This window comes from Candidimonas nitroreducens (assembly GCF_002209565.1).
Classification (GTDB): Bacteria; Pseudomonadota; Gammaproteobacteria; order Burkholderiales; family Burkholderiaceae_B; genus Candidimonas; species Candidimonas nitroreducens.
The window spans coordinates 168,492-223,730 of sequence record NZ_NJIH01000008.1; the positions used below are offsets into that span (position 1 = coordinate 168,492).

The following is a 55,239-nucleotide window of genomic DNA, read 5'->3' on the forward strand; positions in this document are numbered from 1 at the left end:
GAATCCATCTTCGGGCGCCGCAAGGCGAGCGGCGCGCCGATGGACGGCAAGCATGAATTCGACGTGCCGGACTACAGTCAAGACCCGAAGGGCAAGACCACGCCGCTGGATTCGCATATCCGGCTGGCCGACGACCGTACGCCGGAATCGCGCCGCCATCTGATTCTGCGCCGGCCGTTCAATTATTCGAATGGCGTGGCCAAGAATGGCCAGATGGACATGGGGCTGCTGTTCATCGTGTACCAGGCCAATCTCGCCGAGGGCTTCATCGCGGTGCAGAGCAAGCTCGACGGCGAGCCGCTGGAGGAATACATCAAGCCGGTCGGCGGCGGCTATTTCTTCGTCTTACCGGGGGTGCAGCGGGAAGGCGAATTTCTGGGGCAGACACTGCTGCAGGCTTGAGCGCAGCTGTCGGGGTTTATTTCATAATCAAGGAGAAGCGAGTAATGAGCATAAGAATGGGCCTGGCGGCCTTGTGGGCATTTGCATCCCTATGCGCGGCGACGGCCGCGGGCGCGGCGGTCTCGCCGCTGGATCTGGTCAAGCCGGTCGCGGACTACAAGGTATACGTGTCGAAGCAGGTCGGCCAGCTGGTCACGCAGACGCAGGCCTTCACGGATGCCGTCAAGGCGGGTCAACTGGACAAGGCCAAGGAACTATACGCGCCGACGCGCATGCACTACGAGGCCATCGAGCCTATTGCCGAGCTCTTCAGCGACCTGGACAGCTCGATCGACTCGCGTGCCGACGACCATGAAAAAGGCGAGAACGACCCGTCGTTCATCGGCTTTCACCGCATCGAGTACGGCCTGTACGCCAAGAACAGCACGGCGGGCCTGGCGCCCATTGCCGACAAACTGATGCACGACGTGCTCGAACTGCAAAGCCGCATCAAGACGCTGGTCTTCCCGCCCTCGAAGGTAGTGGGCGGCGCCGCGGCGCTGATGGAAGAAGTGGCCGCCACCAAGATCTCGGGCGAAGAAGACCGCTACAGCCACACCGACCTGTGGGACTTCAAGGGCAATGTGGATGGCGCTCAGGAAATCGTGCGGCTGTTCGGGCCCCTGATCCGCAAGCAGGATCCGGCCTTCGCCGACAAGATCGCGAAGAATTTCGCCACCGTCGAGGGCATACTTGCCAAGTACAAGACGCCGCAGGGCGGCTATGAAACCTACGACAAGCTGTCTTCCGCAGACCGCAAGGCGCTGGTCGGCCCGGTGCAGACGCTGGCCGAAGACCTGTCGCGGCTGCGCGGGCTGTTCGGCCTGAAATAGCGGGCCGTCCATCGCGCAAGGCGCGCCCCCTTGGGTGCGCACCTTCCATCCGCCAATCGGGGCGGGCAAGTGCCGGGCTTGGGCCCGCAGTACTTGCCCGCCTTGGTTTTTATATCCCGGCCAGGCGCTGCAGCACGGTTTCGCGCCCGATCAGCGCCAGCACGGCGTCCACCGAAGGTGTCTGCTTGCGGCCGGTGACGGCTACGCGCAGCGGGATGCCCAGCTTGGGCATCTTGATGCCGCGCGCCTCCAGCACTTCGTGCACCACGCCGGATATCGCCTCGGTGTTCCAGTCGGGCAGCGCCGCCGCGCGCTGCGCGAAGTCGTGCAGCACAGCGCGTCCCGCCTCGTCCAGGTGCTGGGCGCGCAATGCCTCGTCGGCCGGCTGGTACGGGCCGCAGAACAGCATGGCGGCCTGCGCCAGCTGGTTCAGCGTTTCGGCGCGCTCTTTGAGTAGGGCCATTGCAGCCGGCAGATCCACCGCCGCCGGATCGCCGCCCAGGGCGGCAATGCGCGGGGCGACGCGCGCGGCCAGTTCCGCGTCGGGCATTTGCCGGATGTAGTGGGCATTGACCCAGTTCAGCTTCTTGGGATCCCACTGCGCCGCCGATTTGCTCAGGTGCCGTGTGTCGAACCACTGCACCAGCTGCTCGCGGCTGAACAGTTCGTCGTTGCCATGGCTCCAGCCCAGCCGGGCCAGGTAGTTCATCATGGCCTCGGGCAGGTAGCCCTCGCGGTCGTATTCCATGACGTTGACCGCGCCGTGGCGCTTGGAAAGCTTTTCGCCGTCGGGCCCGAGTATCATGGGCACATGGCCGTATTGCGGAAGCTCGGCCCCCAGCGCGCGTAAAATATTGATTTGCCGCGGCGTATTGTTGACGTGATCGTCGCCGCGCAGTACGTGGGTGATGCGCATGTCCCAGTCGTCTACCACGACGCAGAAATTGTAGGTCGGCGTGCCGTCGGGCCGGGCAATGATCAGGTCGTCCAGTTCGGTGTTGTCGAAGCTGATCGGGCCCTTGATCAGGTCGTTCCAGCCGGTAGCGCCGTCTTGCGGGTTCTTGAAGCGTACGACAGGCTTGCGGCCTTCGGGTATGGGCGGCAGCACCTTGCCGGGTTCGGGGCGCCATGTGCCGTCATAGCGCGGCTTGGCGCCGCGCGCACGGGCCCGTTCGCGCATGGCCTCGACTTCTTCTGGGCTGCTGTAGCAGTAGTAGGCGGTGCCGGCGGCAAGCATCTGCGCGATCACTTCGCGGTAGCGATCCATGCGCTGCATCTGGTAGTAGGGGCCCTCGTCGGGCCGCATGTCCAGCCACTGCATGCTGTCCAGAATCGCCTGCACGGCCTCCGGGGTAGAGCGTTCCAGGTCGGTGTCTTCAATGCGCAGCACGAACACGCCCTGGTTGTGGCGGGCGTAAGCCCACGAGAACAGTGCGGTGCGGGCGCCGCCCAGATGCAGGTAGCCGGTGGGCGAGGGCGCGAAGCGCGTGCGGACGACGGGTGTGTGTTCAGCAGTCATGGTGTTATGGTGGTTCGGCCGTGCGGCCGCGGCGTAGACGCGGTGCGACGGCATCGTAGGCAAAACAGTATTTTAGTGTGAACGCGCCGACTGCCCGGCACCGGCCCGGCTGGCGGCGCGATGAATGCAAATCAGGAATCCGGATAAAGTATGTTGCGACATCGTCTGGCGGCCCTGTTCGAGCCGCAATCCTTGCTGGTGCTAAGCGACCGGCACCTGCCCATGGAGGGCGCCGAGAGCGCCGCCCAGCCGGGCGCCCCGGGCGGGCGGCCTGCCGCCGGCCTGTGGGACGGACGCAGCAGTTTCGTGATGGCGCCCGCCGAAGGGCCGATCGTGCTCAGCGAGGCCGACATGGCCTTCGCCTGGGGCGGCCGCGCCGATCTCGCGCTGGTGTGCGTTGCGCCCGCGCGCCTGCCCGAGGCGCTGCAGGCCGTGCGCGCGGTGCGCCCGCATTGCGTGATCCTGCTGTCGCAAGAGCAGTCCTCGGCCGATCGCATGCAGGACATGGCCTACTGCCGCGCATGGGGGCGCATCAACGACTGCCTGGTGCTCGGCCCCAATTCCTTCGGTGTGCAGCGCCCGCACCTGGGCCTCAATCTTACGCACCAGGCCGCGCCCGCCCGGGCGGGCCGCGTGGCATTGGTCACACAGTCGCGGTCGATCACCGCCGCGGTGCTGGACTGGGCCGAGGATGTCAATCTCGGCTTCTCGGCCGTGGTCTCGGTGGGTGACGAGGCCGTCGTCGATATTCCCCAGGTGCTGGAATACCTGTCCATGGACACCCACACCGACAGTATCGCGCTGTATGTCGAAGACGTCGCCACGGCGCGCGCCTTCGCTAGCGCGCTGCGCGCCGCCGCCAGCGTCAAGCCCGTGGTGGTGCTGCGGGCCGGACGCGCCGCCGATCCGCAGCACGACGCGGTTTTCAACGCGCTGCTGCGGCGCGGCGGCGCGGTGCGCGTAAGTTATTTCGTGCAGCTGTTCTCGGCACTCAAGGTGCTGGGCTATGCCCGGCGCCCGCGCGGACGCCGCATCGCCCTGCTGGCCAACGGCAGCGGGGCGCCGCTTCTGGCCCTGGATGTCATGGGGCCAGCGGCCGCGGTGCTGCGCGCCGAGTTTTCCCAGACCACGCTCAAGGCCCTGCGCGACCTGCTCGAGCCGGGCGCCGAAGTTCGCAACCCGGTGGTCACCCATGACTGCCTCGATCCCGCCCGCGTCGCGCGGATTCTCGGCCTGCTGGTCGACGACCCGGGGGTCGACGGGGTGCTGGTGCTGCTGGCCCCCGACCCCCTGAGCGACGTGGCGGCGGTGGCGCGGCAACTGGCCGCCCTGGCCCCGCAGGCGCGCAAGCCCATCATCACCTGCTTCATGGGCGATGCCAGCATGCGCAGCCTGCGCCACCTGCTCGACGATGTGGGCACCCCAGCCTTCCGCACACCCGAGACGGCGGCGCACGCCTTCGGCATCCTGGCTGCCCACCATTACAACCAGGTGCTGGCGCAGCAGATCCTGCCGCCCGAGCCCCTGGAGCGTCCGCCGCGCGTGGACGAGGCACGCGCCATCCTGCGTGCCGCACGCGCCGCGGGCCGCACGCAGCTCAGCGCCGCGGAGTGCCAGCAGGTGCTCGATTGCTTCTTCATACCAATACACTGCAGCGGCCAGGCCGGCGACCCGGCGCTTGCGGCCGAAGTCGGCGCGCCCATGGCGGTGCGTGTGAAGCGCGACGCGCAGATCGGGCCCTACGTCCAGTTCGGCGCGGGCGACGGCAGCCTGGATCGGAGCCACGACCGGGCCATCGAGCTGCCTCCTTTCAACAGCTTCCTGGCGCGCCAGCTGGTCGAGCGCAGCGCGCTCTGGCGCCGCGTCCTGTCGCGCCAGATGAGCCCGGCGGCTTTCGAACGGCTGCGCGAGGCGCTGGAGCACATCTCCACGCTGGTGACCCTGCTCGACGACGTGGAAACGCTGTGCATCGAGCCCTTGTATGCGGGCTCTACCCACCTCGAGGCGGGCGCCATAGCGTTGCAGCTCACGGCCCGTGCCGAGCCGCAGTTGCCCGAGCAGTCGGGCTACCGGCACATGGCCATCCATCCCTATCCGGCGCGCCTGGTGCAGTATCGGGAATTCGCCGATGGCCAGCCCTGGACGCTGCGGCCGATACGGCCCGAAGACGCCGAGCCCTTGCAGAACTTCGTGCGCGGCCTGTCCGACGAGTCGCGCTACATGCGCTTCGTCTCGATGCTGCGCGAGCTGACCCCGCGCATGCTCGAGCGCTATACGCGCATCGACTACGACAAGGAACTGGCACTGGTGGCCACGGTGCAGGTGCCCAATCCTCAGCATCGCGGGCATCCGCGCGAGGAGATCATCGGTTTCGCCCACTACCTGCGCAACGCCGACGGGCGCGGCGCCGAGTATGCGCTGGTCATCGCCGATGCCTGGCAGCGCCGCGGTTTGGGCATGAGCCTGATGCAGACGCTGATCGAGGCCGCCCGTTCCCAGGGCCTGACCTATATAGACGGCCTGGTGCTGGCCTCCAACCACGCCATGCTGAGCCTGATGACGCGCCTGGGCCTGCGCAACGACGGCGACCCCGAAGACCCCACCATGCGCCGTGTCTGGCTGGATCTGGGCGAGGGCGCGCAGTAATGTGTTGTGCCCACACGGGCCGTGGGCCGGCTTGCCGCTGCAATGCCTCTTGTGTAGCAGCGGGGTGGATTCGGGCGCCGCTGCCCCGCGTCAGGCCAGCACTTGCCTCAGGTAGGCGCCGATGTCGGTGATTTCTTCCGGGCATACCGAGTGCGGCATGGGGTAGGTTTTCCAGCTCACGTCGAAGCCGGCCTCGGCCAGTATGCGCTGCGAGGCCTGGCCGTGGGCGAACTGCACCACAGGGTCGAAGACGCCGTGCGCCATGAAAATCGGCGTATTCAAGTTGGCCTGGCTGTGTTCCGCCGCGAAGCTGTCGGCCAGCGGCAGGTAGCCGGACAGCGCGATCATGCCGGCCAGCTTTTGTTCCAGGCGCGTGCCGGTGTGCAGCGTCATGGCGCAGCCCTGGGAAAAACCGGCCAGCACGATGTGGTCGGTGGCAATGCCGCGCTGGTTCTCGCGCGCGATCAGGGCGCGCACCGCCGCCTCGGATTCGCGTATGCCGCCGGCGTCTTCGCGGGCGCCGCTGGCGAGCAGTGTTATGTCGTACCAGGCGCGCATGGCCATGCCGTTGTTCAGTGTTACCGGGCGCACCGGCGCGTGCGGAAAGACGAAGCGCACGGCGGGTGTCGCCGCCAGGCGCAGTTCCGGAACGATGGGGGCGAAGTCGTGGCCGTCGGCGCCCAGGCCGTGCAGCCAGATCACAGCGTGGCTCGGGTTGGGGGCGGTTTCGATTTCCAGGCAGTCCAATAGCGGGGCGTTCATGCGGTTTCCTGTGTGGATATGCGATCTCGGGGGGTCGGGAAGCTGCGGCGGGGGCGCGCGCGGCGGGCCCGGCGGCGTGGGCCGCGCGTGGCCGCGGATCAGCCTGCGGTGTCGGAGTGCTGCGGGATGGGCTCGTCGCCTTGCGCGTCGACCAGGCTCTTCAGGGCCTGGAACAGGGCACGGTAGTGCTTGCGTTGCGTTTCCTGCCCGGGGCCCAAGGCGGCGTTGTTCTGGGCTTCCTTGCGGCCCGAGCGGATCAGGGTGCGCAGCTGTTGCACATCGGCGCCGGGGTATTCGTCCAGCAGCTTGGTCAGGGCCTGGTCGTCGCGCAGCAGCAGCTCGCGCAGGTTTTCCAGGCGGTGCATGGCGGCGGTCTGTTCGCGCGAGCCGTTTTCCCAGGCATCCAGCTGGCTGCGGATGGCTTCGGCGTCGGCGGCGCGCATCAGCTTGCCGACGTAGTGCACCTGGCGGCGCCGGCCTTCGCGGCCCGGGGTGCGCTGCGCCTCGCGGATCGCGTCGTACAGTTTTTCTTCCAGCGGCAGCGCGCGCAGCCGTTCGGTGGAAAGTTCCACCAGGCGCTTGCCGAGATCCAGCAAGGCATGCATCTCGCGCTTGACCTGCGACTTGCTGGGGCGCTCGGCGCCGGTTTCTGTGGGTTCCGTAGGGAGATTGGGCATGGTGGGGGCGAAAACATTCTTCTTTAATTGGCTATGATAACCGCCTGACCCGAAAGAGCAGGATTGAAAGAGCTGCAATGACCCAACATTCACATTCATATGCCCGTCTGCCGATAGCGGAAAACCAGGCGCGTTTCCGCGAACTGGTAGAACAGGCCTTGCGGCACGCCCGCAGCGTGGGCGCCTCTGACGCGGCGGCCGAAGTCTCGGAAAGCAGCGGCCTGGCGGTATCGGTGCGCAATGACGACATCGAGACCGTCGAGCAGACCCGCGACCGGTCGCTGGACGTCACGGTATTCGCCGGCCAGCGGCGGGGCTCGGCCTCGACCTCCGATTTTTCTTCCAAGGCGGTGCAGGAAACGGTAGAGGCCGCCTGGCACATTGCGCGCTATACCGCCGCCGACCCGGCCGCGGGCCTGCCCGAGGCCGATCTGCTGGCGCACGACTACCCCGACCTGCACCTGCATCATCCTTGGGACGTCTCTACGCAGCAGGCGGCCGAGCTGGCCTTGCGGGCCGAACGCGCCGCGCGCGCCACCAGCCGCCTCATCACCAATACCGAGGGCGCCTCGGCCAGCGCCTACGAAGGCCATTTCGTGCTGGGCAATTCGCGCGGCTTCATGGGCGGCTACCCCTATTCGCGCCACGGCCTGTCGGTGGCGCCCATCGCCGGGCGCGGTGCGCGCATGCAGCGCGACTATTGGTACAGCTCGGAACGCGATCCGGCGAATCTGGCGGATCCGGCCGCGCTGGGCCGCTACGCGGCGCAGCGCACATTGTCGCGGCTGTCGGCGCGGCGCATCGCCACGGGCCGCTACCCGGTGCTGTTCGAGGCGCCGCTGGCCGTCGGCCTGCTGGGCGCACTGGTGCAGGCCACCAGCGGCGGCGCGTTGTACCGCAAGACCAGCTTCCTGGTCGATTCCCTGGGCAAGCCGGTAATGGCCAAGCACCTCGACGTGGCGGAAGACCCTTATGTAGACGGCGCCATGGGTAGCTCGCCGTTCGACGACGAGGGCGTGCGCACGCATGCGCGCCAGGTCGTGGCCGGTGGCGTGCTGCAGGGCTATTTCCTGTCCAGCTACACTGCCCGCAAGCTGGGCATGCGCACCACCGGCAATGCCGGCGGCTCGCACAACCTGGCGCTGTCCTCGCGCCTGACGCGCCCGGGCGACGACCTGCCGGCCATGCTGCGCAAAATGGGCCGCGGCCTGCTGGTCACCGAACTCATCGGCCAGGGCGTGAACTACGTCACCGGTGACTATTCGCGCGGCGCCTTCGGCTACTGGGTCGAGAACGGTGAAATCCAGCACGCCGTGCAGGAAATAACCATTGCCGGCAACCTGGCCGACATGCTCAAGCAGATCGCCGCCGTCGGCGCCGACACCATCATCCGCGGTTCCAAGACCACGGGCTCCATACTTATCGAGCAGATGTCGATTGCGGGGACTTAGGCCAGAGCTAGTTTCACTTCGGGTGTGCCGGGGCGGTGCCGTGAGCCAACTCGCTGGCCCAGTCCATGAGGTGGCGTGCCGCGAGTTCCGCCGCGGGCGAATGGGAATTACTGGTTCTTAGCAGGCCGATATCGTCGGCCGTGCCGGGTAGCGTCAGGGGCAACTGCCGGAGCTGGCCGCTTTCGACGAATGGTCTCAGGTGGCTCGCAAGCCCGACATAGAGCAACTGCAGCCTGCACACAAGCGCGACGCTGACAGGGAGCGAACGCGTGTTGACCCGCGCCAGCTTTGGCGTCAGGGCGTGTTGCTCGCACCACTGTATGAAGGCAGTGTGTGGCGGAGAGCTTCTGGGCGGCAATAGCCAGGTCGCGCCGGCGCAATCGCGCAGGCCGAGCTTGCGCCGAGCGGCCAGGGGATGGCCGCTGCCGCAGTACACGCCCAGCCGATCCGGCCGCAAGGAAACAAATACATATCCTTCGGGGACATCGATGGATGCCCGGCACAGCAGCAGGTCTGCTCCATCCTCGCTGCACAGCACCGGAATCTGGGCGGCGTCGATCTCACGGTATTCGACCCATAGATCGGGGTGTGCGGCGCACAGCGCCGACAAGGCCGGTGCCGCGATGACACTGCTCGCTGCGGCGATTCCGGCGATCCGAACCAAGCCATTTGCTCCTTGTTCCACGTTAGCCGCATCGCGCGCCAGATCTTCGAGCGACGCGAGTACGCGCCGCACGGCGGGCATTAATTGGGCGCCCGCGCGCGTCAGGCGGATGCCGCGCGCGTGCCGATCGAACAATGTGACGTTCAGCAGTGCTTCCAGCCGCGTCAGTGCCTGCGTGGCAGAGGGTTGGCTCATGCCTAGAGCCAGTGCCGCCTTCTGGATGGTGCCTAGCTCCGCCATGCGCGCTGCGAGCTGCAGATGCCGGGGCCTGGCATAGTGCAGCAGCCGCCGCGTCAGCGCGGCGGAAGAGTCGATATGGGCGGTAGACATATGTTGGCCGGCATTATGTATGTTTGTTTGCCTCTATACGCTTGTTTGGCTAGGCAAACAGGTAAGTGAAGTGGAGCCCAAGATATTGGCAATACCTATAGCTTAGACGTATTTATGCGTTGCCGCCTAGACGTCGGGCGCAGAGAATCTAGGGACTTCTTATTCGCCCGTCTTCCTGGAGTTCTCATGCGCCTTGCTGCCAGCTGCCAAGCTTTGCTTTGCTCTCCTATTCGCCTGCTGCACTTGGCAGTCCTGCTGTGTGTACTGGCAATTGCACCCGCCGCGGCCTATGCCCAGACGTATCCCGACAGGCCGATACGGCTGGTTGTTCCCTATCCCGCCGGTGGTGCGACGGATTTCGGGGCGCGTGTGGTGGCCAAATATCTGAGCCAGTCGCTTGGGCAGTCGGTAGTGGTGGAAAACGTCAGCGGCGCTTCCGGTGCCATTGCCGCGCAAAAGGTGATACATGCTGCCGCCGACGGCTACACGCTGCTGGCCGGCACGATCAACGAAGTGGTGCTGGTGCCCATCGTCAACGCGTCCGTAAGCTATAAATACCAGGATCTGACACCTGTCGGCGAAATTGGCACGACATCTTTCGTCCTCATGGCCAACCCGAAGGTGGCGGCCAGCCAGATCGATGAACTGCTCGCCTTGTTGCGCAAGAACCCGGGCAAGATCAATGTCGGAATTCCGGGTGTGGGAACGCTGCAGCACATTGCAGTAGCGATGCTCGCGAATCAGGCCAGGGTCGATTGGACGGTGGTGCCGTACAAAGGAGCGGCTCCCCTCAACACGGATCTGCTCGGCGGCCAGGTCGACCTGGGCGTGATGACCTTGCCTTCGGCGATCCAATACATCCGGGATGGCAAGCTGAAGTCCTTGGGGCTGATGAGCCTGCAGCGCGACGAGGATGTCAAGAATTTACCGACCATTAACGAAGGGCGCGAGATCAAGGGTTTTACGACGGACGCCTGGCTGGGGCTGCTGGCTCCGGCAAAAACCCCGGCGCCCATTGTGCAGAAGATCAATGCGGCGCTCGATAAAGTGCTTGAAATGCCGGAAGTGCGCAAGAGCCTGGTCACTGCCGGCTTTCGTCCGGTAGCGGGCACATCCGCCCAGTTTGGCCAATTGCTTGCGCGCGACGATGCCCGCTATCGCCAGGTAGTCGCTTCGGTCAAGCTGGTTCATTGACGCCTCGTAAAGCGTGGGCGCGAGATGATCTGCCTTTCTGACGACCCGGCGGCCACTCCGGCCGGCCAGACACTGCGCGAGGTTTTTGCCGCGCGGGCCAGCATTGTTCACATCATGGCGGTCGAGGCGGCGCTGGCCAGGGTGCAGGCGCGGCATTGCCTGATCCCGGCTGCCGCGGCCGCAGACATCAGCGCCAAGGCATCGCTGGCTTTTTTCCCCACGGCAGAGTGGTCGCGGCAGCGTGCCCGCGTGGGGCATCCCTTGGTGGCCATTCTCGAGGCTTGGATGACGCGGCTGGAGCCCGGCAGCCGAGAGTGGCTGCACTATGGCGCCACCACCGCCGATCTGTTCAACACGGTGTTGATTCTGCAGCTGCAGCAAGCCGGCACCCGGCTGCTCGAGCAGATGCACGATGTCGGGCTGCGCCTGGCCGAGATGGCCGGTGCGTATCGTGCGACGCCCATGGTCGCCCGTACGCTGGGCCGACATGCGCAACCCATCACTTTCGGTATGAAGGTCGGCGTCTGGCTCGCAGAGCACGGCCGCAGCATCGAGCGGCTGCAGGCTTGGCTGGCGCGCTATCGCACTGGCATCCTGAGTGGCGCCGTTGGCACCTATGCCGCCTTTGGCGACCAGGGCCCCTCCATCGAGCGCGAAGTAATGGCGGAGCTTGGGCTCGACGCGCCGGAAGCCGTGGACTGGAAGGGCAGCCGCGACCGCTATGCCGAGTTCGGTTGTGCCGTGGCATTGGCGGCTCGCACTTGCGGCCACATAGGCCAGGAAATCTTTCTGCTGAGTGGCGACGACTTGGACGAGGTGCGCGAAACCAATGGCGCCGTTGGCTCGTCGACCATGCCGCACAAGGCCAACCCGTCGCTATGTATCGAGGTGGTGTCGCGCTCGCGCGAGGTCAGCGCCCGTTTGCTGCCGCTGCTGGAGTGGATCCTGGTTGTCTACGAGCGCGACTCCGCACAGCACGGCGACGTGCTGCGTGATCTTTGCGTGGGGATGGCCGATCTGCTTGCCTGCCTGCGGCAATTGCTCGATACCCTGGTCGTGCTGCCGCAGAACATGGCTGCCAACTTGCAACGCAGCCGGGGCATGATCCTGTCCGAGGCCATCACCTTTGCGCTGGCCGAGCATATCGGCAAACATAGCGCCCACATAGCGATGCGGCAGTTGGTGGCTGTTGCGCGCCAACGCAATTGTTCATTGCAGGAAGCGGCGCGCGACAGCGAGGAATTCAAGACCCTATTTGCCGAGCGGCCAGAGCTGCTGGAGGTTGCGCACTACATTGGCCGCGCACCCGACATAGCCGATGCGGCGGTTGCCGCTGCGTCGCTACGAGCCATGCCCGGGGCTTTCAAGCCGCTGGGCAAAGCTTAGGCTTCGGGCTTACACCCCCAGATAGGCTTGCAGCACGCGTGGGTGATTCAGCAATTCCTTGCCCGAGCCGGACAGGGCCAGGCTGCCGTTTTCCAGCACGTAGCCGCGCTGCGCGATCTTCAGGGCCTGGCGCACGTTTTGTTCGACCAGGAACAGGGTCAGGCCGTCGGCGTTGATGGAACGCAGGGCGCGGAAGATTTCCTGCACGACGATGGGGGCCAGCCCCATGGAGGGTTCGTCCAGCAGCAGCAGGCGGGGCTTGGCCATGAGCGCGCGGCCGATGGCCAGCATTTGCTGTTCGCCGCCCGACAGGTTGCCGGCCACGCCGTCCAGGCGTTCTTTGAGGCGGGGAAACAGCGCGAAGACGTAGTCGAAGTCCTTGGATGCCGCGCTGCCGCCGAGGCGGTAGGCGCCCAGTTCGAGGTTCTCGCGCACCGTCATGGTGGTCAGGATGGCGCGGCCTTCGGGCACTTGCACGATGCCGCGCGCCACGATCTGGTGCGGCGCCAGCCGCGTGATGTCTTCACCATTGAAGATCACCGAGCCGGCGAGTTTGGGCAGCAGGCCCGACAGCGCCAGCAGGGTGGTGGACTTGCCGGCGCCGTTGGCGCCCACCAGCGCAGTGATGCCGCCTGGTTCGAGCGTCAGGTCGATGCCGCGCACCGCCTCGATGTGGCCGTAGTGCACGGTCAGGCCGCGCACTTCCAGCGCGGCTGCCGCCGACGCATTTCCGGCGGGCCGCGGCGCGCCATTCTGCCCGACGGAGGATGTGCGGGTCTCGGGCGACTGCGTGGGCGCGCTCATGCCTGTACCCCTGGCGTTGCGCCTTCTTCTTCATCATCGCGGCCCAGGTAGGCTTCGATGACTTCTTCGTTGTTGCGGATGGCGTCGGGCTGGCCGTAGGCGATGATCTTGCCGAAATTCAGCACGGCGATCTGGTCGCACAGGCCCATGACGAAATGCATATCGTGTTCGATCATCAGGATGGTGTAGCCGCGCGCGCGTATGGCCTGGATCTCGTGCATGAGTTCGGCGCGTTCGCCGGTGTTCATGCCGGCCACGGGCTCGTCCAGCAGCAGCAGCTTGGGCTCGGTGGCCAGGGCGCGCGCCAGTTCCAGGCGGCGTTGTTCGCCGTAGGAAAGATTGTCTGCCAGGTCGTGGGCCTTGTGATCCAGCTTCATCCAGCCCAGCAGTTCCATGGCGCGTTCGCGCGCGCGGGCCTCTTGGCGGCGGTACGCCGGCAGCCCGAACAGCAGCGACGGCACGCCGTATTGCATGTGCCGGTAGGCGCCCACCACCACGTTCTGCAGCAGCGTCATTTCCTTGAACAGGCGGATGTTCTGGAAGGTGCGCGCGATGCCCAGGCGGGTGATGCGATGCGGCTTCAGGCCGAGCAGGCCGTGGCCGTCGAACGAGACGCGCCCGCCGTTGGGCGTGAGCAGGCCGGTGATGATATTGAAGACGGTGGTCTTGCCGGCGCCGTTGGGGCCGATCAGGCCGAAGATCGAGCCCTGCGGCACATTGATATTGACGTCGTGCAGGACGTGCAGGCCGCCGAAGTGCATCGAGATATTCGAGAGTTCAAGCACGGCGCTTGCCCCCCTTGTGCAGCCATTGCGCGTAGCGGCTGGGATCCCAGATGCCGCGGGGCAGGAACAGCACGATTAGTACCAGGATCAGGCCGTTGGCGACCAGGCGGAAGCTGTCGAAGCCGCGCAGCACTTCGGGCAGCAGGGTGATGATGCTGCTGCCCAGTATGGGCCCCAGCAGGCCGCCTATGCCGCCCAGTATGGTCATGGTAAGGATTTCGACGGCGCGCTCGAAGCCGTATTCGTTGGGGCCGATGAAGAATGTGAGATGGGCGTTCAGCGCGCCCGCCAGGCCGGCCACGGCGGCCCCCAGCACGAAGGCCAGCATTTTGTTGGCGCGTACGTTCACGCCCATCAGGCTGGCGGCGGTCTCGTCGCCGCGTATGGCGTCGAAGGCGCGGCCGATCTTGGATGCGCGCAGGCGCCACAGCACCAGCAGCACGATGACCACCGACAGCAGCACGTGCCACCATTGCGTCAGTTGCGGGATGCCGTTCAGGCCCAGCGCGCCGCCGGTAATGGATTCGGTGTTCAGGACGATGACCCGCACGACTTCGCCGAAGGCCAGCGTGGCCATGGCCAGGTAGACGCCGGACAAGCGTATGGTCGGCAGGCCGATGATGGCTGCCATGATCGCCGGGGCCACCATGCCGGCGGCCAGGGAAACCGAGAAAGGCGCCCCGTAGTTCATGGTAAGTATGGCCGCCGCGTAGGCGCCTATGCCCATGAAGGCCGCGTTGGCGATGGACAGCATGCCGCACACCAGTGTCAGCCAGATCGACAGGGCCAGCAGGGCATTGGTGCCCAGGGACATGACCACATTGCCATAGATGGCCCAGAAAGTTGCCAGACTGCTCATGTCGTCATGCCTTGCGCTGCACTACTTTGCCGAACAGCCCTTGCGGGCGCAGCAGCAGAACCAGGAACAGCAGGCCGAAGGCCACCGCGTCGCGCGTGGTGGAGCCGATATAGGCCACCGACAGGACTTCGGAGAAACCCAGGAACAAGCCGCCTATCATGGCGCCGGGGATGTTGCCCAGGCCGCCCAGAATGACCACGGCGATGCCTTTGCGCAATATGGGTTCGCCCATCAGCGGATAGAGTGCGTTGGAGTACAGGCCGATCAGCACGCCGGCGATGCCGCCCAGGCCGCCGGCCACGAAAGAAGTGGTAAGGAACAGGCGTTCGACGTCTATGCCCAGCAGCCAGGCGGCCTTGGGCGATTCGGCGACGGCGCGCAGCGCCCGCCCGAAGCGGGTGCGGCGCATGACATACATCAGCACCGCCATCAGGGCGAACGAAAGGAAGATGATGCCGATTTCGACCACGGTCATGTGCATGCCGGCAATTACCAGTGTCTGGTCGGGTACTGTGCCCTGCGGAAAGCGCAGGTTGTTGGCGCCGAATATGCCCTGTGCCCCGTTGGTGAGGATGATGCCTATGCCTATGGTGGCGATCATGGGGATAAGGTGCGGGGCGCCGCGGTGCCGCAAGGGGCGCAGCACCAGCAGGTCGATGAGCGCGCCGATCAGGCCGGCGGCGACGAAGGAGACGATCAGCCCGGCCCACAGGGGCAGGCCGAGGGTGGAGATGGCGTACAGCGCTGCATAGGCGCCGGCCATGAAGACCGCGCCATGCGACAGGTTGATGATGCCGAGAACGCCGAAAACCAGCGTGAAGCCCAGGGCAAACAAGGCGTATACACACCCTAGTGACAGGGCATTGATGAATTGCTGTTCCAGCATGCAGGTTTCCGTAGCGGCGGCGTTCTCGGCGCCGGGCGCCTATTGCTTATTTCTCGATGATGTACTTGCCGTCATGCGTCATGCTGATGATGGCAGTCTGCTTGGCGTCGTAGCCAGCCGGCTTGCCCGCCCGGTTCTTGGCCTGGGTGAACTCGAACGCGCCGGTGGCACCCGTCCATTTGACGTTGGGCAGCGCATCGCGCAGCGCCGTCCGGTCGGCGGCCAGGTTGCCCGTGAGCTTGACCTTTTTCAGGGCCTGCGCCGCAATGTGCATGGCGTCGTAGGACTGCGCCGAGAACTGGTCGGGGGCCGTATTGTACTTGGCTTTGTAGGCGGCCACGAACTTGGTGTTTTCAGGCGTGTTGTTGTCGATGGACCAGGGGCTGCCCACCCACAGGTCGTTGGACGCGGCGCCCGGAGCCAGGTCGAAGATCTTGACCGAGTTCATGCCGTTGCCGCCGATGAAGGGCAGCTTGATGCCGAGCTGGCGGGCCTGCACCATGATGGGGCCGCCTTCGGCCAGCAGCGCCGACAGGACGATGGCATCGGGGTGGGTGCTCTGGATCTTGGTGAGCTGGGCCTTGAAGTCGACGTCGCCCTTGGCGAAAGTTTCCGTGGCGGTGACCGGAACCTTCAGGTCGGCCAGCGCCTTCTTGAAGTTGTCGTAGCCGCTCTTGGTGAAGACGTCGTCGTTGCCGTACAGCACCGCGACCTTCTTGATGCCGAGCTTGCGCTGCGCGGTGCTGATGGTAACCGGCAGCACGTCGGCTTCGGTCACGGAGTTGCGGAACACATAGTTGCCGATGGAAGTGATGCCGTCGGCGGTGTTGGACGTGCCGAAGGCCACGGTCTTGGCGGCCTGGGCGATCGGGTCGGCGGCCTGGGCCGAGTTCGACAGCGTGGGGCCGAAGATCATCAGGACTTTGTCTTGGAAGATCAGTTTCTTGAAGACGTTGATGGCTTCTTCTTTCTTGCCCTGTTCGTCTTCGACGACGAGCTTGATTTTGTTGCCGTTGATGCCGCCGGCTGCGTTGATCTCGGAGGCTGCCAGCTCGAAGCCGTTCTTGATGGAGTGGCCGTACTGGGCGGCGCCGCCGGAAAGCGCTTCGGCCATGCCGATGGTGATGTCGGCGGCCTGGGCCACGGAAAGGCTGCCTGCGGCGATGAGCGACGCCAGGAGGATCTTGCGAGTGCTGTGCATGGTGAATGCCCTTGTATTGGTATTCAGTTTGAAATACGCGGGAATGGGTGTATCCCGGCATTCCTGCGCTGCCCGGGCCCCCTCGGGCCAGGCAAGGATCGGATTATCACGCAATTCGTAGCGGATTGAAACCCGTGGAAAACGATAATTTGGCGGTGTTTTCAATCTTTAAGCTGCAAAATCCCGATAAGTGGTGGGGTGTATGCGCTATCTGGAAGATGTCCGGCTCTGCGGTTCGGAGGCGCGCCGGGCGGATCCGGGACGAAAGCCACGTGCCCGTTTGCTTGCAGCCGCTTGAAAAATCAAGAGATTATGCTATGATGGTGGGCTTTCTAGCGGAATTTGTGCCTATGTGCCACGGGCCCATGGGTTCTTGGAAAGAGTCGCGTACGGGCGGAACACAACGCCTAGATGGGGCTTTCCAGCTGCGAGAAAACCAGTGCGTGCCTGTATTCATATGGCGGGCGCGCGTTTCGAACATTCATCAGGAACCATCATGAAGACCTTTGTGGCCAAGCCGCATGAAGTCCAGCGTGACTGGTACGTGATTGACGCCAAGGGCAAAGTCCTCGGTCGTGTGGCCAGCGAAGTCGCACGCCGTCTGCGCGGCAAGCACAAACCGGAATTCACGCCCCACGTCGACACCGGCGATTACATCGTCATTGTCAACGCTGCCGAAATCATCGTTACCGGCAACAAGTCGCACGACAAGAAATACTATCGTCACTCGACCTATCCGGGCGGTATCACGGAAACCAACTTCGAGAAGATGCAGCAGCGCTTCCCCGGTCGCGCAATCCAGAAGGCGGTCAAGGGCATGCTGCCCAAGGGCCCGCTCGGTTACGCCATGATCAAGAAGCTCAAGGTTTATGCCGGCGCCGAGCATCCGCATACGGCTCAGCAGCCCAAACCGCTGGAATTCTAAGGATAGCTCATGATCGGTAACTGGAATTACGGAACCGGCCGCCGCAAGACTTCGGTGGCTCGCGTGTTCCTCAAGAAAGGGTCGGGCCGCATCGTTGTCAACGGCAAGCCCGTCGACGAATACTTTGCCCGCGAGACCGGCCGCATGGTGGTGCGCCAGCCGCTGGAACTCACCGGCCACCTCGAGTCGTTCGACTTTCAAGTCAACGTGCATGGCGGCGGCGAAAGCGGCCAGGCCGGCGCGGTGCGCCACGGCATCACCCGTGCGCTGATCGACTACGACGCGACGCTCAAGCCTTCGCTGTCGCAGGCCGGTCTGGTCACGCGCGACGCCCGCGAAGTCGAACGTAAGAAAGTCGGTCTGCACAAGGCCCGACGCCGCAAACAGTTCAGCAAACGCTAAGCTGTGCGGTGCGAGGCCCTGCGTCTCGCAAGAATGCAAAAACCCCGGCTTTGCGCCGGGGTTTTTGCTTTTCGGTTTGCTATCCCTGGGCGGCGACGCAACGGTGCAACAGGGCAAGGACGCCGCGGGGCTTCGGAGTTTCAGGATTCCCGACTTGGGCGTTGCCGATTTGTCTGCCGCGTCCTGCGCAAGCCGCGGGCTTGTTGCATAATCAAGTATGGGCCCGCGGCTCCGCGGCCCGGGGCATATTCAGCGTATATCGTATTTTTCTGGGTGAAACATCATGACGGCGGCATCTCCTCGGATCAAGGCAGGCATAGTGGGCGGCACGGGCTATACGGGCGTGGAACTGCTGCGCCTGTTGTCCCAGCACCCGAACGTGGAGCTCACCGCCATCACCTCGCGCAAGGAAGACGGCATGCCGGTGGCCGACATGTTCCCCAACCTGCGCGGCCGCGTCGATCTGCGCTTCCAGACCCCCGACAGCGCCGCACTGGATCAGTGCGACGTGGTGTTCTTCGCCACCCCCCACGGCGTGGCCATGAGCCAGGCGCGCGAGCTGCTGGGCCATGGCGTGCGGCTCATCGACCTGGCGGCCGATTTCCGCCTGCGTGACACCCAGGTCTTCGAGAAGTGGTACAAAATGCCGCATTCCTGCCCCGACATCCTCGAAGAATCGGTCTATGGCCTGGTCGAGATCAATCGCGAGCGCATCGCGGGCGCTCGGGTCATCGGCAACCCCGGCTGCTACCCGACCACGGTCATACTGGGCCTGACGCCCCTGATCGAGGGCGGCAAGCACCTGGTCGACACCACCCACATTATTGCGGACTGCAAGTCCGGCACGTCGGGGGCGGGGCGCAAGGCCGAGGTCGGCACCCTTTATTCCGAAGCGGGCGACAACTTCAAGGCCTATGGCGTGGCCGGACATCGCCACCACCCCGAAATCCTCGAGCAGCTCAAGCACATCGCCGGCGAGGCGCTGGGGGTGACCTTCGTGCCGCACCTGGTGCCCATGATCCGCGGCATGTTCTCCACCATCTATGCGCGCATCCTGCCCGAGGCCCTGGACACCGATTTCCAGGCCCTGTTCGAGCAGCGCTATGCCGGCGAGGCCTTCATCGACGTCATGCCCGCGGGCAGCCTGCCCGAAACGCGCTCGGTGCGGGCCTCGAACCACCTGCGCATTGCCGTGCACCGCCCGGGCGGCGGCGACCAGCTGGTCGTGCTGGTGATCCAGGACAACCTGGTCAAAGGCGCGTCGGGCCAGGCCGTGCAGAACATGAACCTGATGTTCGGGCTGCCCGAATCCACCGGCTTGGATCACGTGGCCGTGCTGCCCTGATGGCCGCGCAGGCGGGGAACTCCCCGGCTGCGGGCCGGTCTGTGCATCCATGACGCAAGACACCAAGCCCGCCCCGATCCGCCCCGCAACCACGGGGCGGTACGCACGGGCGGCCGTGGCGGCCCTGGCCGTAGGCCTGGTCGGCGGCGTATTGGCCGGGCGCCTTTGGGGGCGGCACGAGGCCGGCCGCGATTACGTCCACCTGCAGGCCCAATACCAGCAGAGCGTGGCGCGCGGCGCCCAGGATCTGGCGGCGCTGCATGCCAAGGTCGATCTGCTGCAGGGCCAGCTCGCGGTCGAAAAAAGCACCCGCAGCGGCCTGGAGTCCAGCCTGCTGCAGGCCCAGGACGAACTGTCCCGGGCACGCGACCGCCTGGCGTTCTACGACCAATTGCTGCCGCCCGGCCCCAAGGGCAGTATCGGCATCCGCGCCTTCGAGGTGCGGGCCCAGGGGCCGGTGCTGCACTACCGTGTGCTGCTGATGCGCAACGCCGCAAGCGATGCGCCTTTCAAGGGCACGATGCAGTTCGTGGCCACGGGGCTCAAGCAGGGCAAAACGGTTAAAATAACCCTGGAGCCGGCCCAGGCCGCCGGCGGGCAGGGCGCGCAGCCTGGTGCGCTTGCCCTTGAGTTCGATCAATTCCAGCGCAGCCAGGGCTTGTTGAGCCTGCCCGATGGCTTTATTCCGCGTGCCGTCACGCTCGATATCTACGAGGGCAAGACGCTGCGGGCATCCGGCAGCGCCGATGTGCCGCTGGCCGACAGCCCCTGACCGCGCTGTTGAACACCACAAGTTTTGCGCAAGCAAGTCGCTTGCACTGGAGTAGTGCCACATGAATACCGCGACTGAAACCGTCGATCTGCAAGCCCCGCCTTCGCCCATACTCTTCACCGATGCGGCGGCGGCCAAGGTCAAGGATCTGCTGGCCGAGGAAGGCAACCCCGAACTGAAACTGCGCGTGTTCGTGCAGGGCGGCGGCTGTTCCGGCTTCCAGTATGGCTTCACGTTCGATGAAACCATCAACGACGACGACACCACCGTCGACAAGGGCGGGGTACAGCTGCTCATCGACCCCATGAGCTTCCAGTACCTGGTGGGCGCCGAGATTGACTACAAAGACGACCTGGAAGGCGCGCAGTTCGTCATCCGCAACCCCAATGCCGCCTCTACTTGCGGCTGCGGTTCTTCGTTCTCGGCCTGAACCGGGGGCTCAAGCGGGCGCGTACCGCGGCCGGCCGGCGGGGCGCCCTGCAATAGGGTAGAGGGGTGTCAGCCGGCTTCAGGCCGGGTAGCGGCAGCCCAGCACGCTGCGGTGCCGCGCCCCGGTAACCGTAGGCAGCCCGGCGGGCTTGCGCAGTTCATGCGCCTGCGCCAGCCACGCAAAGGCCAGCGCCTCGACCAGCTGCACCGGCACGTCCATGCGCGTCGTGGGGTATACGGGGCGGCGCAGTTCCTGTTCAAGGTCGTGCATCAGCGCGCGGTTCAGCGCGCCGCCTCCGCATACCAGCACTTCCTGTGTCGCCGGGGCGTACCGGTTGATGGCCCCGGCCACGGTGCGCGCCGTGAGGCTTTGCAGCGTGGCCTGCACATCGTTGTCGGCCAGCGCGGAAAAGGGCGCGAGCCGCTTGGCCAGCCAGGCGTAGTTGAACAAGTCGCGCCCAGTGGATTTCGGCGGGGGCGCATCGAACCACGGTTCGCTGCGCAGCAGGGCGTCGAGCAAGCCGGGGTCGGCGCGGCCGCTGGCGCCCCAGCGCCCGCCGGCATCGTAATCCTTGCCAGTGCGATCCTTGCACCACAGATCCAGCAGCACATTGGCCGGCCCTGTATCGAAGCCGCGCACGGGTTCGCCGGGGTGCAGCAGGGTCACGTTGGCGATGCCGCCCAGGTTCAGCACGGCGCGCGGCACCTCGGCGCTGAACACGGCTTCGTGGAAAGCCGGCACCAGGGGTGCGCCCTGGCCGCCGGCGGCCACGTCGCGGGCGCGGAAGTCGGCAATCACGTCGATGCCGGTCAGCTCGGCCAGCAGCGCCGGCGCATTGATCTGCAGGCTGTAGCCCGCGGCCGGGTCGTGCCTGACGGTCTGGCCATGCGCGCCGATGGCGCGCACCCTGGCCGCCGTGACGCCGCTTTGCTTGAGCAATTCCTGTACGGCCGCTGCATACAGCCTGGCCAGCTGATTGCCGGCATTGGCGGCACGCACCAATTCGTTGGGGCCGCTCAGGTTCAGCGCCAGGAATTCCTGGCGCAGGCGTTCGGGCATGGGCAGCGACACGTGCGCCCGGATCTGTGGACGGCATGCTTCGGCCAGATTGGCCAGCACGCCGTCCACGCCGTCGGTGCTGGTGCCCGACATCAACCCTATGTATAAGACTTCCTGGCTCATGGCCGACTCCGTGTCCGGGGGTTCATGGCTTGCGGCAAGCCGAACACTGGCACTGGCACGCTAGGGCCTCCTAGCGGCTGGCCACCTGAATGTCGTGGCGCTGCAGCTCGGCCAGCATGCGGATGTGCTGGCGGTAGAGCGCAACCTTGTGTTCGAAGGCTGCCAGCTGGCGGCCTTCGAGGGCGCGCGCGATGGGCAGCTTGACGGACAACGGGTCGACCGGACGGCCGTCGACGCGGAACTCGTAGTGCAGGTGCGGGCCCGTGGCCCATCCGGTGGCGCCCACGTAGCCGATCAATTGGCCTTGCTGCACCTTGGCGCCGCGCTTCAGGCCCGCAGCAAAGCGGCTTTGATGAGCATAAAGCGTGGAGTAATGCTTGCCGTGGCGGATGATGATGACGTTGCCGTAGCCGTTTTGCCGGCCTATGAATTCCACCGTGCCATCCGAGGTGGAGTGTATGGGCGTGCCCTTGGGGGCGGCGTAATCCACGCCCTCGTGTTTGGCCCATTTGCGGTGCAGCGGATGCAGCCGCCGGCCGAAGGTGGAGCTGATGCGCGTGAACTGCAGCGCGGTACGCAGGAAGGCGCCCTTCAGGCTGCGGCCGTCGAATCCATAATAGGCGCCGTGGCCGCTCTGGTCGGCGAACCACACGGCTTCGTAGGGATGGCCTCGATTGATGAATTCCAGCGCCAGTACGCGCCCGCTGCCCACCTCGGCACCATTGTGCGTATACGACTGGTAGATGACGCGGAAGCGGTCGCCGTCGCGCAGGTCTTTGATGAAATCTATTTTGCTGCCCAGGATGTCGGTCATCTGCTGGGTAATGTCGTCGGGGATGCCGGCGGCGTCCGTGGCCGCATACAGCGAGCTGTCGATGGTGCCCTCGGCCATGCGCACCTGCAGTGTTGCCGGCTCGTTGGACTCGTGGGCGATGAAGCCGCCGTGTCCGTCGGGCTCGACGTTGAGCCACTTGGCGACATAATGCTGGCCTGCGCTGGCGCCGGGGGTGTGGTTATAGCGCAGCCAAACCAGGTGTCCGTCGCGGTCTACCGCGGCCTGCATGCTGCGCCCGGGCATGAGCATGTGGACGGAGTGGGCGTTCTTGTCGTAGGTCAGGAACTTTTGCAGCCCGGGTTCTTGTATGTGCAGGCGCTGCAGCAGGGCCGCCAGCGTGTCGCCGGTGTGGATCTGGGTTTCGTTGACGAAAGGCTGGTCGAACTTGGCGGCGGGCGCGGGAAAGGGTTCGGGCAGTGCCAGTGTGCGGCGCACGGCATGCACCAGCGGCATGGTGCCGTCGTCGCTGCCGGGCTTGACGATGGCCAGTGCGGCGGCCGCGACGAACAGCCCGAGCGTAAGAGCCACGAAACCGTTACGGATGTACAGGAAGCTGGAGTGATGGGCGGGATGAGTCCCCGCGGAGGGATGAGATAGCGTCCCTTTTTTGAACATAAAGTAAAGCCTAGGTGATGTGGTGGAAACTTGCGCGTCCGGGTTTCCCCGGAAGCTGGCGCCGGTCTGCGGCCTGGCAGCAAGCGCTCTGATAATATCCTGCCTGGAAGCCGCGGCGCGGCAAGCCCAGATGCAGCGATTCCATTAGCACGCTATCCTAACGTAATATGCTTGAAATTTCGAGCATTTTTTCCAATTCCTGTTTACGGTTCCTCATGTCGTCCCCCGAATCCCCGCTCACCCCGGAAGTCCAAGCCGATCTGCGCATCGCCAAAAGAGGCTGCGACGAATTGCTGGTCGAAGCCGAGTTCGCCCGCAAGCTGGCCCGCAGCCGCGCCACCGGCGTACCCTTGCGCATCAAGCTGGGTCTGGATCCGACGGCGCCCGACATCCACCTGGGCCACACAGTGGTGCTCAACAAAATGCGCCAGCTGCAAGATCTCGGCCATACCGTCATCTTCCTCATCGGCGACTTCACCTCCATGATCGGCGACCCCAGCGGGCGCAACGTCACGCGCCCGCCGCTGACGGCCGAGCAGATCCAGGAAAATGCCAAGACCTATTACGCGCAGGCCAGCCTGGTGCTGGACGCCGCGCGCACCGAAATCCGCTACAACTCTGAATGGAGCGATCCGCTGGGTGCGCGCGGCATGATCCAGCTCGCCTCGCGCTACACCGTGGCGCGCATGATGGAGCGCGAAGACTTCACGCGCCGCTACAAAGGCGGCATACCTATTTCCGTGCACGAATTCCTGTATCCCCTGATGCAGGGCTACGACTCGGTCGCGCTCAAGGCCGACCTGGAACTCGGCGGCACCGATCAGAAGTTCAATCTGCTGGTGGGCCGCGAGCTGCAGAAGGAATACGGCCAGGAGCCGCAGTGCGTGCTGACCATGCCGCTGCTCGAGGGCACCGACGGCGTGGACAAGATGTCCAAGTCCAAGGGCAACTATATCGGCATCTCCGAGAGCCCTTCGTCCATGTTCGGCAAGCTCATGTCGATCTCGGACACGCTGATGTGGCGCTATTACGAACTGCTGTCGTTCCGCTCGCTCGACGAGATCGAGCTGCTGCAGAAACAAATAAAAGAGGGACGCAACCCGCGCGATGCTAAAGTTATGTTGGCGCAGGAAATCGTCGCCCGCTTCCATACGCAGAAGGCGGCGCAGGATGCGCTGGCCGATTTCGAAGCGCGCTTCCGCGACGGCGCCATCCCGGAAGACATGCCCGAGGTCAGCCTCGGTGCGGCGCCGCTGGGCATACTCAAGGTGCTGCGCGAAGCCGGGCTGGTGGCCTCAGGCTCTGAAGCGCAGCGCAACGTCGAGCAGGGCGGCGTGCGCGTCGACGGCGACCGCATCGAGGACAAGGCGCTGATGCTGCCGGCCGGCACCTACGTGGTGCAGGTGGGCAAGCGCAAGTTCGCCAGGGTTACATTGATGTGAGCCCGTGCCTTATTGATCCGATCATCTCAGGAGGGAACCCATGAAGCTCAACAGTGCATCGTTTACCGACCAGCAGAGCATCCCGCAGAGGTATGCCTTCGGCAAGATCGACGAGGCATCCCACATAGCCCTGTCTGATAATGTCAACCCGCAGCTTACGTGGTCGGAACCACCCAACGGGGCGCAGTCGTACGCCTTGATCTGCCACGATCCCGACGTGCCCACCAAGCCCGACGACGTCAACCAGGAAGGGCGTGAAGTGCCGGCCGACCTGCCGCGCGCCGACTTCTACCATTGGGTCATGGTCGATATACCGCCATCGGTCACGGAAATCGCCGAGGGCGCTTATTCCAGCGGCATCACCCCGCGCGGCAAAGGCGGCGCGGTCGGCGCCAACGGCGCGCGCCAGGGCATCAACGACTATACCTCGTGGTTCGCCGCCGACCGCGACATGAGCGGCGATTACTTCGGCTATGACGGCCCGTGCCCGCCCTGGAACGACGCCTTGCTGCATCATTATGTATTCACCGTATACGCGCTGGACGTTGCCAGCCTGGGCCTGGAAGGCAGCTTCAGCGGCGGCCAGGCGCTCAAGGCGATGCAGGGCCACGTGCTGGCGCAGGCCACGCTGACCGGCACCTATACGCTGAACCCGCGCCTGGCCGGCGCCGGCAAATAGCCCGAATCGGCCTGCTCTGGGCCATCGCGGCCTCGGGCCATACCCTGGGCCATAGGGGTCTCGCGTAGTCGCGAGGCCCTTTTTATATCCGCCATGTGTGCGCGTTCATAGCTCGGCCACGGGTAGCTGCGCGCCATGCCGGCCATGGCCGGACGGGGTGCGGCGCGGATGGCGGCCCGTGCCCTGGCCTGTTTGCATGAATATTCCGCAAATTGGCATGAAACCTTCACAGTTTGGCCGGAGTTATGGGCCGAAAAGCTGCCATTTGTGGCGAATTCGAGGCGCTTGCCTGTGGCCGGCTTGCGGTTCGCGCTAAAATTCTTCTCTTTGCTTTCCGCCATACCGCCAATCTAGGATGCCACATGTTTGACCGCTCACTTACCCTCGATAAAGTCGATGCTGATGTCTGGGCCGCGATTCAGAAAGAAAATGTCCGCCAGGAACAGCACATCGAGCTGATCGCCTCGGAAAACTACACCAGCCCGGCCGTGATGCAGGCGCAGGGCTCGCAGCTGACCAACAAATATGCCGAAGGCTATCCCGGCAAGCGCTATTACGGCGGCTGCGAATACGTGGACATCGTCGAGCAGCTGGCCATCGACCGCCTCAAGCAGCTGTTCGGCGCCGAGGCCGCCAATGTGCAGCCCAATTCGGGCTCGCAGGCCAACCAGGGCGTGTACATGGCGGTGCTGAAGCCCGGCGACACGGTGCTGGGCATGAGCCTGGCAGAGGGCGGCCACCTGACCCACGGCTCCCCGGTCAATGCCTCGGGCAAGCTGTACCACTTCATCTCCTACGGGCTGAACGCCCAGGAAGAACTCGACTACGACCAGCTCGAGCAGCTCACCAAAGAGCACAAGCCCAAGCTCATCGTGGGCGGCGCTTCGGCCTACGCGCTGCGCATCGACTTCGAGCGCATGGCGCGCATCGCCCACGACAACGGCGCGCTGCTGATGATAGACATCGCCCACTACGCGGGCCTGGTGGCCGGCGGCGCCTACCCCAACCCCGTGCCGCATGCCGACTTCGTCACCTCCACCACCCACAAGTCGCTGCGCGGCCCGCGCGGCGGCGTCATCATGATGAAGGCCGAATTCGAAAAGGCGATCAATTCCGCCATTTTCCCCGGCATCCAGGGTGGCCCGCTGATGCACGTGATCGCCGCCAAGGCCGTGGCCTTCAAAGAGGCGCTGGCCCCGGAATTCAAGGAATACGCCGCGCAGGTGGCCAAGAACGCCGACGTGCTGGCGCGCACCCTGGTCAAGCGCGGGCTGCGCATCGTCTCGGGCCGCACCGAAAGCCACGTCATGCTGGTCGACCTGCGCGCCAAGGGCATTACCGGCAAGGCCGCCGAGGCGGCGCTGGGCCAGGCTCACATCACGGTCAACAAGAACGCCATCCCCAACGACCCCGAAAAGCCCTTCGTCACCAGCGGCATCCGCCTGGGCACCCCGGCCATGACCACGCGCGGCTTCAAGGAAGCCGAGGCCGAACTCACCGGCAACCTGATCGCCGATGTGCTGGACAAGCCGCAAGACGAGGCGTCGATCGCCGCCGTGCGCGCACGCGTGCACGAGCTGACCTCGCGTCTACCCGTCTATCGCTGATGCGCTGAATGGTATATCTTTTGCGATGTACCATTGACCACAGGACAGGCCCGGCATGCCCGGGCCTGCTTGCACCATGAAATGCCCGTTCTGCGGTAGCCTCGAGACCCAGGTCATCGACTCGCGCGTCTCGGAAGAAGGCGACACCATACGCCGGCGCCGGCGCTGCACCGCCTGTGACCGCCGCTTCACCACCTACGAGCGTGCCGAGCTGGCAATGCCGGCCGTGGTCAAGCGCAACGGCACGCGCAGCGAGTTCGACGGCGAGAAACTGCGCGACAGCCTGCGCCTGGCGCTGCGCAAGCGCCCCATCAGCACCGAGGCGGTCGATGCCGCCGTCGCCCGCATCGAAGAACGTATTCTTACCAGCGGCCGGCGCGAGATCACATCCAGGCATATCGGCGATCTGGTCATGGCCGAACTCAAGAAGCTGGATCAAGTCGCCTACGTGCGCTTCGCCTCGGTCTACAAAAGCTTCGAAGACATAGGCGAATTCGTCAAGGCCATCGACGAAATGAAGGTGCCGGGCAAGCCATGAGCGCGTCCGCCCGGCCGCCCGAAGTCTCAGCCGATTCCAACGACGCGCACTGGATGCGCCGGGCCATCGGCCTGGCCGAGAGCGTGCTGTACCTGACGGCGCCCAATCCCCGCGTCGGCTGCGTCATCGTGCGCGACGGACAGGTGCTGGGCGAGGGCGCCACCCAGGCCGTGGGCGGCCCGCATGCCGAAGTCATGGCGCTGCGCGACATGCAGGCCCGTGGGCACAGCGCCGCCGGCGCCACGGTTTATGTCACGCTGGAACCCTGCAGCCACCATGGCCGCACGCCTCCCTGCGTCGACGCCCTGATCGCCGCGCGCCCGGCGCGCGTGGTGGTCGCCATGACCGACCCTAATCCCCTCGTCGGTGGCAAGGGGCTGGCCCGCTTGCGGGCGGCCGGCATCCCGGTCAGCGCCGCGGTATGCGCCGAAGCAGCCCTGGCGCTCAACCCCGGCTTTGTCGCGCGCATGACCCGCCGCACGCCCTGGCTGTGGCTCAAGCTGGCCGCTTCCATGGACGGCCGCAGTGCCTTGCACAATGGCGCCTCGCAATGGATCACCGGCCCCGCCGCGCGCGCCGACGGCCATCATTGGCGGGCACGCAGCTGCGTGGTTCTGACTGGCTCGGGCACCGTGCGCATCGACAATCCGCAGATGAATGTGCGCCACGTTCCGACACCGCGCCAGCCCATCCGGGCCATCGTCGACACCCGCCTGGAAACTCCCGAAGACGCCCGCATCCTCGATGGCGGGCCGGTATGGATCTTCACCTGCCATGACGACGCGGCCAAGGCCCGGCGCCTGGAAGCGCGCAACGCCCGCGTCATCGTCCTGCCCTCGGTGCCGAGCCGGCCCGAGGCGCCCAACGGCAACTTGCGTGTCGACCTGGCCGCCATGCTGCGCTGGATGGGCGAACACGACGTCAACGAAGTCCACGCCGAGCCCGGATCCAAGCTCAGCGGCGCGCTGCTGCAATCGGGCTGCGTCGACGAATTGCTGCTGTACATGGCGCCCGTGCTGCTGGGCGATGCCCAGCCCATGGCACGGCTGCCTGCCCTGCAAAACCTGGACGATGCCCGGCGCTTCGAGTTCTTCGAGGCCACGCCTCTGGCGCCCGACCTGCGCATCCGCGCGCGCGTGACGCAGAACTGGCGCGAGCTGCTGCGCTGCGTGCAGCCCCCCGCCGGCCCAGGCGTCTAGCGGCGCGGCGTCATTTCCCATTCGTGTCATTTCCCATTCATAAGTGCCGCCGCGCAAACATCGTTGCACATGCCGCACAGGCTATCGCACCCATCAGCGCGCGGCGATTATGCGTAGTGGCATTGAGGTCGCCAGAGATCATCAAACTCGTCACTGTGCGCAGCGACCATGGACGCGGCGACTCGCCTGAGCCCGGCTGTGCCCGCCCACCCGCGCACAGTGATTAGGGCGCTGCGGCAATGCTATATTTTGCCCTGGGCAGCAAGGTTTTTAGGCCATTGGTATTTCGCCGCTGCGCGATGCCGGGCCGGTATCAGTAGCGGGCCGCGCACTGCGTTCCCGGCCACACAGGATGACGAATATGTTTACAGGTATCGTGGCCGCCGTCGGCCTCATCGAGAAGGTCGAGCCGCTGCGCGCGGACAGGGCGGATGCCGGGGTGCGCCTGCGCATCAGGGCACCGGAACTGCCCCTGGAACATAGCCGGCTGGGCGACTCCATCGCCATCCAGGGGGCCTGCATGACCGTGGTCGATTTGCGCGAAGACGGCTTCGAAGTCGACGTTTCACGCGAAAGCCTGAACCGCACCGTGGGCCTGGACGCACCCGGCGAGGTCAACCTCGAGCATGCCCTGAAGCTGGGCGACGCCCTGGGCGGGCATCTGGTGTCCGGCCACGTCGACGGCCTGGGCGCCGTCACGCATTTCAAACCCGTGGGCGAATCCTGGGATCTGCGCATCGACGTGCCGGCCCAGCTGGCCAAATATCTGGCCTACAAGGGCTCGATTACCGTCAACGGCGTGAGCCTGACCGTGAACCAGGTCGACGACCATGCCCGCGGCTGCGAAATCCGCATCAACCTGATTCCGCACACGGTGCAGGTCACCACCCTCAAGCACCTGAAGCCCGGCAGCGCCGTCAACCTGGAAATCGACATGATCGCCCGCTACGTCGAGCGGATGATGGCAACCACGGCCATCCCGGCCTGAGCCGCACCCCGCCGAGGCCTGGGGCCTGGATAAGGGCGGATTCTGTTAGAATAGCGGACTTCGCGCGTTTTCCCGGAAAATGCGCAGGCAAGGACAGGTGGCCGAGTGGTTGAAGGCGCACGCCTGGAAAGCGTGTATACGTGAATAGCGTATCGGGGGTTCGAATCCCCCCTTGTCCGCCAGGAATTAGTCTACAGCAGTCTACTACCGTATAAAAAGCCCGCATGGTTATTGGCCTTGCGGGCTTTTTTACCATCATAGAACGGTATTTTTGACGGTATATGGAAATACCGTCACGCGAGATACCATCATGAAGCTATCGGATATAGCCGCCCGACAGGCCAAGCCGAAGGAAAAACGGCTGCACCAAGGCTATCGAGAAGCGTAGAACCCTGAACATCGCCGAGCGCTAGTTGCAGAAATGCAGTCAGGTCATGCGCTACGCCGTGGCCAACGACTTTGCCGAGCGGCCGACAATGATGCTTGTATCTGAAGCCGAGAGCCAAGATGATGCAGGCCTGGGGCGACTACCTGGGAGCGCTGCGGATAAGTAACGTAGTGTCCATGCGCGGGGCCTGTGCGCGACTACTTTCGATGGCTTCAGGTGAAGAAGAGGCTGTCCGTTGATGGTTTTGTAACGTATAATACACAAAAATGTACCAGGCAATCGAGTACCTCAATTCCGAAGGGAAAGGCCCCTACAGGGAATGGCTGCTTGCATTGGTTGATCGGCGGGCCCGTGCGCGCATCCTGACGCGCATCAACCGCATGGAGGCGGGCAACTTCGGCGACTGCAAGCCCTTGGCCTCCGGCGTGTGGGAATTGCGCATCGACTGGGGGCCCGGCTACCGCGTGTATTACGCTCAGGCCGGACGGCGCCTCATTCTGTTGCTGGCCGGGGGCGACAAGCGCAAGCAGCAAGCCGATATCGACGCAGCCATTTCTTACTGGAAAGACTGGCAAGACCGGGAAAAATCATCATGACCACACACCGTACCCCAACAAGCCGCCCCCATGACGAGACGGTCATCGACATGCTGCGCGACGATCCCGAATTTGTGGACGAGTACTTGGCAGCGGCTTTGGATGAAATCGATCAGCCCGGCGGGCAGGCCGCGCTATTGGCTGCCTTGCGTCATGTGGCCGAGGCCCAGGGTATGGCCAATGTGGCCCAGAAAGCGGGTATTCCACGCGAAAGCCTGTACCGCGCCTTGTCTTCCAAGGGCAACCCCACCATCAAAACCTTGCTGGCCGTGATCAACGGCGCAGGCCTGCACTTGGCCGTGACCCGCGCTGAACATTCTCCAGCTTGACCTCTTACGCTAACACCGAGCCCGACGGGGCGAAAAGCCGGAACGCCTATCGGCCCGGTGCTGGCACCTATTTAGATGAGCGGCGTAGATGGGCGGCGCACAGATGAGCGTATGAAATTCATATCTCTGGGTGAATTGGTGGGAGTGGGCGTCGAGATAAAAAGGCGGAAATTCACACCTCCGCCACAATCAGCGCAGGACGCGAAAATTAGGGAAATCGATGCATTTTCTGAGGTGGCGTCACTGAGGTGGCGTCAGTTATACATCCAGCCATTCACAATGCACGAGCCCTTGCCAGGAATTTCCATCATTGCTGAACGATAGCGAACCGAACCTGCCCTGCATCGTGCAAGCACGAGACTGCGGCGGGTTTTTCTTTGCCTGTTTGGGGCTTCATCGATCTCGGCATGGGTATGTCGCCGGCCAGTGGCAATAGCGCTCATAATGCACAGTATTGCCGTCGGTGTCGACGGCGCGGGTGTGTTGGACGGAACCAAGAGCGATGATCAGGCAGGATGACACAGGCGTTGAGGCCCTGCGGCATGGGGAATACAAGATTCCCGGCGGCAAGCTGGTGGTGGTAGACCTGCGTGTGGCGCAGGGCCGGCTGCGGGACGTGCAATTGTCGGGTGACTTTTTTCTCGAGCCCCCGGAAGTCCTGGATGCGATCAATGCGGCGCTGGTCGGCCTGCCGAGCGATGCAGGCGCGACGGCGCTGGAAGCGGCGGTGCGGGCCGCGCTGGGGCCGGATGTCGTCATGTACGGCATCACGGTCGAGGGTATTGCGGTGGTCGTGCAAAGGGCGCTGGCATGAGCGGCGAGACGAAACGCAGCGAATGGGCCGACCACGATTGGCAGCTGATCCACGACGCGCCGCAAATGCCTTTGCAGCATATGGCCTTGGATCAGGTACTGCTGGAGGAGGTGGCGGCGGGGCGGCGCGCGCCTACCCTGCGCATCTGGGAGTGGGCCGCGCCCGCGGTGGTGATCGGGATCTTCCAGTCGCTCAGGAACGAGGTCGACGCCGCTGCTGCCGGCCAGCTCGGCATACAGGTCGTGCGCCGCATCAGCGGCGGGGGTGCGATGTTCATCGAGCCCGGCAATACCATCACTTATTCAATCTACGCGCCCGAGTCGCTGGTGGCGGGCATGAGTTTTCGCGATGCCTACGCCTATATGGATGCGTTCGTGCTGGAGGCGCTGGGCGAGCTGGGCATCAAGGCCTGGTATCAACCCCTGAACGACATCACCTCGGAGGGCGGCAAGATCGGTGGTGCCGCGCAGGCGCGCCGGGGCGGCGCCGTGCTGCATCATGTGACCATGGCCTATGACATCGATGCAGTGAAGATGCTGCAGGTCTTGCGCATAGGACGCGAAAAATTGTCCGACAAGGGTATCCAGTCAGTGGCCAAGCGGGTCGATCCGCTGCACAGCCAGACTGGCCTGCCGCGCGAGACAATCATAAGCCGCATGGTAGATACCTTTCGCCGCCGCAATGGCTTGAGCCCCAGCGCCTTGTCTCCGACCGAATTGGCGGCGGCCGAGCGCCTGATCGGGGAAAAATTCGGCACCGAAGCCTGGCTGGCCAAGGTGCCTTAAGAGGGAGTGAGGGCGCCTGCCGGCGTCCAGAGGGCTTGATTGATCCCTGCCGACGCTTGGTGAGCCTGGCGGGCGCCGCACGCTGGCGCGTTCACCATCGATATGGGGGGGTCATATGGCGCCTGCCCCGCCCCGCCTGGGATCTGAAGCGGGCTATCTGGCCGGAAGCCCGGTGCCTGCCCGCGGCTGGCGAGGGCACGATGCCGATATCGCGGTCATTCCAGGCTATTGCCAGCACTAGCGCCATCAGCATGGCACCGGCTGCATACAGAACGAATGGGATCAAATCGCTGGTCATGGCTCACCCTTTTGGTTTGCGGCTGTCCGGCCATCCGCTGCTCCGTTCGGCTGGTCAACGATCAGCAAATACAGAACTTGGGATACCGGCCAGCGTCTGAATCGATAAGCGTTCGACGTGTGGATTCAATGGGCCGCCGCTTGCTGCATTTCGGCATTTCGGCATTGCTGCATTGTGGCAGCGACGCGGCGGCCCATGCACTCACTGCCCGTAGCGGCTCTTCGCGTCCGCGATGTACAGCAGAGCGGCCGCGGCCAGCGGCTTCACGATGTATGGGTTCTTGGGATGCATTTCTTGCTCCTGGAATAACGATCGTAGTAGCCGCGAGAGCGGACGCCCGCGCCCGCACCTCTCGCGCGGGTCGTCAGCGCTTGTCGAGCGCGTCGCGCACTTCGTCTTTGGCTTCCCCGACTTTGCGCTGCACTTTGCCCACGGCCTTCTCGGCCTTGCCGCGTGCTTCGGTATCGTGATTGCCGGTGGCCTTGCCGACGGTTTCCTTGACGGAGCCTTTTATTTCTTTGGCCGTGCCCTTGATGCGATCGCTGTCCATGTTGCACTCCTGGTGAGTTGAGACGCGTGATCCGCCGCAACCGGAGCTTGGCGGCCGATGGGTTCGGGGCCGCTGCCTCGGTTCGGGGATGTGTCAACTGTACGGATGAGTGCCACGGCGCGGAAGGCTGTGCCGCACTAGATGCACTAGTATTTTTTGACGTTTCTTTTTGTTGGGTGTGTTACGTAATGTGCGCCGGCCTTCGGCCGCGGGCTGTGGCCCATGGTTACGCGTCGCGCTTCTTGGTGCGTGTGGGCGGAAGATCCCAGCCATGCCCGGTGATGCCGCGTTCGCGGGCCCAGACGATGGCCGCGCCGCGCCGGTGCACGTCGAGCTTGGTGTAGAGCATGGACACGTGGTTGCGCACGGTATTGCGCGACAAGTGCAGGAAGTCGGCGATTTCCTGGTCGTCCATGCCTTCGCACATCAGCCCCAGCACTTCGCGCTCGCGCGCGGTCAACTCTTCGAGTTCGGCGGTATTGACGGGCTTGGCGGGAGGTCGGCGGATCTGCGCCAGTTTTTCGATGATACTGCGGCTGAACCAGGAGGTGTCCTGCATGACGGCCTCTATGGCCGAAATCAATTCGCCTTCGGAACGCTTGCGTTCGGTGATGTCCTGAAAAACGCTCAGCACACAGGGCCGGTCATGGATGTTCACGGCTTCGGCCGAGGCCAGGCAGTCGAGCATGGCGCCATCTTTGGTGTTCAACTGGATCTCGTGGCTGCGGATGCTGCCTGTTTGTTCCAATAGCGCCTGCATGCGGCGGTGAGCCTGCGGGTTGGCCCAGATCGGCAGTTCCTCGCTGGGCCGGCCTACCAAGTCCTGCGCTGCGTATCCGGTCGTCTGGGTGAACGCGTCGTTGACTTCCATGAACTCGAAGCCGTCCAGCGAACCCAGCGCCATGGGCACGGGAGCGAGCCGGAAGGCCTTCGAGAAACGTTCTTCGGTCTGGCGCAGGCTGTCTTCGACCTTCTTGCGCGGCTCCAGGTCGATGAAGGTGAACAGCATGCAGGCCTCTTCGCCCACGTCTATGGGTTGGCCGGCGACGACGACGAACTTGTTGGCGCCGCCCGGCAGCCTGATGGTGGCCTCGGTCTGCCCGATGGTGGTGCCGGCGTTCAGAGAGGCGATGGCCTGATCCCTGTCGGCGGTGTTTTCCAGTACGTCGAGTTCATAGGTCGAACGGCCCAGTACATCGTCGCGGGTGTATCCCGTCATCTCCAGGAAACCTTGATTCACTTTCACATAGCGCAGGTCGGCCAGCCGGCAGATCAGTGCGGGAGCGGGGTTGGCGCTGAAGGTTAGTTCGAAGCGCTCTTCGGCGTCGAAGCGCTGCGTGGCGTCCTTCATGACCAGCACCAGCGATTCGGGTTCGCCGCCGGCATTGCGCAGTATCAGGCTGCGCACCTGATGCACGCGATGAAATTCGGGGTCGTTGCGGGGCTCGACCTCCACGACCACGTCGCTGAATTCTTCCTGCGCAAGCACGCGGGCCATGGGATATTGACGCGGGCGCAGAGGGTGGCGATTGCGATAGCGCAGCGCATAGCGCTTGCGGTAGGCCGCGACGTCGGCGCCCAGGTCGGCGAGTTCTGCGGCCCCATGCATTTCGAGGGCAGTCTCGTTCGCCCAGACGATCGAGCCGTCCGGTTCCAGCAGCAGCACGCCTTCGCTCAATCCGGCAATGATTTGCTGCAGGTGGCGTCTATCGGTCTTGGGTACCGGAGTCGAATCGTCCATATGGTAACTGCCTCGTAAGTGCCGCCGCTGATCCCGGCTCTCGTTCGGCGGCGTGTATCGGCGAGCCTGTGAGGGGCGGTGGGCTTGCGCACCTTAGCAAGTATGAATCGGACAAGCCCTGTCCCCTTGCAAAAACACTATACAGAATGATGTGGATCAATCTGGCGGCCCGGGCCCCGGCTGCGTACTCTGATAGCGCCCCCATACCCTGAGCGGGCGGTTTTCTCAGGGGGCGCGGATGTAGGTTGCGCGGCTGTGTGAGGGCATTTATCGGCTCAGGAGATTGGTATGGTTTCGATACACAATTACGGCGTGCGCCACCGTTATGGATCGCCGGATCGGGAGGGTGGCTCCGAGCCCGCGCGCGGCGCGGAGCTCTCCGATGGCCCGGATCATTGGTCCAGCGACGACCCGGATGAGAGCGACCGACCCACGCGCGAGCCCGGCGGCAGGAATAAGAGCGGCGGCCGAAAAAAGATCTTCCCCGGTTTGAGGGGCGGCCGCAAGCTGGAGTGACCTCGAGCCTGTGCGCGAACCCGGTTCGATGAGGCGGGATCGGGCAAGAACCCGTTTCATTTCGCCCCATATGCAGCCCCGAACGGGAGCCCAAGGGCCCCGGCCCTCGAGCCGGGGCTTGGCATTGATGCATTCCGGCAGCCGTGGCGCCCCGATGCCCATTTCGGGGGTTGTGGGCGCCTGCTGCTTATGGCTCGACAGGGATCGTTTGCTTGATGACTTGCTTATTGATTGTGTTTGAATTGAGAGTTAAAACGTTTACATTTATAAAAAACACAGTCATCAAGGAGTGAGGCATGAATTCGTTCCCGCGTGCGCCGGGCGCCTGCCCGGCATTGGCCTTGTCTTTATCTACGGCTCGGGCCGTTCATTCGGCAAGCGCCGCCTGCTCTTGAAGCGGGCCGCAAGGCCCTCGGCCGGCATTCCGGCTGGAGCCGCTGAGCCCCGTGCGACGGCGCGCAGCGCTTCTTGCGCCAGCGGCGCGGCGGGGGGCGAGGACAGGGCGCGGCTCCCGTACATGGCCGCGGATGCGCAATAATACGGAATCTCGAATCCCTGCAGGCAGCTGCCATTCATGAGCATCAGAGACGTCGCCGAGCAAGTGGGAGTCTCGATCGCCACGGTTTCCCGTGCGTTCAACGCGCCCGACCAGGTTGCGCCCGAAACCCGCCGGCGCGTGATGCAGGCCGCTACGCAACTCGGATACGTGCCCAATTCCAGCGCCCAGACGTTGCGCCGCCAGTTCAGCAAGGTGCTGGGCGTGGTGCTGCCCACGCTGCTCAACCCGGTGTTCGCCGAATGCCTGGACGGCATCGCGCAAATGGCCGCGGCCAACGGCTATTCCATCGTGCCGATGACCACGGACTACCAGCTGGCCGGCGAAGAGGCCGCGGTCAACCGGCTGCTGGCCTACAGTGTGGACGGCATGATCCTGGTGGTGTCCAACCCCCAGACCTCGCAAGAGCTGGTAAAACTGCAGGCGCGCAGCCTGCCCTATGTGCTGCTGTACAACCGTCATGCCGATCACCCTTGTGTATCGGTCGATTGCGAGGGAGCCATGGGGCAGCTGATACACCGGCTGGCCGGCATGGGGCACAGCCGCATTGCCATGGTCAGTGGCCAGCTTGCCGCCTCCGACCGCTCGCAGCAGCGTTATCGGGGGTATGTCACGGGCATGCGGGAATGCGGGCTCGACGCCTACGATCTCGTGGAAGTGCCGTTCATGGATGCCGTGGTGTCGCGGCTGGCGCAGTTCCTGGGCGCGGCAAGGCGTCCCAGCGCTCTGGTGTGCTCCAATGACCTGCTGGCCATACGCTGCCTGCGCGCCGCGCACGTGGCGGGGCTGGAAGTGCCGCGCGACCTGACGGTGGTGGGTTTCGATGGCATAGAGCTGGGGCGCGATCTCACCCCGGTGCTCAGCACTATCGCGCAGCCGAATCGCGAGATAGGGCGCCGCGGCGTGCAGCTGATCGTGCAGGCGCTGGGCAAGGGCCGCGCGCTCGACCCGGCGGCCAGCCTGACGCTATCGCATGAGTTTCACGAGGGCGAATCGTGTGCCCCCGCCGCGAGCTGAGCCTCGCGGCATGCGAGCCCGCCGCGCAAGAGCCGCAGGCCCGGCCCCGGGCTTGGCCTTACGATAGCTGGTGCTGATCGCTGCGGCTTGGGCGTCGCCTGGACGCTGCGTCCATCCGAATCAAGCCCGTCGATTAGCCAGACAAGACGCTAGCGGTGCCAATTGCCGTTGTCACCGGGGTTGTGGCCGCAACCGCCCGGGGGACAGTTGTAGTGGCCGCGGTCGTTGTCGTGATGGTAGTCGTGATCGTAGCCGTGGCCCCTGTGCCCGTCGACTATGCAGCCGGACAGCGCCAGTGCGGAAAGCGCGAGTATGAATATTCTGATCATGGATTTCCTTTGCAGATTGTGTTGTAGTGATTGCCGAGGGCGGCGCGAACCAGGGGTGCGTGTCGCCTGTGGATACATTGTCCGCTCGGGCTTCAGGCCCTGTCCACGATGGAAATCATTTGATGCCAGGGCGTACGCGGCTGTGATAATTGCATAGCGGCTGTAACGTGCGGGCGCGGTGCGTCACTGCGATCCGGTGGCGTAGCGGCTGTGGCGCGAGTCTTGGATGATGGTGGGCCGCATGTCCTCGAGCCGCGGCGGCGCGGGGCCGGCATCGGTGTTCTTGCAGGCGTACGCGGCGACGCTGTCGAGGCTGCCCCAGGAAACAATGTCCTGGCGCAGCGGCTGGCTGAACGCGTAATGCTTCAGCGACCGGCCCCGTCCATCGCCGGAAGCGTAATAGCTGACGTTCAGCACCCATGCGTAGCGGTTGGCGCAATCGATGCGGTAGCCGGTAATGGTCGAGCGGTAATGCAGCCGTGCATCGAAGGCGGCGGCGAGCGGCTGCGGGAATTCGGCCAGCACCGCGATGTCCGTGGTGGCATCGCCGCCGGGCCGCAGCGAGCCGGAGTCGACCAGATAGCGGGTGCTGCCGGGTACGGTCAGCGGCACCCACGACGGCGCGCAGAACGCGTTCGCCGCGAAGCAGAGTCCGGCAATAGGCAGCAATCTGATCACGGAAGTCGAGCCAGCGATGGAAGGCAGGTGCTTATTCTAGTCGCAAATCCGTATCAATATGTGTCTTTCTGGGGGCGCATATAGGCCGCATATCCTTTGGCCCGCAATTCGCAGGCCGGACAGGTGCCGCAGCCGTAGCCCCAGGGGTGGCGCTTGCTGCGTTCGCCCAGGTAGCAGGTATGGGTGCTTTCTTTCACCAGTTCGACCAGGGCCGGGCCGCCGATCTGTTCGGCCAGCCGCCAGGTCGCGGCTTTGTCCAGCCACATCAGCGGGGTTTCCACTACCAGCGGCCTGTCCATGCCCAGGCTGAGCGATACCTGCAAGGACTTCAGGGTGTTGTCGCGGCAGTCGGGGTAGCCGGAATAATCGGTTTCGCACATGCCGCCCACCAGCACAGACAGGCCGCGCCGATAGGCCAGCGCCGCTGCAAAGGTGAAGAACAGCAGATTGCGGCCCGGCACAAAGGTGTTGGGCAGGCCGTTGCGCTCGAACTCGATGCGCGCGTCGCTGGTCAGTGCGGTGTCGCTGAGGCGGCCCAGCACACCTAGATCCAGCATGTGATCTTCGCCCAGGCGCTCAGCCCAGTCGGGGCGCGCGGCACACAGGGCTTCGCGCACGGTCTTGCGGCATTCGAGCTCGACGGCGTGACGCTGGCCATAATCGAAGCCTATGGTCTCGACGCGCGCATAGCGTTGCAGCGCCCAGGTCAGGCAGGTGGTGGAGTCCTGGCCCCCCGAGAAAAGTACGAGTGCTTGGTTGTGCATGGTGGTGGTTGAGTACGTGTGGTTGCGGTGGTGCGGCGGCGGGGCCGGAGTCAGGGGCTCGCCGACGCCAGTTCGAAGCTGAACGCGGCGCCATTGCCGGTGTCCGGTTCGAGGCGGATGTCGCTGCCATGCAGTTGCAGGATGCGGCGCACGATCAGCAGGCCGAGCCCGCCGCCCTCGTGGTTGCCGCGGCTGAAGGCCGAGGGCCTTTCGAACAGTGTTTCGCGCAATTCCGCGGGGATGCCGGGGCCTTCGTCGCTGACTTGCACGCGCACGCCGGCGCCGCGGTTCTGCAGCGCCACGCGAACGGTGCCGGGCGCTGGACTGTGGCGGATTGCGTTGTCCAGCAGATTGGTCAGCACGCGCTCGATCATGCCCAGGTCGGCGCTTACCGGCGGCAGGGCGCGCGGCACGTCGGCATGCAGGCGCAGCCCGCGCGCCTCGGCGGCCAGCTCGAATTTCTGGAATACGTCCTGCACCAGGTCGGCCAGTGAGAAGTTTTCTTTCTCGGCCCGCACCAGGCCCGATTCCAGGCGCGCCAGCTCGAACAGTTCTTGTGCCAGCCGGCCTACCTTGCGGCTTTGGCCCAGGGCGATCTCGAGATAGCGGCGGCGTTCGGCGACATCGAGCGTATCGGCCTTCAGCAGCAGGGTCTCGAGATAGCCGTGCAGCGAGGTGAGCGGCGTGCGCAGATCGTGCGAAATGTTCGCCACGATTTCGCGGCGTTGCTGATCCTGCCGGCTGAGCTCGGCCCACTGGTCGCTGATGCGCTGCGCCATCTGGCCGAACGCCTGGCGCAGCACCAGGATCTCGTCGCGTTCGCCGCCGTTCGGGCGCGGCGCCGGGGGCAGCACCGCGGCGGCATCGCCGCTGTCGAAGTCGCGTACCGCGGCGGTCAGCTTGCGCAGCGGCCGGGTGATGAGGCGGAAGGCCGTCAAGCCGGCGATCAGGCCCAGCAGCGCCACCAGCGCGATCGACCAGAGGATGGTGTGCAGGGTGGAATTGGCGTTCAGGTCGGCGGCCAGGGCGTCGCGGTTCTCGCCCATCAGCACCACATAGATGTAGCCGTGATCGCGGCCATCGATATATAGCGGGGCGGCGCTGAACACCTTGCGTCCGTGCAGGCTGCGCGGGTCGTCGCCCAGCACCGGCAGCGGCGCGCCCGCCAGCAGCTGGCGGATGGGGGCGATGTCGACGCTGTCGCGCTTCAGGTGCCCGGGCGGCGCGTCGTTGCCCATGATGCGGCCCTGCGGGCCGAGCAAGTAGACTTCGACGCTGGGGTTGACCGCCATCAACTGCGAGAACAGCCGGCGCACGGCCTGCGGCCGCAGGCCGTCCTTGTCCATCAATTGGCTGCTACCGGCGATCTGGCGCGCCAGATCCAGCGATACACGCTGCACGATCTCTTGTTCGTGCCGGGTGCTGCCGGCGATCTGCAGCCACGCCGATGCGCCGCAGCAGGCCAGCAGCAGCACGGCGAACACCGCCGACAGGCGCTGGCTCAGCGTCAGGCGATTCAAGGCCTTGCCCCCGAAGACACGCCTGGGCCGGCGGCTGCCGGCGCCGCGGCGAATTTGTAGCCGCGGCCCCATACCGTGAGGATGCGCCGCGGGTCGGCCGGGTCGGCCTCGATCTTGTTGCGCAGCCGGTGTATGTGGGTGTTGACCGTGTGTTCGTAGCCGTCGTGCATATAGCCCCAGACCTGGTTCAACAGGTCGAGGCGCGAATATACCTGGTCGGGATGGCGTGCGAAGAAGTACAACAGGTCGAATTCGCGTGGCGTCAAGTCTATGGGCTGGCCTTGCAGGCTGGCGACGCGGGCCAGCGGATCGATGCGCAGGCCGTCGAGTTCCAGCGTGCCGGCGTCGGCGCGCAGGTCGCGCGCCATCGCATCGCTGCGCCGCAGCAGCGCCTTGACGCGGGCCACCAGCTCCAGCATGGAAAATGGCTTGGCGAGATAGTCGTCGGCGCCCAGTTCCAGCCCCAGAATGCGATGCACCTCGCTCGCTCGCGCGCTGGTGATGATGATGGGCGTATAGCGAGCCATGGCGCGGGCGCGCTTGCAGAGTTCCAGGCCGTCCATGCCGGGCAGCATCAGATCCAGCACCAGCGCGTCCCAGCTGCCCGTTTCCAGCAGCTGCAGGCCCGCCGTGCCATCGGCCGCGTGCACGACGTCATAGCCTTCGTCGCCCAGATGCAGGCAGAGCAGCTCGGCAATGTGGCGGTCGTCTTCCACCACGAGTATGTGTTTGCTGGCGTCCATGGAATTAGGTCGAAGGCAGGGGCGTTGTTTCCGGGGCGGCATGCGGATGGCTGCGTGCCCCGCGTCTCGCGGTTCCATTATGCGCATATCCGGCTTCGGTAATTATCACAATTTATTTAACTCTCCGTGAGGATTTCGGGAACAGGGGCGAGGAATAATGCAGTCGTCGCCCTTCGGGGACTCTGCGGGCGCCACCATCTCGGAAATGGAGCAAGAGTTTGTCCACTACTACATCCCCAGGAGGGACGCATCATGAAGAAAATCGCCATTCCAGCCCTGGCCGCCACCATTCTGGCCTTGGGCGCCATGACGGCCGCCGTCGCCGCCGACGGCATGCACAAAGACTCCATGTCGAAATCGGGCATGATGAGCCACGACATGTCCAAGGGCGGCATGTCCAAGAAAGGCATGTCCAAAACGGACATGTCCAAGAGCGGTATGGAGAAAGGATCGATGGGCAGGGACGCCATGGGCAAGGGCACGATGTCGAAGAACTCCATGAACAAGAATGCCACGGGCGGCGAAGGCATGAGCAAGAGTGGCATGAGCAAGAACGGCATGAGCAAATAGGAGCTCGGGCGTTAAAATGGCGCAGCCCCGGCCCGGCAGGGTTCCGGGGCTTTTGTCTTTTTATTCCACATACGCTTTTTCCTGCTCATGTCGAAATACCTGGTTGCGGCACTATATAAATTCGTCCGGCTCGAGGACTACGCCGCGCTGCGGGCTCCCCTGCTGGAATATTGCGAGGCTCGCGGCGTCAGGGGCACCTTGCTGCTGGCCGCGGAAGGCGTCAACGGCACCATAGCCGGGCCGCAGGCCGGCGTGCGCGCCGTGCTCGCGCATCTGCGCGCCGACCCGCGCATGGCCGATCTGTCCCACAAAGAGTCCTGGGCCGCGGAAATGCCGTTCTACCGCATGAAGGTCAAGCTCAAGCGCGAGATCGTCACCATGGGCGTGCCGGACATCGAACCCGAGTCCATGGCGGGAACCTATGTCGAGCCGCAGGACTGGAACCGGCTGGTCGATGATCCGCAGGTGGTGGTGGTGGACGTGCGCAACGATTACGAGGTGTCGATAGGCTCATTTGCCGGCGCGGTGAACCCGCATACCGCGAGCTTCTCGGAATTCCCCGACTGGGTGCGGCGCCAGTCGCAGCCCGGCGGCGTGCTCAGCGGCAAGTCGCGGGTGGCCATGTTCTGCACCGGCGGCATACGCTGCGAGAAATCCACCGCCTATCTGCGCACGCAGGGCTTCGACGAGGTCTACCATCTGCAAGGCGGCATACTCCAGTACCTGGAAGACATGCCGTCCGAGGACAGCCGCTGGCGGGGTGAATGTTTTGTCTTCGACGAGCGCGTGTCGGTGGTGCACGGCCTGGCGCAGGGCAGCTATGGCCTGTGCCGCGCCTGCCGCCAGCCTGTCAGCGAGCAGGACAGGCTTTCCGAATTCTATGTCGAGGGCGTCAGCTGCCCTCGCTGCCACGACAAGCACGACGATGCCCGCAAAGAGCGATTCGCCGAGAGGCAGAAGCAAGTCGGCCTGGCGCGCGGCCGCGGCGCCAGGCACGTGGGCGTGCCGCCTGCGCACACTGCGAGCCCGGCGCCCGGTCGGCAGGATTGATACATATCCGTTCGCCGGCGATGGCGAACCCGGGCAGTACGGGCACTGGCGCGGCGGCCCGCCGCGCTTGCCTTATTCCATGCCCGGCGTAACGGTGGAAAAGCCCGCGTCCACGTGGGTGATTTCGCCCGTGATGCCTGCCGCCAGATCCGACAGCAGGAAGGCGGCGACATTGCCCACGTCTTCGATGGTGACGTTGCGGCGTAGCGGGGCGTGAGCCTCGACGAACTTCAGGATGGACGAAAAGTCCTTGATGCCGCTGGCCGCCAGGGTCTTGATGGGGCCGGCGGAAATTGCGTTGGCGCGTATGCCCAGCGGGCCGAGCGCGCTGGCTAGGTAGCGCACGCTGGCTTCCAGCGAAGCCTTGGCCAGGCCCATGGTGTTGTAGTTGGGCACGACTTTCTCGGAGCCCAGGTAGGTCAGGGTCAGCACCGAGCCGTTGCGGCCCTTGAGCAGGGGCAGCGCGGCCTTGGCCAGCGCCGGGAAGCTGTAGGCCGAGATGTCGTGGGCGACGCGGAAACCTTCGCGCGACAGGCCTTCGAGAAAGTCGCCGGCGATCGCCTCGCGCGGCGCAAAGCCGATGGAGTGCACCAGGCCGTCCAGGCCGTCCCAGCTGGACTGCAGCGCGCTGAAGGTGGCTTCGATCTGGGCGTCGTCGGCCACGTCGCAGGGCAGCACGATATTGCTGCCGAATTCGCCGGCGAATTCGCTGACGCGATCCTTGAAGCGGTCGCCTACGTAGGTGAAGGCCAGCTGCGCGCCTTGCTGGTGGCAGGCGCGCGCGATGCCGTAGGCGATCGAGCGATTGGAAAGCACGCCCGTGACCAGGATGCGCTTGCCGTTCAGGAAACCCATGGTGTGATCCTTGTTGTGTAGTGGTTCAGTCGACGCGAGGCCCGCGGCGCACGGGCCGGGCGGGCCCGTGCCGGGCGCTTGGCGCCGCACACCCGGCTTGGCCGGCTTATGCCCGCATTGCTTGCTGCGTCAGCCCCGCACGCCCGTGCCCGGCACCCGCAGCCGCTTGCCGATCGCCAGCGCACCACCCTTCAGGTTGTTGAGGCGGCGCAATTCCTGCACGCTGGTGTTGTAGCGCCTGGCCAGCGAATACAGGGTGTCGCCATGGCGTACCGTGTGCGTGCGGACATTGACCCTATGGCGCCGGATCACGATGTCGTTGTGCCTGCCGTGCGTCACGCGTACCGAGCTTTCTTTTTCGGCTGGAACTTCCAGCGACGCGAGTTGTATGCTGCCGCCGCCGGCGTCGTTGCCCGGCTTGGAGACCAGCAGTACCCGGGCCACCCTGGTGCTGCGGCCGCTGATCCCGTTGGCCGCCTGCAGCTGGGCCACGCTCATGCCGTGGCGCTTGGCGATGGTGGCGTACGATTCGCCCCGGTGAGCCTTGTAGGTCTGCCATGAGCTCAGGCGCCCCTTGTAGGCTTCCAGGTTGGCATTGAAGATATCCACGCGGTTCACCGGCAGCAGCAGGGTGGGGTGGTGTTCGCCCAGGATAATGGGGCGGTTGAACGAGGCGTTGAGCGCCTTGAAGTCGTCGACCGACATTTCCGCCAGCTTGGCGGCCACGGCGATGTCCATGTCGCGCGACTTTTGTACCGTGGTGAAGTAGGGCGTGTTGCTGATTTCGGGCAGCACGATGCCGTACTTCTGCGGGTTGGCGATGATGTTCTTGATGGCCTGCAGCTTAGGTACGTAGTTGCGCGTTTCGTCGGGCATATTGATGGAGCTGTAGTCGACGAAGTCGCCATTGCTGGCGGTTTTGCTCATGGCCCTTTGTACCGAGCCTTCTCCCCAGTTGTACGAGGCCAGGGCCAGGTACCAGTCGCCCTGCAGCTGGTACAGGTAGCTGAGGTAGTCCAGCGCGGCGTTGGTCGAGGCCACCGGGTCGCGGCGTTCGTCGCGCCACCAGGTTTGCTGCAGGTTGTAGTGCAGCCCGGTGCTGGGAATGAACTGCCACAGCCCCGAGGCGTGGGCGCGCGAATAGGCGGTGGGATCGTAGGCGCTTTCCACGAAGGGCAGCAGGGCAAGTTCCGTGGGCAGGCCGCGACGGTTGATTTCCTGGACTACGTAATACAGATACTTGCTGGCGCGCGCGCTCATGCGCTCTATGGACTCGGGGTGCGAGGCGTAGTAGTCCGTCCAGTACTGGGTCAGGTCGTTGTTCAGATTGGGGATGGCGAAGCCGCGGCGGATGCGATCCCAGATATCTTTGGGCGGATGGGTCAGGTCGACGGTGCGCGATGTCTCGGCGGCGGAGTAACTATGCTTTTGCCAAGCGTATTGGTGCGTATTGTTGGCGGCACAGCCGGCCAGTGCGGCTGTGACTAGCAGTATGAATAGTCGCAGGAATTTCATCGGCGATTCATTTAAAGTGATCCTTCCATGCACGCAAACCCGTGAAAACCGCTATAGCCGAGTCCAGCCGCGTGCCGGAGTGGATCCGGGCGGCCTTGGCCACGCTTTCCTGCTGACTGCGTAAAAAAGGGTTGTAGTCCTGCTCGGCGCCTATGGTCGTGGGCAGGGTGGGCAGGCCTTGCGCACGCAGGCCTTGCGCTGCTTCCCACCATAGTTGCAGAGCGACGTTACCGGGTTCGACTTGAAGTGCCCAGCGCAAATTTGCTAGAGTGTACTCGTGAGCACAGCAAACAAGTGTATCCAGCGGTAAAGCCCTAAGTTTACCCAGAGAATCATACATTTGTGCGGGGGTACCCTCAAATAATCGCCCGCAGCCCCCCGAAAAAAGCGTATCGCCGCAGAAAACCAAGGGTTTTCCCTGGTTCATGCGGCCAAAATACGCGATATGGCCCGCGGTATGGCCGGGTATGTCCAGCACTTCCAAGCGCAGATCCAGGTTTTCCAGGAAAATAGTATCGCCTTGCGCCAGCCTGCGATCGCAGACCGGCAGTTGTTCCCGGGCCGGGCCGTAGACCGTGGCGCCGCTGCGGGCGGCCAGCGCCCGGGCGCCGCCGACGTGGTCGCCGTGGTGGTGGGTAAGCAGGATGGCGTCCAGCGTCAGCCCGTGCTGGTCGAGCAGCTGCTCTATCGGGCCGGCCTCGCCCGGGTCGACCACGGCGGCGTGCTTGCCGCGGTAGGCCATCCATATATAGTTGTCGGATAGTGCCGGGACGGGAACAAGTTGTGTCTGGCCCGGCGTAGGGGCGGGTATTGTATGTGCCATAGTCAGGGAGACGCGGGTCTTTGGATCAGTCCATTATTGTAGAGCTGGCCGAGTGGCTGGGGTCGCCGGCCGGCCAATATGTGCAGGCCTGGGAACAGCGCCAGGTCGACGCCATGGTTGCCAACGTGTTTGGCTATCACGCGGTACAGATCGGCCTGCCCGAATGGGATCTGCTGCAGTCGAACCGCGTGCCCTACAAGGCTTATACGCATGTCCTGCAAGACGCGGCATTGGCGGCGCGGCCCATGGCGCTGCTGGCCGACCCCGAGAACCTGCCCTTCGAGAGCCAGAGCCTGGATCTGCTGGTGCTGCCGCACGTGCTGGAATGTTCCAGCAATCCCCACCAGATCCTGCGCGAAGCCGAACGGGTGCTGATGCCCGAAGGCCGCGTGGTGATTTCCGGCTTCAATCCCTGGAGCCTGTGGGGCGCACGCGAGCGCGTGCCGGGGCTGGAACCTCTGATGCCCGTGGCCACTCATTTGCAGGTATCGCTGCCGCGCCTGAAAGACTGGTTCAAACTGCTGGCCTTCGAGGTCGACCGCGGCCGCTTCGGCTGCTATGCCCCGCCTTGCCAGACCGACAAATGGCTGAAGCGCTGGTCGTTCATGGAAGCCGCCGGCGACCGCTGGTGGCCGGTGTGCGGCGCCGTTTACGTGGTGTCGGCGGTCAAGCGGGTGGCGGCCATGCGGCTGGTGGGCCCGGCCTGGAAGCGCAAGAAGAAGCGCGTGCGGCGCGAGGCAGTGGTCACCAGCCGCCATTCGGATTGCTGATCGCCGTGCCGTGCGCCGCGGCGTTTGCCGCACTGCCGTTTGCCGCATTGCCCACAGCATTGTGCGCCGCGCCGGCGGCGGCTTGCTGTGCGGTATAGTGCCAGCCCGAAGCGCGTCCGATCAGGGCGCGTGGGCGGCCGGCGGCCGCCGCAATACGTGACATGTCGTAATACGCAAAACGCAAGCAATGACGAATAATGCGAATGAAGGGCAAGTAGACATCTGGACGGACGGTGCCTGCAAGGGCAACCCCGGGCCGGGCGGCTGGGGGGTGCTGCTGCGCCAGGGCAGGCACGAGAAGACCCTGTACGGGGGCGAGCCGCAGACCACCAATAACCGCATGGAACTGCTGGCGGTGATCCAGGCGCTCAAGGCGCTCAAGCGCCGCTGCACCGTCGTGGTGCATACCGATTCGCAATACGTGCAGAAGGGCATGACCGAATGGCTGCCTGGCTGGAAGCGGCGCGGCTGGCTTACAGCCGACAAGAAGCCGGTGAAGAACGCCGACTTGTGGCAGGAACTGGAAGCCCTGGTACGCGAGCACAGCCTGAGCTGGCAATGGGTGCGGGGCCACGCCGGCGACCCGGGCAACGAACGCGCCGATCAACTGGCCAACCAGGGCGCGGCGCAGTTCGGCGGCCAGCGACGCTAAAATCATTTTTTGGAATATAAGGATTTCCCATGCGCCAGATCGTCCTGGATACCGAAACCACCGGCCTCGATCCTTTGCAAGGCCACCGGGTCATCGAGGTCGCCTGCGTCGAGATGATCAACCGCAGCCTGACGGGCAATCATCTGCATCTGTACATCAACCCCGATCGCGACAGCGACCCCGAGGCCTTGCAGATCCACGGCCTGACCACCGAATTCCTGTCGGGCCACCCGCGCTTTGCCGAAGTGGCCGACCAGATCGCCGAGTACGTCAAAGACGCCGAGATCATCATCCACAACGCCCCATTCGACCGCAAATTCCTCAACGCTGAATTTGCCAAGATAAAGCGGCCCCCGTTCGACGATTTGTGCGGCAGCATTACCGATTCACTGCTCTACGCCCGCGAACTGCATCCGGGCAAGCGCAACTCGCTCGACGCCTTGTGCGAGCGCTACGGTATTTCCAACGCTCACCGCACCCTGCACGGCGCCTTGCTCGATTCGGAATTGCTGGCCGAGGTGTGGCTGGCCATGACCCGTGGCCAGGATGCCCTGCTGATGGATTTCGAGCAGACCGGCAGCACGCCGGGGGTGCAGGGTGTGCGTACCGAGAAATTCGACGCTTCCAGCCTGCCCGTCATCCGGGCCAGTGCCGAGGAACTGACCGAACATGAGGCCTACCTGGACGCCCTGGACAAGGCGGCCGGCAAACCCTGCGTCTGGCGTGCCGAGGCTTCGGCCTGAGGCTTCGATCCGAGGCCTCAGGCCGCACAGCTTGTGTTGTGGGAACGAGGCTCGTAAGACGACGTTTGCCGCAGAAGGGCGACGATCGCGTACACATTCGGGCACCTGAATTAGATGCTATAATTTTTTGCTTCCCAAAGGCCAGGGCGTCTAAACAAGACGCCCAATCCACGGCCAAAGGGGCGGTTAGCTCAGTGGTAGAGCACTGCCTTCACACGGCAGGGGTCACTGGTTCGAACCCAGTACCGCCCACCAAACTAAAGCCTGTGCATAACTAAGTAGACGAGCAAGATCGCTGCCAGGCCTAGATCCGATACCATGGCGGCAATCTCGGCGCGGCTTGATGCCTTGTTTTTGACGTGCTGGATGCCGGCCAGGCCGAAGAAAATGCAGCCTCCCAGGGCAAGGGCGGGCACCCACGCAGGGTAATAGAGGCTTGCGATTGCCGGCACGCCCAGCGCAAGATTGCCAAAGCCGATTTCCAGAACGAGCTTGTTCGCCGCTGGGTCGTTGATTTCAAATATGCCTTTTGCGGTAAACCCAGGCCGTATCAGCTGGTGGATGGCGGCGCTCGCAAGGCGCCATCCGACGCCCCAGAACACAAACCATTTGCCGAGCGCGTCGACTAAACCCGCGTGGCCGCCGGCCACGTCGTGGATGATCGACACGATGGGCAATACGATCATAAGCAGGACGATTGCGATAAGCTGCATGGGAGTCCCCTTGGTATTCCGGGTGTATAGGCGTAGTCAATTATGCATGGTGAACGCCCGGGCAGTGCCACTCGATCAGAGAAAGACAGGCCGTAGTCGGCGAAGAACCGGATTGCCTGCCGGCATGTAGCGGTTCATGATGGGCATTCTTCACGATGGCGGCGTTCCGCCTGGGGGGCTAGCATGGGGTCGGACAATGTAGCTGCAAGCAATGTCATGGAGGTGGGTCAATTGAGGATCCGATACCTCGTCGACGGTTCGCACAAGGGTGAAATGGGGGTATTCGAGCTGACTGTACCGGCCGGAGCGCATGTTCCACCGCCGCACAGCCACACGCGCAACGAAGAATGTGTCTACGGTCTGGCGGGCACGCTCCGGTATTCCGTCGACGGCATTGTTCGGGATCTGGCGCCGGGCGATTGCATGTTCAGTCCACGCGGAGCCGTCCATAGTTTCAGCAACCCGCACCAGGACACCGCCCGGGCGCTCATTGTAATTTCGCCGGATATTGGCGCTCAGTATTTCCGAGATGTCGGTGCCATCATCAACGCCGGCGGAGCGCCAGACTTGGGCAAACTGATAACGGTCATGTCCCGATACGGACTGGTTCCCGTCCCCGCTGCGCCCGTCAAGTGAAGGGTCTCCGTCCTGTGATGCTTTTGTGACGAGCGAATAAAAAATTTCTCTCTGGTACGGCGACCAGGCTCCGCTACAGGAGCGGCTCTTCACGATGGTCACGCTACGGTAAGGCGGCGCTGGTCAAGTGTCGACCACAAAGAATTCCGAGTCGCGCGCCGTGGCTCTCTACGGGCATGTGCCCAAACATTAGAAATAATAATCATTATTGTTTTCATGCGGGCGTTGTATGGGAATTCGTACGGATTCGCGACCGGGTAGCCGTGCGTCGCGGCGCCGGTTCCACCACGGCGCAGATTCCACAACTTTTGGTATTTAATTTTTATCAAATCGTTGTAAATACATATCACATATAGTAAAAATAGCCGGCATCGCTTTTCGATGCTGCATTGCTGCATTGCTGCATTGCGGCATAAGGCCCGGCGCGCGTGGAAACAAGACGACGCAGAGTCTTGCTTGCCGGGCCGGCAAGCAATGAATCGGCAACGCCGCATGCAAGGCCACAAGACTACAGGCAAATCATTGCCGCTGATTGGAACAGGGGGATCATGCAACTTCTACGAAACAGGCTAGCCCTGGCAATATCGCTTGCCTTGGTCAGCCATGCCGCGCAGGCGCTGGAAAATCGTCCGGTCTACGGCCACGGCGACCAGCCCACCTTTCTGGCCCGCTTCATGGACGTGGGCGACGGCCCGGTCATGGGCGAGGAGGGCGAAATACTGCACTCCACCTGGAACCTGAACTCGCTGCAAAAGGACAAGATCACGGAAGCCTTGAAGCGCTGGGCCGAAATCATCCAGCCCACGCCCGGCCAGCTACCGGCGATCATCAACATCGGCACGGTCGAGGACGAGAATGCCTATGGCAACAGTGCGCCCGTGCCCGAGGGGCAGACCAGCCTGACTCAGTTGCAGCGCGTGTTGTTCGGCATGACGAGTCCCTCTCTGACTTTCGGCTCGCACGGGCAATTCGTCATGGGGCGAATGACCTGGGACAATCTGCCGTCATACGTGCCTTCGCAATTGCCGCGTGCATACATCGGCGTCGACCTGACCGCCGTGGCATTCCACGAGCTGGCGCACGGCCTGGGCATACTAGGAGCCGCTTCCGATAAGTACGGGCGGGGCTCGAACACGCCATACTTCGGCAATGTCCTGGATTCCTGGGGCCAGCATCTGCGCGATGACAACGGCAACCCCGCCAGGCCCGGGCAGTCCATTTATTGTTCGGACTGCAACAACCCCTACACCGCCGACAGCTTCGACGTCGGCAAGGATCAGGGCTATTTCACCGGCGCACACGTGCAGGAAGTGCTGGCCGGCGCCATGCCCGGCGTGCCGGTGCGCATACACGGAGAGCGGGGCGGCATCGACGACAACTACATGGGTCATATCGAGCTCAAGAACAGCCTCATGAGCCACCAGAGTTATCGCAACTACACGCAATTCATGGAAGCCGAGTTGGCGGCGATGCAGGATCTGGGCTACGACATAGACCGGCGCAATTTCTTCGGCTATTCCGTCTACGGCAGCGGCCTGCAGCTGGTCAACAACAACGGCTACTTCCTGCGCAACGCCGCCGGCACCGCCTACATTCCCGGTCAATACAACACCGCCACCCTGGGGCTGGGCCTGCACATCTACGGCAGCAACGACACCGTCTACCAACAGGCCGATCTGCTTACCCAGGGGCCGGGCGGCGCGGGCGTGCGCGTGGACGGCGCCGGCAACACCCTGGTGGTGCAGCCAGGTACCCGCGTCTACGCCGACGGCCTGAACGGGCGCGGCCTGATGTTCGCCTATGGCAAGAACCACAATCTGGTGCTGCGCGGCGATGTGCAGGCCATGGGCGATATGGGCATAGGCGCCAGTTTCGATTTCGGCAACAACGCGCTGGGCAACGAGTCCGACTATCGGGGCTCATACATCTACGTGGAGGACGGCGTGCGCCGGGCGCCCCTGCCCGAGTTGAGCGGTGCGCTGGTCGACAACTTCGACCTGACCGGCCGCGTGGCGGGCCGCGCCGCGGCCATTTATATATCCGGCAATGCGCTGGTGAACAACATCAACGTCATGCGCGGCGCCCGCATAGAGGGCAATATCTACTCTGCCTACAACCAGCGGGACAGCAGTGGCGAGCCACGCCTGACCTTCATCAACTTCGGCTTGCAGCCCGACAGCCAGGGCCGCGCCACGGGCCGGGCCGACCCGGGCTTTGCCATGCGCTACGACGGCGACATCCAGGGCATCGATAACCTGGTCGTGGCCGCCAAGGGCGGGCGCACGTCGCTCAACGGCACTCAGGAACTCTACGGCGTGGTGGTGGGTTCGGGCGCTACTCTGGGCGGCAACAGTACCTATACGCTGAATGCCGACGGAGGTTTCGTCAATTACGGCACGGTCAGCCCCGGCAATTCCATCGGCACCATCACCATCAATGGCGATTACGAGCAGGCTGCCGGCGGCGAGCTGCTGATGGAAGTCGACAACCACGGCGCGCACGACACCCTGGCCGTCAGCGGCACGGCCGAGCTGGCCGGTACGCTGACCCTGGCACCCGTTGCCGACTGGTATGCAAGCGGCACCACGCTGGATCTGAGCCTGGCGGAGCTGGTGCCGGCCGGCGCCACCACCGGGGCATTCTCGTCGGTGAACAGCTTACTTGCGTCGCCGACCTTGCTGTCCTCGGCAAGCATGCTGGCGGGCGACAGCTACCGGCTGGGCATCACGCGCCAGAACAACGCCTACAGCCAGTACGCGCTGAACGACAATGCGCGCCGGGCTGGCCGCGCGCTGGATGCCGTTGCGGGCTATGCGCGCCGCGACATTCAGCCGCTGTACCAGGCGCTGGACTTTTCGGCGCCCGATGGCAGCACCATCGCCGGCGCCCTGGATCAGCTTACGCCCGAGGCCTATAGCGCCATGGCAGCCGGCTCGCTGGATCGCGAACGCCAGATCGCCGGTCAGATCGGCGCCCGTATCCTGGGCTCCCGGCGCGGCACGACGGCCGGCGACGAATGGCGCGGCTTTGCCACGCCGTTCGGCGGCGGCGCCAGCCAGGACGCGCACGGCACGCTGATAGGCCGCGATGCCTCGATCTATGGGCTTACTTTCGGCGCGGAAAAGCTCGACAGCCGGCACCCGGCCTGGTCGTGGGGCGTGTACGGCGCCGTCAGCGGCCAGTCCGTCGACGTCAACGACGGTTACAACGCCTCGGGCCGCAGCACCGCTTTCAATCTGGGCCTGCAGGCCGCTTACGCGCCGGATCCCGCCGCCGGCCCCTATGCGTTTGGCCTGGGTCAAGTGGGCATTGAAGATGCTCACTACACCCGGCGCCTGTCCATCGATGGCTACACGGCCAAGAACCAGGCCGACTGGACATCCCTGACCGGCACTTTGATGGCTGGCGGCGGCTACCGCTGGGCTTTGAGCCAGGCGCTCAGTGCCGGCCCCTTGGCCACCTTGGGTTATACGCGGCTGAACCGCCCGAGCCTGACCGAGTCGGGCAGCGACGCCACTCGCCTGCAGCTCTCGTCCGTCCACTTCGACTCACTCAGGTCGAGCGTTGGTGTAGACGCCACGCTGAACCTGGCTCGGCCCGGCGGTGCACAGCTGGCCGCCAGGCTGCAGGTCACCTGGGATCACGAGTTGCTGGACAACGACTACGTGCAGCAGGCTGCCTTCGCCGGCTATCCCCAGGCTCCTTTCACCAGCCGCAACAAGCTGGTGGGCCGTGACGCCCTGGGCCTGGCCGCCGGCTTGTCCTATGAGGTCGGCAAGAAGTTCACGGTGGGCGCCAATGTGTCGAGCCAGCTGTTCCGTTCGGGCTACCAGTCGGTCGCGGGCAGCCTTACGTTCGCGCGGCGGTTCTAGCACCTGGCCGCGCATCGCAGCATGCCGCCCTTGCTGCCGTGCGGCGTGGTTCGTGCCGGCAAAGCGGCGGCCTTGCAGCGCGCGGCCCGGCTTAGTGCAGCGCGAAATCCACACGCGTGGCCGGGCCTCCGTCTTTGTCGTCGCCGGCATCCGTTTTGGGCGCCACGATGAACACCCGGCTGGCCAGGTTCGGTGCACTGGCCGTGATCTGTTCGTACACGGCTTGGGCGCGAGCCTGCGCCAGGGCATTCAGCGCCTGCTTGCCCAGCGGGGCGGCGGCCAGCAGCATGGACTTCATCTGCTCGGGCGGCAGTGATTTGGCGAAGCCGATGGCGTTGCGCGGCTTGTTCTTGATCTTGGTGTCGCTGTAGACCTTTTTCAGATACTTGGCGCGATCGGCATCGGTCAGGGTGATCTTGCCCGGGTTGGGCTTCTTGCCGAAGCCGGCGGTGTCCTTGGCCTTGGCGCGGCGCAGTTGCTGATCCAGCCAGGCTTGGCGCAGGCCGCTCTCGTCGGCTTTCGGGTCGGCCCGGCCGATGACGTCCATCTTCAGCGCGGGGCGGTCGTCCAGAGCCTTGACGAGGGTGGCGATGCTGGATTCGTCTTTGTCGTCGAGCGCCGCGCTGCCCGGCTCGAACTCGATATACGACAGGTCTTCGCCGCCGCCGAAGGCCGAGGCCAGCAGCTTGAAGGGCGCGGTCACCGCCTTGGTCAGTGTGTTGATGATCACCTTCAGGATGATGCCGCCCACCGAGAACTGCGGATCGTCCAGCGAGCCGGAGACGGGCAGATTGATGTCGATATTGCCGCTGGAATCCTTCAACAGGGCGACGGCCAGCAGCACCGGCAGCTTGAGCGCGTCGGGGCTGTTGGACTGCTTGCCGAAGGTGAGCTGGTTGAGCTGCACCCGGTTGCTGGCCTGCAGGGCGCGGTTCTTGATCTGATAGTGTAAGTCGACCGACAGCTTGCCGCGCTGTATGGCATAGCCCACGTACTTGGACGAATAGGTGGTGAAGCGGGGCAGATCCACGCCCTTGGCAGTCGCTTTCAGATTCAGCGCCAGATAGCGCGCGAAGGGCTGTACGGTACCCGAAACGGAGAACGGAGCCGTGCCGTACACGCGGCCCGCGACCTTGACCTGCGCGGGAGTCGGCTTGGACGAGGACACGGCTGTGAGCGTGCCGTCGATGGACGACAGTTCGGCGCGGTAGTTGGGCCGTACGAAATGGTCGTTGAACAGCATGCGGCCGCGTTTGAGCGTGACGCTGTGGATGGAAATGTCGGGCCCGCCGCCATGCTGCGCGGCGGCCTTGCTTGCTGCGGACTTGTGGCGGCGGGTCTGTGTGTCTTGTGTGATGGAGCCGCCGGCCTTGCCCTTTTCGACCATGACGTCCATGACGTTCAGGCGCGCCTTGTCGTTCAGCAGTATGTTGCCGTAGAAGTCGTCGAGCACGATGTCGCCCAGCCCCAGTCCGAGCTTGCTGCCGGCCATCGAGACGTGCATGTTTTTCAGGCTCAGCTGCTTCCACGAGAGAAATTTGGCCTTGTTGACGCGATCCAGCAGGTCGAGATGATTGACCTGAAACGCGCCGCGCCAGTCCGCCTGCATGGGCTTGCCGCCTTGCGCCGGCGCGAATTCGGCGTTGCCCTTCGCCCCCAGGGACACGCTGCGTATGGTGGCGTTCAGGCTCGACGCGATATACGGCGCCAGGGAGGCTGCATCGAAATTGGCCAGATCCACCGAGGTCTTCAGCGACAACGGCTGCGTTGTCAGCGAGCCCTTGAGCGCCAGGGTGCCGTGTTTTTGAATGCCGTCGGCCTTCAGGGTGAAGCCGGTGGGCTTGGCGTCCAGGGCCAGGCGATCGGCCTGCAGTTCCAGCGAGCCGATGGACAGGCCCACCGCGGGCTTGACGGACTCGTCGCGCGCGGCAAGTTTCTGCAGGCCCAGCTTCACGTCGCGGGCTTCGACGTGCGATGCCGCCACGTCGACCTTGCCCGCGATGCTCAGCCGGCCGTCCT

General features: G+C 64.5%; 54 protein-coding genes and 2 tRNA genes (2 of these 56 running past the window's edge). 32 read left to right on the plus strand and 24 right to left on the minus strand.

The genetic code is table 11. The annotated features are described in order from the left end of the window. Together efeB and efeO are read left to right on the plus strand one after the other, a co-directional pair. Window positions 1–402: the final stretch of an iron uptake transporter deferrochelatase/peroxidase subunit gene (gene efeB, locus CEY11_RS14785; protein ID WP_088604167.1), read on the plus strand. Its footprint begins 930 nt before the window's first position; only the last 402 of its 1,332 coding nucleotides appear in the window; its start codon lies beyond the left edge, outside the window; its stop codon occupies window positions 400–402. Between the two features lie 44 nt (window positions 403–446). Then, window positions 447–1,274: an iron uptake system protein EfeO gene (gene efeO, locus CEY11_RS14790; RefSeq protein ID WP_198958905.1), complete on the plus strand. Its 828-nt coding sequence runs from the start codon at window positions 447–449 to the stop codon at window positions 1,272–1,274. A 109-nt stretch (window positions 1,275–1,383) separates the two neighbouring features. On the opposite strand, the gene gltX is transcribed toward efeO, so the two are convergent. After that, window positions 1,384–2,793, minus strand: a complete 1,410-nt coding sequence (gene gltX, locus CEY11_RS14795) for a glutamate--tRNA ligase (protein WP_088604363.1) — start codon at window positions 2,791–2,793, stop codon at window positions 1,384–1,386. Window positions 2,794–2,943: 150 nt separating this feature from the next. On the opposite strand from gltX, the gene CEY11_RS14800 reads away from it, so the two are divergent. Continuing rightward, on the plus strand, window positions 2,944–5,439 hold the full coding sequence (locus tag CEY11_RS14800; RefSeq protein WP_088604169.1) for a bifunctional acetate--CoA ligase family protein/GNAT family N-acetyltransferase: 2,496 nt from the start codon (window positions 2,944–2,946) through the stop codon (window positions 5,437–5,439). Between the two features lie 90 nt (window positions 5,440–5,529). Here the strand turns inward: CEY11_RS14800 and CEY11_RS14805 are convergent, their stop codons facing one another. Both CEY11_RS14805 and yjgA read right to left on the minus strand, forming a co-directional pair. Continuing rightward, complete coding sequence (locus CEY11_RS14805) at window positions 5,530–6,201, minus strand: alpha/beta hydrolase (RefSeq protein ID WP_088604170.1); 672 nt, start codon at window positions 6,199–6,201, stop codon at window positions 5,530–5,532. A 98-nt stretch (window positions 6,202–6,299) separates the two neighbouring features. Then, on the minus strand, window positions 6,300–6,878 hold the full coding sequence (gene yjgA / locus CEY11_RS14810) for a ribosome biogenesis factor YjgA (RefSeq protein WP_088604171.1): 579 nt from the start codon (window positions 6,876–6,878) through the stop codon (window positions 6,300–6,302). Window positions 6,879–6,955: 77 nt separating this feature from the next. Between yjgA and pmbA the strand changes: the two genes are divergently transcribed. Then, window positions 6,956–8,329, plus strand: coding sequence for a metalloprotease PmbA (gene pmbA / locus CEY11_RS14815; RefSeq protein ID WP_088604172.1), 1,374 nt, complete (start codon window positions 6,956–6,958; stop codon window positions 8,327–8,329). A 13-nt stretch (window positions 8,330–8,342) separates the two neighbouring features. On the opposite strand, the gene CEY11_RS14820 is transcribed toward pmbA, so the two are convergent. After that, window positions 8,343–9,323 carry a LysR family transcriptional regulator gene (locus CEY11_RS14820; RefSeq protein ID WP_088604173.1) on the minus strand — a complete coding sequence of 327 codons (981 nt, stop codon included), beginning with the start codon at window positions 9,321–9,323 and terminating at the stop codon, window positions 8,343–8,345. 186 nt (window positions 9,324–9,509) lie between these two features. Between CEY11_RS14820 and CEY11_RS14825 the strand changes: the two genes are divergently transcribed. Together CEY11_RS14825 and CEY11_RS14830 are read left to right on the plus strand one after the other, a co-directional pair. Beyond that, window positions 9,510–10,517 (plus strand): Bug family tripartite tricarboxylate transporter substrate binding protein, encoded by a 1,008-nt coding sequence (locus CEY11_RS14825; RefSeq protein ID WP_158215331.1) that lies wholly within the window; start codon window positions 9,510–9,512, stop codon window positions 10,515–10,517. A gap of 24 nt (window positions 10,518–10,541) precedes the next feature. Further along, window positions 10,542–11,903, plus strand: a complete 1,362-nt coding sequence (locus CEY11_RS14830) for a lyase family protein (protein WP_088604175.1) — start codon at window positions 10,542–10,544, stop codon at window positions 11,901–11,903. A 9-nt stretch (window positions 11,904–11,912) separates the two neighbouring features. On the opposite strand, the gene CEY11_RS14835 is transcribed toward CEY11_RS14830, so the two are convergent. Genes CEY11_RS14835 through CEY11_RS14855 form a run of 5 tightly spaced genes read right to left on the minus strand, consistent with a single transcriptional unit; the run spans window position 11,913 to window position 16,438 of the window. After that, window positions 11,913–12,707, minus strand: a complete 795-nt coding sequence (locus tag CEY11_RS14835) for an ABC transporter ATP-binding protein (RefSeq protein WP_088604176.1) — start codon at window positions 12,705–12,707, stop codon at window positions 11,913–11,915. Then, the gene (locus CEY11_RS14840) at window positions 12,704–13,492 is read right to left on the minus strand and encodes an ABC transporter ATP-binding protein (RefSeq protein WP_088604177.1); all 789 of its coding nucleotides are present in this window, start codon (window positions 13,490–13,492) and stop codon (window positions 12,704–12,706) included. The genes CEY11_RS14835 and CEY11_RS14840 overlap by 4 nt, the downstream gene beginning before the upstream one ends. Next, entirely contained in the window at window positions 13,485–14,351 is an 867-nt protein-coding gene (locus CEY11_RS14845) for a branched-chain amino acid ABC transporter permease (protein WP_088604178.1), read from the minus strand. Before CEY11_RS14845 ends, CEY11_RS14840 begins: the two co-directional genes overlap by 8 nt. 4 nt (window positions 14,352–14,355) lie before the next feature. Next, a complete protein-coding gene (locus CEY11_RS14850) occupies window positions 14,356–15,237 on the minus strand; it encodes a branched-chain amino acid ABC transporter permease (RefSeq protein ID WP_088604179.1) in 882 nt (293 codons plus the stop codon). Between the two features lie 46 nt (window positions 15,238–15,283). Continuing rightward, window positions 15,284–16,438, minus strand: coding sequence for an ABC transporter substrate-binding protein (locus tag CEY11_RS14855; protein ID WP_088604180.1), 1,155 nt, complete (start codon window positions 16,436–16,438; stop codon window positions 15,284–15,286). A 496-nt stretch (window positions 16,439–16,934) separates the two neighbouring features. On the opposite strand from CEY11_RS14855, the gene rplM reads away from it, so the two are divergent. The 5 genes from rplM to erpA all read left to right on the plus strand — a co-directional run bounded on the left by rplM (window position 16,935) and on the right by erpA (window position 20,312). Beyond that, window positions 16,935–17,363 (plus strand): 50S ribosomal protein L13, encoded by a 429-nt coding sequence (gene rplM, locus CEY11_RS14860; protein WP_088604181.1) that lies wholly within the window; start codon window positions 16,935–16,937, stop codon window positions 17,361–17,363. Between the two features lie 9 nt (window positions 17,364–17,372). Then, window positions 17,373–17,765 carry a 30S ribosomal protein S9 gene (gene rpsI / locus CEY11_RS14865; RefSeq protein ID WP_088604182.1) on the plus strand — a complete coding sequence of 131 codons (393 nt, stop codon included), beginning with the start codon at window positions 17,373–17,375 and terminating at the stop codon, window positions 17,763–17,765. Between the two features lie 283 nt (window positions 17,766–18,048). Further along, window positions 18,049–19,110, plus strand: a complete 1,062-nt coding sequence (argC, locus tag CEY11_RS14870) for an N-acetyl-gamma-glutamyl-phosphate reductase (RefSeq protein ID WP_408608134.1) — start codon at window positions 18,049–18,051, stop codon at window positions 19,108–19,110. A gap of 49 nt (window positions 19,111–19,159) precedes the next feature. Then, entirely contained in the window at window positions 19,160–19,882 is a 723-nt protein-coding gene (locus tag CEY11_RS14875; RefSeq protein WP_088604184.1) for a DUF6776 family protein, read from the plus strand. Between the two features lie 61 nt (window positions 19,883–19,943). Then, a complete protein-coding gene (gene erpA, locus CEY11_RS14880) occupies window positions 19,944–20,312 on the plus strand; it encodes an iron-sulfur cluster insertion protein ErpA (RefSeq protein ID WP_088604185.1) in 369 nt (122 codons plus the stop codon). Window positions 20,313–20,390: 78 nt separating this feature from the next. Here the strand turns inward: erpA and CEY11_RS14885 are convergent, their stop codons facing one another. Together CEY11_RS14885 and CEY11_RS14890 are read right to left on the minus strand one after the other, a co-directional pair. Continuing rightward, the gene (locus tag CEY11_RS14885) at window positions 20,391–21,494 is read right to left on the minus strand and encodes an anhydro-N-acetylmuramic acid kinase (RefSeq protein ID WP_088604186.1); all 1,104 of its coding nucleotides are present in this window, start codon (window positions 21,492–21,494) and stop codon (window positions 20,391–20,393) included. 70 nt (window positions 21,495–21,564) lie between these two features. Further along, window positions 21,565–22,944 (minus strand): M23 family metallopeptidase, encoded by a 1,380-nt coding sequence (locus CEY11_RS14890; RefSeq protein ID WP_088604187.1) that lies wholly within the window; start codon window positions 22,942–22,944, stop codon window positions 21,565–21,567. Window positions 22,945–23,159: 215 nt separating this feature from the next. Between CEY11_RS14890 and tyrS the strand changes: the two genes are divergently transcribed. The 11 genes from tyrS to CEY11_RS14945 all read left to right on the plus strand — a co-directional run bounded on the left by tyrS (window position 23,160) and on the right by CEY11_RS14945 (window position 32,309). Continuing rightward, window positions 23,160–24,386 (plus strand): tyrosine--tRNA ligase, encoded by a 1,227-nt coding sequence (tyrS, locus tag CEY11_RS14895; RefSeq protein WP_088604188.1) that lies wholly within the window; start codon window positions 23,160–23,162, stop codon window positions 24,384–24,386. Window positions 24,387–24,426: 40 nt separating this feature from the next. Further along, on the plus strand, window positions 24,427–25,065 hold the full coding sequence (locus CEY11_RS14900) for a YbhB/YbcL family Raf kinase inhibitor-like protein (RefSeq protein WP_088604189.1): 639 nt from the start codon (window positions 24,427–24,429) through the stop codon (window positions 25,063–25,065). A gap of 362 nt (window positions 25,066–25,427) precedes the next feature. After that, window positions 25,428–26,672 carry a serine hydroxymethyltransferase gene (glyA, locus tag CEY11_RS14905; RefSeq protein WP_088604190.1) on the plus strand — a complete coding sequence of 415 codons (1,245 nt, stop codon included), beginning with the start codon at window positions 25,428–25,430 and terminating at the stop codon, window positions 26,670–26,672. Window positions 26,673–26,748: 76 nt separating this feature from the next. Further along, window positions 26,749–27,210: a transcriptional regulator NrdR gene (gene nrdR / locus CEY11_RS14910; RefSeq protein ID WP_088604191.1), complete on the plus strand. Its 462-nt coding sequence runs from the start codon at window positions 26,749–26,751 to the stop codon at window positions 27,208–27,210. Next, complete coding sequence (ribD, locus tag CEY11_RS14915; RefSeq protein WP_088604192.1) at window positions 27,207–28,409, plus strand: bifunctional diaminohydroxyphosphoribosylaminopyrimidine deaminase/5-amino-6-(5-phosphoribosylamino)uracil reductase RibD; 1,203 nt, start codon at window positions 27,207–27,209, stop codon at window positions 28,407–28,409. Before nrdR ends, ribD begins: the two co-directional genes overlap by 4 nt. Window positions 28,410–28,770: 361 nt before the next feature. Beyond that, the gene (locus CEY11_RS14920; RefSeq protein ID WP_088604193.1) at window positions 28,771–29,397 is read left to right on the plus strand and encodes a riboflavin synthase; all 627 of its coding nucleotides are present in this window, start codon (window positions 28,771–28,773) and stop codon (window positions 29,395–29,397) included. Between the two features lie 91 nt (window positions 29,398–29,488). Beyond that, window positions 29,489–29,579 (plus strand) — tRNA-Ser (locus CEY11_RS14925). A 472-nt stretch (window positions 29,580–30,051) separates the two neighbouring features. After that, a complete protein-coding gene (locus CEY11_RS14930) occupies window positions 30,052–30,381 on the plus strand; it encodes a type II toxin-antitoxin system RelE/ParE family toxin (protein ID WP_088604194.1) in 330 nt (109 codons plus the stop codon). Next, window positions 30,378–30,710 (plus strand): addiction module antidote protein, encoded by a 333-nt coding sequence (locus CEY11_RS14935; protein ID WP_088604195.1) that lies wholly within the window; start codon window positions 30,378–30,380, stop codon window positions 30,708–30,710. The genes CEY11_RS14930 and CEY11_RS14935 overlap by 4 nt, the downstream gene beginning before the upstream one ends. Before the next feature lie 502 nt (window positions 30,711–31,212). Beyond that, window positions 31,213–31,524, plus strand: coding sequence for a ubiquitin family protein (locus tag CEY11_RS14940; RefSeq protein WP_088604196.1), 312 nt, complete (start codon window positions 31,213–31,215; stop codon window positions 31,522–31,524). Further along, window positions 31,521–32,309, plus strand: a complete 789-nt coding sequence (locus CEY11_RS14945) for a lipoate--protein ligase family protein (protein ID WP_088604197.1) — start codon at window positions 31,521–31,523, stop codon at window positions 32,307–32,309. Before CEY11_RS14940 ends, CEY11_RS14945 begins: the two co-directional genes overlap by 4 nt. A gap of 662 nt (window positions 32,310–32,971) precedes the next feature. Here CEY11_RS14945 and CEY11_RS14950 read toward each other — a convergent pair. Next, the gene (locus CEY11_RS14950) at window positions 32,972–33,157 is read right to left on the minus strand and encodes a CsbD family protein (RefSeq protein WP_088604198.1); all 186 of its coding nucleotides are present in this window, start codon (window positions 33,155–33,157) and stop codon (window positions 32,972–32,974) included. A 226-nt stretch (window positions 33,158–33,383) separates the two neighbouring features. Beyond that, on the minus strand, window positions 33,384–34,898 hold the full coding sequence (locus tag CEY11_RS14955; protein ID WP_088604199.1) for a helix-turn-helix transcriptional regulator: 1,515 nt from the start codon (window positions 34,896–34,898) through the stop codon (window positions 33,384–33,386). 288 nt (window positions 34,899–35,186) lie between these two features. Between CEY11_RS14955 and CEY11_RS14960 the strand changes: the two genes are divergently transcribed. Then, the gene (locus CEY11_RS14960; RefSeq protein WP_088604200.1) at window positions 35,187–35,414 is read left to right on the plus strand and encodes a hypothetical protein; all 228 of its coding nucleotides are present in this window, start codon (window positions 35,187–35,189) and stop codon (window positions 35,412–35,414) included. Between the two features lie 574 nt (window positions 35,415–35,988). Further along, window positions 35,989–36,987, plus strand: coding sequence for a LacI family DNA-binding transcriptional regulator (locus tag CEY11_RS14970; protein WP_088604202.1), 999 nt, complete (start codon window positions 35,989–35,991; stop codon window positions 36,985–36,987). A gap of 149 nt (window positions 36,988–37,136) precedes the next feature. Here the strand turns inward: CEY11_RS14970 and CEY11_RS14975 are convergent, their stop codons facing one another. The 5 genes from CEY11_RS14975 to CEY11_RS14995 form a co-directional block, all read right to left on the minus strand. Continuing rightward, a complete protein-coding gene (locus CEY11_RS14975; protein ID WP_088604203.1) occupies window positions 37,137–37,316 on the minus strand; it encodes a hypothetical protein in 180 nt (59 codons plus the stop codon). 183 nt (window positions 37,317–37,499) lie between these two features. Further along, window positions 37,500–37,994 carry a surface-adhesin E family protein gene (locus tag CEY11_RS14980; RefSeq protein WP_088604204.1) on the minus strand — a complete coding sequence of 165 codons (495 nt, stop codon included), beginning with the start codon at window positions 37,992–37,994 and terminating at the stop codon, window positions 37,500–37,502. Window positions 37,995–38,047: 53 nt separating this feature from the next. Then, window positions 38,048–38,758, minus strand: coding sequence for a 7-cyano-7-deazaguanine synthase QueC (queC, locus tag CEY11_RS14985; RefSeq protein ID WP_088604205.1), 711 nt, complete (start codon window positions 38,756–38,758; stop codon window positions 38,048–38,050). Window positions 38,759–38,808: 50 nt separating this feature from the next. After that, window positions 38,809–40,278 carry a sensor histidine kinase gene (locus CEY11_RS14990; protein WP_088604206.1) on the minus strand — a complete coding sequence of 490 codons (1,470 nt, stop codon included), beginning with the start codon at window positions 40,276–40,278 and terminating at the stop codon, window positions 38,809–38,811. Continuing rightward, window positions 40,275–41,021, minus strand: a complete 747-nt coding sequence (locus CEY11_RS14995; protein WP_088604207.1) for a response regulator transcription factor — start codon at window positions 41,019–41,021, stop codon at window positions 40,275–40,277. Before CEY11_RS14995 ends, CEY11_RS14990 begins: the two co-directional genes overlap by 4 nt. Before the next feature lie 252 nt (window positions 41,022–41,273). Here CEY11_RS14995 and CEY11_RS15000 point away from each other — a divergent pair, with 252 nt between their 5' ends. Together CEY11_RS15000 and trhO are read left to right on the plus strand one after the other, a co-directional pair. Continuing rightward, the gene (locus CEY11_RS15000) at window positions 41,274–41,591 is read left to right on the plus strand and encodes a pentapeptide MXKDX repeat protein (RefSeq protein WP_088604208.1); all 318 of its coding nucleotides are present in this window, start codon (window positions 41,274–41,276) and stop codon (window positions 41,589–41,591) included. An 87-nt stretch (window positions 41,592–41,678) separates the two neighbouring features. Further along, window positions 41,679–42,641 (plus strand): oxygen-dependent tRNA uridine(34) hydroxylase TrhO, encoded by a 963-nt coding sequence (trhO, locus tag CEY11_RS15005; protein ID WP_088604209.1) that lies wholly within the window; start codon window positions 41,679–41,681, stop codon window positions 42,639–42,641. A 72-nt stretch (window positions 42,642–42,713) separates the two neighbouring features. Here the strand turns inward: trhO and fabI are convergent, their stop codons facing one another. The 3 genes from fabI to gloB all read right to left on the minus strand — a co-directional run bounded on the left by fabI (window position 42,714) and on the right by gloB (window position 45,834). Next, window positions 42,714–43,496, minus strand: a complete 783-nt coding sequence (gene fabI, locus CEY11_RS15010; protein ID WP_088604210.1) for an enoyl-ACP reductase FabI — start codon at window positions 43,494–43,496, stop codon at window positions 42,714–42,716. 129 nt (window positions 43,497–43,625) lie between these two features. Next, window positions 43,626–45,011, minus strand: a complete 1,386-nt coding sequence (locus tag CEY11_RS15015; protein ID WP_088604211.1) for a transglycosylase SLT domain-containing protein — start codon at window positions 45,009–45,011, stop codon at window positions 43,626–43,628. A 7-nt stretch (window positions 45,012–45,018) separates the two neighbouring features. After that, window positions 45,019–45,834: a hydroxyacylglutathione hydrolase gene (gene gloB, locus CEY11_RS15020; protein ID WP_088604212.1), complete on the minus strand. Its 816-nt coding sequence runs from the start codon at window positions 45,832–45,834 to the stop codon at window positions 45,019–45,021. Between the two features lie 20 nt (window positions 45,835–45,854). Here gloB and CEY11_RS15025 point away from each other — a divergent pair, with 20 nt between their 5' ends. Continuing rightward, window positions 45,855–46,604: a class I SAM-dependent methyltransferase gene (locus CEY11_RS15025; RefSeq protein ID WP_233154898.1), complete on the plus strand. Its 750-nt coding sequence runs from the start codon at window positions 45,855–45,857 to the stop codon at window positions 46,602–46,604. On the opposite strand, the gene CEY11_RS15030 is transcribed toward CEY11_RS15025, so the two are convergent. Next, the gene (locus tag CEY11_RS15030; protein ID WP_088604213.1) at window positions 46,579–46,767 is read right to left on the minus strand and encodes a hypothetical protein; all 189 of its coding nucleotides are present in this window, start codon (window positions 46,765–46,767) and stop codon (window positions 46,579–46,581) included. The two genes, CEY11_RS15025 and CEY11_RS15030, sit on opposite strands and share 26 nt — an antisense overlap. 24 nt (window positions 46,768–46,791) lie before the next feature. Here CEY11_RS15030 and rnhA point away from each other — a divergent pair, with 24 nt between their 5' ends. The 3 genes from rnhA to CEY11_RS15045 all read left to right on the plus strand — a co-directional run bounded on the left by rnhA (window position 46,792) and on the right by CEY11_RS15045 (window position 48,254). Next, on the plus strand, window positions 46,792–47,256 hold the full coding sequence (gene rnhA / locus CEY11_RS15035) for a ribonuclease HI (protein WP_088604214.1): 465 nt from the start codon (window positions 46,792–46,794) through the stop codon (window positions 47,254–47,256). 29 nt (window positions 47,257–47,285) lie between these two features. After that, on the plus strand, window positions 47,286–47,999 hold the full coding sequence (gene dnaQ / locus CEY11_RS15040; RefSeq protein ID WP_088604215.1) for a DNA polymerase III subunit epsilon: 714 nt from the start codon (window positions 47,286–47,288) through the stop codon (window positions 47,997–47,999). A 180-nt stretch (window positions 48,000–48,179) separates the two neighbouring features. Then, window positions 48,180–48,254 (plus strand) — tRNA-Val (locus CEY11_RS15045). 2 nt (window positions 48,255–48,256) lie between these two features. On the opposite strand, the gene CEY11_RS15050 is transcribed toward CEY11_RS15045, so the two are convergent. Continuing rightward, window positions 48,257–48,712 (minus strand): hypothetical protein, encoded by a 456-nt coding sequence (locus CEY11_RS15050; protein WP_088604216.1) that lies wholly within the window; start codon window positions 48,710–48,712, stop codon window positions 48,257–48,259. 183 nt (window positions 48,713–48,895) lie between these two features. On the opposite strand from CEY11_RS15050, the gene CEY11_RS15055 reads away from it, so the two are divergent. Both CEY11_RS15055 and CEY11_RS15060 read left to right on the plus strand, forming a co-directional pair. Next, the gene (locus CEY11_RS15055; protein ID WP_088604217.1) at window positions 48,896–49,348 is read left to right on the plus strand and encodes a cupin domain-containing protein; all 453 of its coding nucleotides are present in this window, start codon (window positions 48,896–48,898) and stop codon (window positions 49,346–49,348) included. A 548-nt stretch (window positions 49,349–49,896) separates the two neighbouring features. Beyond that, on the plus strand, window positions 49,897–53,220 hold the full coding sequence (locus CEY11_RS15060) for an autotransporter outer membrane beta-barrel domain-containing protein (RefSeq protein ID WP_088604218.1): 3,324 nt from the start codon (window positions 49,897–49,899) through the stop codon (window positions 53,218–53,220). 91 nt (window positions 53,221–53,311) lie between these two features. On the opposite strand, the gene CEY11_RS15065 is transcribed toward CEY11_RS15060, so the two are convergent. Beyond that, window positions 53,312–55,239, minus strand: partial view of a DUF748 domain-containing protein gene (locus tag CEY11_RS15065; protein ID WP_233154899.1) — the 3' portion only. Its footprint extends 1,861 nt past the window's final position; the window shows 1,928 of its 3,789 coding nt (coding positions 1,862–3,789); its start codon lies off the right edge, out of view — the gene reads right to left on this strand; it ends in the stop codon at window positions 53,312–53,314.

Bases quoted from the DNA above. Each gene is read 5' to 3' on its own strand.
- efeO (WP_198958905.1), top strand. From the start codon at position 447: ATGAGCATAAGAATGGGCCTGGCGGCCTTGTGGGCATTTGCATCCCTA.
- gltX (WP_088604363.1), bottom strand. From the start codon at position 2,793: ATGACTGCTGAACACACACCCGTCGTCCGCACGCGCTTCGCGCCCTCG.
- CEY11_RS14800 (WP_088604169.1), top strand. From the start codon at position 2,944: ATGTTGCGACATCGTCTGGCGGCCCTGTTCGAGCCGCAATCCTTGCTG.
- CEY11_RS14805 (WP_088604170.1), bottom strand. From the start codon at position 6,201: ATGAACGCCCCGCTATTGGACTGCCTGGAAATCGAAACCGCCCCCAAC.
- yjgA (WP_088604171.1), bottom strand. From the start codon at position 6,878: ATGCCCAATCTCCCTACGGAACCCACAGAAACCGGCGCCGAGCGCCCC.
- pmbA (WP_088604172.1), top strand. From the start codon at position 6,956: ATGACCCAACATTCACATTCATATGCCCGTCTGCCGATAGCGGAAAAC.
- CEY11_RS14820 (WP_088604173.1), bottom strand. From the start codon at position 9,323: ATGTCTACCGCCCATATCGACTCTTCCGCCGCGCTGACGCGGCGGCTG.
- CEY11_RS14825 (WP_158215331.1), top strand. From the start codon at position 9,510: ATGCGCCTTGCTGCCAGCTGCCAAGCTTTGCTTTGCTCTCCTATTCGC.
- CEY11_RS14830 (WP_088604175.1), top strand. From the start codon at position 10,542: ATGATCTGCCTTTCTGACGACCCGGCGGCCACTCCGGCCGGCCAGACA.
- CEY11_RS14835 (WP_088604176.1), bottom strand. From the start codon at position 12,707: ATGAGCGCGCCCACGCAGTCGCCCGAGACCCGCACATCCTCCGTCGGG.
- CEY11_RS14845 (WP_088604178.1), bottom strand. From the start codon at position 14,351: ATGAGCAGTCTGGCAACTTTCTGGGCCATCTATGGCAATGTGGTCATG.
- CEY11_RS14850 (WP_088604179.1), bottom strand. From the start codon at position 15,237: ATGCTGGAACAGCAATTCATCAATGCCCTGTCACTAGGGTGTGTATAC.
- CEY11_RS14855 (WP_088604180.1), bottom strand. From the start codon at position 16,438: ATGCACAGCACTCGCAAGATCCTCCTGGCGTCGCTCATCGCCGCAGGC.
- rplM (WP_088604181.1), top strand. From the start codon at position 16,935: ATGAAGACCTTTGTGGCCAAGCCGCATGAAGTCCAGCGTGACTGGTAC.
- rpsI (WP_088604182.1), top strand. From the start codon at position 17,373: ATGATCGGTAACTGGAATTACGGAACCGGCCGCCGCAAGACTTCGGTG.
- argC (WP_408608134.1), top strand. From the start codon at position 18,049: ATGACGGCGGCATCTCCTCGGATCAAGGCAGGCATAGTGGGCGGCACG.
- CEY11_RS14875 (WP_088604184.1), top strand. From the start codon at position 19,160: ATGACGCAAGACACCAAGCCCGCCCCGATCCGCCCCGCAACCACGGGG.
- erpA (WP_088604185.1), top strand. From the start codon at position 19,944: ATGAATACCGCGACTGAAACCGTCGATCTGCAAGCCCCGCCTTCGCCC.
- CEY11_RS14885 (WP_088604186.1), bottom strand. From the start codon at position 21,494: ATGAGCCAGGAAGTCTTATACATAGGGTTGATGTCGGGCACCAGCACC.
- CEY11_RS14890 (WP_088604187.1), bottom strand. From the start codon at position 22,944: ATGTTCAAAAAAGGGACGCTATCTCATCCCTCCGCGGGGACTCATCCC.
- tyrS (WP_088604188.1), top strand. From the start codon at position 23,160: ATGTCGTCCCCCGAATCCCCGCTCACCCCGGAAGTCCAAGCCGATCTG.
- CEY11_RS14900 (WP_088604189.1), top strand. From the start codon at position 24,427: ATGAAGCTCAACAGTGCATCGTTTACCGACCAGCAGAGCATCCCGCAG.
- glyA (WP_088604190.1), top strand. From the start codon at position 25,428: ATGTTTGACCGCTCACTTACCCTCGATAAAGTCGATGCTGATGTCTGG.
- nrdR (WP_088604191.1), top strand. From the start codon at position 26,749: ATGAAATGCCCGTTCTGCGGTAGCCTCGAGACCCAGGTCATCGACTCG.
- ribD (WP_088604192.1), top strand. From the start codon at position 27,207: ATGAGCGCGTCCGCCCGGCCGCCCGAAGTCTCAGCCGATTCCAACGAC.
- CEY11_RS14920 (WP_088604193.1), top strand. From the start codon at position 28,771: ATGTTTACAGGTATCGTGGCCGCCGTCGGCCTCATCGAGAAGGTCGAG.
- CEY11_RS14930 (WP_088604194.1), top strand. From the start codon at position 30,052: ATGTACCAGGCAATCGAGTACCTCAATTCCGAAGGGAAAGGCCCCTAC.
- CEY11_RS14935 (WP_088604195.1), top strand. From the start codon at position 30,378: ATGACCACACACCGTACCCCAACAAGCCGCCCCCATGACGAGACGGTC.
- CEY11_RS14940 (WP_088604196.1), top strand. From the start codon at position 31,213: ATGATCAGGCAGGATGACACAGGCGTTGAGGCCCTGCGGCATGGGGAA.
- CEY11_RS14945 (WP_088604197.1), top strand. From the start codon at position 31,521: ATGAGCGGCGAGACGAAACGCAGCGAATGGGCCGACCACGATTGGCAG.
- CEY11_RS14950 (WP_088604198.1), bottom strand. From the start codon at position 33,157: ATGGACAGCGATCGCATCAAGGGCACGGCCAAAGAAATAAAAGGCTCC.
- CEY11_RS14955 (WP_088604199.1), bottom strand. From the start codon at position 34,898: ATGGACGATTCGACTCCGGTACCCAAGACCGATAGACGCCACCTGCAG.
- CEY11_RS14960 (WP_088604200.1), top strand. From the start codon at position 35,187: ATGGTTTCGATACACAATTACGGCGTGCGCCACCGTTATGGATCGCCG.
- CEY11_RS14970 (WP_088604202.1), top strand. From the start codon at position 35,989: ATGAGCATCAGAGACGTCGCCGAGCAAGTGGGAGTCTCGATCGCCACG.
- CEY11_RS14975 (WP_088604203.1), bottom strand. From the start codon at position 37,316: ATGATCAGAATATTCATACTCGCGCTTTCCGCACTGGCGCTGTCCGGC.
- queC (WP_088604205.1), bottom strand. From the start codon at position 38,758: ATGCACAACCAAGCACTCGTACTTTTCTCGGGGGGCCAGGACTCCACC.
- CEY11_RS14995 (WP_088604207.1), bottom strand. From the start codon at position 41,021: ATGGACGCCAGCAAACACATACTCGTGGTGGAAGACGACCGCCACATT.
- CEY11_RS15000 (WP_088604208.1), top strand. From the start codon at position 41,274: ATGAAGAAAATCGCCATTCCAGCCCTGGCCGCCACCATTCTGGCCTTG.
- trhO (WP_088604209.1), top strand. From the start codon at position 41,679: ATGTCGAAATACCTGGTTGCGGCACTATATAAATTCGTCCGGCTCGAG.
- fabI (WP_088604210.1), bottom strand. From the start codon at position 43,496: ATGGGTTTCCTGAACGGCAAGCGCATCCTGGTCACGGGCGTGCTTTCC.
- CEY11_RS15015 (WP_088604211.1), bottom strand. From the start codon at position 45,011: ATGAAATTCCTGCGACTATTCATACTGCTAGTCACAGCCGCACTGGCC.
- gloB (WP_088604212.1), bottom strand. From the start codon at position 45,834: ATGGCACATACAATACCCGCCCCTACGCCGGGCCAGACACAACTTGTT.
- CEY11_RS15030 (WP_088604213.1), bottom strand. From the start codon at position 46,767: ATGTCACGTATTGCGGCGGCCGCCGGCCGCCCACGCGCCCTGATCGGA.
- rnhA (WP_088604214.1), top strand. From the start codon at position 46,792: ATGACGAATAATGCGAATGAAGGGCAAGTAGACATCTGGACGGACGGT.
- dnaQ (WP_088604215.1), top strand. From the start codon at position 47,286: ATGCGCCAGATCGTCCTGGATACCGAAACCACCGGCCTCGATCCTTTG.
- CEY11_RS15050 (WP_088604216.1), bottom strand. From the start codon at position 48,712: ATGCAGCTTATCGCAATCGTCCTGCTTATGATCGTATTGCCCATCGTG.
- CEY11_RS15055 (WP_088604217.1), top strand. From the start codon at position 48,896: ATGGGGTCGGACAATGTAGCTGCAAGCAATGTCATGGAGGTGGGTCAA.
- CEY11_RS15060 (WP_088604218.1), top strand. From the start codon at position 49,897: ATGCAACTTCTACGAAACAGGCTAGCCCTGGCAATATCGCTTGCCTTG.